This window comes from Streptosporangium sp. NBC_01639, from assembly GCF_045209755.1.
Taxonomy (GTDB): Bacteria; Actinomycetota; Actinomycetes; order Streptosporangiales; family Streptosporangiaceae; genus Streptosporangium.
Genome location: NZ_CP109272.1, coordinates 8,308,947 through 8,366,617, shown reverse-complemented (window position 1 = coordinate 8,366,617; position 57,671 = coordinate 8,308,947). Strand labels below are relative to the sequence as shown.

49 protein-coding genes and 1 pseudogene (2 of these 50 cut by a window edge) are annotated in these 57,671 nt (G+C 70.4%); 19 read left to right on the top strand and 31 right to left on the bottom strand.

Annotated elements, in window-relative coordinates:
- Positions 1 to 3,374: the 5' portion of a phosphodiester glycosidase family protein gene (locus OHA77_RS38015; protein WP_406314004.1), read on the bottom strand. 73 nt of this gene lie to the left of the window's left edge; only the first 3,374 of its 3,447 coding nucleotides appear in the window; the start codon lies at positions 3,372 to 3,374; its stop codon lies beyond the left edge, outside the window.
- Positions 3,375 to 3,859: 485 nt separating this feature from the next.
- Between OHA77_RS38015 and OHA77_RS38010 the strand changes: the two genes are divergently transcribed.
- From OHA77_RS38010 to OHA77_RS37995, 4 genes are all read left to right on the top strand, one after another.
- Entirely contained in the window at positions 3,860 to 6,271 is a 2,412-nt protein-coding gene (locus tag OHA77_RS38010) for a M4 family metallopeptidase (protein ID WP_326823372.1), read from the top strand.
- Between the two features lie 686 nt (positions 6,272 to 6,957).
- Positions 6,958 to 7,971: a zinc-binding dehydrogenase gene (locus OHA77_RS38005; protein ID WP_406314003.1), complete on the top strand. Its 1,014-nt coding sequence runs from the start codon at positions 6,958 to 6,960 to the stop codon at positions 7,969 to 7,971.
- A 172-nt stretch (positions 7,972 to 8,143) separates the two neighbouring features.
- Positions 8,144 to 9,103, top strand: coding sequence for a sporulation protein (locus OHA77_RS38000; RefSeq protein ID WP_406314001.1), 960 nt, complete (start codon positions 8,144 to 8,146; stop codon positions 9,101 to 9,103).
- A gap of 297 nt (positions 9,104 to 9,400) precedes the next feature.
- A complete protein-coding gene (locus tag OHA77_RS37995) occupies positions 9,401 to 10,528 on the top strand; it encodes a S1 family peptidase (protein WP_406313999.1) in 1,128 nt (375 codons plus the stop codon).
- Positions 10,529 to 10,855: 327 nt separating this feature from the next.
- Here the strand turns inward: OHA77_RS37995 and OHA77_RS37990 are convergent, their stop codons facing one another.
- Positions 10,856 to 11,353, bottom strand: coding sequence for a GNAT family N-acetyltransferase (locus tag OHA77_RS37990; protein WP_406313997.1), 498 nt, complete (start codon positions 11,351 to 11,353; stop codon positions 10,856 to 10,858).
- A gap of 346 nt (positions 11,354 to 11,699) precedes the next feature.
- Between OHA77_RS37990 and OHA77_RS37985 the strand changes: the two genes are divergently transcribed.
- Complete coding sequence (locus OHA77_RS37985) at positions 11,700 to 13,643, top strand: primary-amine oxidase (protein WP_406313996.1); 1,944 nt, start codon at positions 11,700 to 11,702, stop codon at positions 13,641 to 13,643.
- Between the two features lie 284 nt (positions 13,644 to 13,927).
- Here the strand turns inward: OHA77_RS37985 and OHA77_RS37980 are convergent.
- From OHA77_RS37980 to OHA77_RS37965, 4 genes and pseudogenes are all read right to left on the bottom strand, one after another.
- A pseudogene (locus OHA77_RS37980) lies at positions 13,928 to 14,263 on the bottom strand (helix-turn-helix domain-containing protein); the annotation flags it as partial.
- A gap of 51 nt (positions 14,264 to 14,314) precedes the next feature.
- Complete coding sequence (locus OHA77_RS37975) at positions 14,315 to 15,493, bottom strand: alpha/beta fold hydrolase (protein WP_406313994.1); 1,179 nt, start codon at positions 15,491 to 15,493, stop codon at positions 14,315 to 14,317.
- Positions 15,494 to 15,588: 95 nt separating this feature from the next.
- The gene (locus tag OHA77_RS37970; RefSeq protein ID WP_406313993.1) at positions 15,589 to 16,029 is read right to left on the bottom strand and encodes a DUF732 domain-containing protein; all 441 of its coding nucleotides are present in this window, start codon (positions 16,027 to 16,029) and stop codon (positions 15,589 to 15,591) included.
- Positions 16,030 to 16,301: 272 nt separating this feature from the next.
- On the bottom strand, positions 16,302 to 16,796 hold the full coding sequence (locus tag OHA77_RS37965) for an SDR family oxidoreductase (protein WP_406313991.1): 495 nt from the start codon (positions 16,794 to 16,796) through the stop codon (positions 16,302 to 16,304).
- 159 nt (positions 16,797 to 16,955) lie between these two features.
- Here OHA77_RS37965 and OHA77_RS37960 point away from each other — a divergent pair, with 159 nt between their 5' ends.
- A complete protein-coding gene (locus OHA77_RS37960) occupies positions 16,956 to 17,399 on the top strand; it encodes an SRPBCC family protein (protein ID WP_406313989.1) in 444 nt (147 codons plus the stop codon).
- 96 nt (positions 17,400 to 17,495) lie between these two features.
- Here OHA77_RS37960 and OHA77_RS37955 read toward each other — a convergent pair whose 3' ends face one another.
- The 6 genes from OHA77_RS37955 to OHA77_RS37930 all read right to left on the bottom strand — a co-directional run bounded on the left by OHA77_RS37955 (position 17,496) and on the right by OHA77_RS37930 (position 25,917).
- Positions 17,496 to 18,041: an FxsA family protein gene (locus OHA77_RS37955; RefSeq protein WP_406313987.1), complete on the bottom strand. Its 546-nt coding sequence runs from the start codon at positions 18,039 to 18,041 to the stop codon at positions 17,496 to 17,498.
- A 72-nt stretch (positions 18,042 to 18,113) separates the two neighbouring features.
- Positions 18,114 to 18,857, bottom strand: coding sequence for a polyprenol monophosphomannose synthase (locus OHA77_RS37950; protein WP_326823384.1), 744 nt, complete (start codon positions 18,855 to 18,857; stop codon positions 18,114 to 18,116).
- Entirely contained in the window at positions 18,857 to 20,497 is a 1,641-nt protein-coding gene (gene lnt / locus OHA77_RS37945; RefSeq protein WP_406313986.1) for an apolipoprotein N-acyltransferase, read from the bottom strand. Before lnt ends, OHA77_RS37950 begins: the two co-directional genes overlap by 1 nt.
- A gap of 580 nt (positions 20,498 to 21,077) precedes the next feature.
- Positions 21,078 to 23,420 carry a HelD family protein gene (locus OHA77_RS37940; protein WP_406313984.1) on the bottom strand — a complete coding sequence of 781 codons (2,343 nt, stop codon included), beginning with the start codon at positions 23,418 to 23,420 and terminating at the stop codon, positions 21,078 to 21,080.
- Positions 23,421 to 23,674: 254 nt separating this feature from the next.
- On the bottom strand, positions 23,675 to 24,151 hold the full coding sequence (locus tag OHA77_RS37935) for an AsnC family transcriptional regulator (RefSeq protein WP_326823386.1): 477 nt from the start codon (positions 24,149 to 24,151) through the stop codon (positions 23,675 to 23,677).
- 104 nt (positions 24,152 to 24,255) lie between these two features.
- The gene (locus OHA77_RS37930) at positions 24,256 to 25,917 is read right to left on the bottom strand and encodes an ATP-binding protein (protein WP_406313982.1); all 1,662 of its coding nucleotides are present in this window, start codon (positions 25,915 to 25,917) and stop codon (positions 24,256 to 24,258) included.
- Between the two features lie 212 nt (positions 25,918 to 26,129).
- Between OHA77_RS37930 and OHA77_RS37925 the strand changes: the two genes are divergently transcribed.
- The 3 genes from OHA77_RS37925 to OHA77_RS37915 all read left to right on the top strand — a co-directional run bounded on the left by OHA77_RS37925 (position 26,130) and on the right by OHA77_RS37915 (position 29,340).
- The gene (locus OHA77_RS37925) at positions 26,130 to 27,542 is read left to right on the top strand and encodes a dihydrolipoyl dehydrogenase family protein (RefSeq protein ID WP_406313980.1); all 1,413 of its coding nucleotides are present in this window, start codon (positions 26,130 to 26,132) and stop codon (positions 27,540 to 27,542) included.
- Positions 27,543 to 27,696: 154 nt separating this feature from the next.
- Positions 27,697 to 28,647 carry an ADP-ribosylglycohydrolase family protein gene (locus OHA77_RS37920; protein WP_406313978.1) on the top strand — a complete coding sequence of 317 codons (951 nt, stop codon included), beginning with the start codon at positions 27,697 to 27,699 and terminating at the stop codon, positions 28,645 to 28,647.
- A 114-nt stretch (positions 28,648 to 28,761) separates the two neighbouring features.
- Positions 28,762 to 29,340: a DUF4291 domain-containing protein gene (locus tag OHA77_RS37915; protein ID WP_406313976.1), complete on the top strand. Its 579-nt coding sequence runs from the start codon at positions 28,762 to 28,764 to the stop codon at positions 29,338 to 29,340.
- Between the two features lie 175 nt (positions 29,341 to 29,515).
- Here the strand turns inward: OHA77_RS37915 and OHA77_RS37910 are convergent, their stop codons facing one another.
- Positions 29,516 to 30,100 (bottom strand): hypothetical protein, encoded by a 585-nt coding sequence (locus tag OHA77_RS37910; protein WP_406313975.1) that lies wholly within the window; start codon positions 30,098 to 30,100, stop codon positions 29,516 to 29,518.
- A gap of 69 nt (positions 30,101 to 30,169) precedes the next feature.
- Entirely contained in the window at positions 30,170 to 30,631 is a 462-nt protein-coding gene (locus OHA77_RS37905; protein WP_406313973.1) for an NUDIX domain-containing protein, read from the bottom strand.
- Positions 30,632 to 30,739: 108 nt separating this feature from the next.
- On the opposite strand from OHA77_RS37905, the gene OHA77_RS37900 reads away from it, so the two are divergent.
- Positions 30,740 to 31,012, top strand: coding sequence for a hypothetical protein (locus OHA77_RS37900; protein WP_406313972.1), 273 nt, complete (start codon positions 30,740 to 30,742; stop codon positions 31,010 to 31,012).
- A gap of 289 nt (positions 31,013 to 31,301) precedes the next feature.
- Here the strand turns inward: OHA77_RS37900 and OHA77_RS37895 are convergent, their stop codons facing one another.
- Positions 31,302 to 32,447: an acyl-CoA dehydrogenase family protein gene (locus OHA77_RS37895; protein ID WP_406313971.1), complete on the bottom strand. Its 1,146-nt coding sequence runs from the start codon at positions 32,445 to 32,447 to the stop codon at positions 31,302 to 31,304.
- A 78-nt stretch (positions 32,448 to 32,525) separates the two neighbouring features.
- Positions 32,526 to 33,635 (bottom strand): M24 family metallopeptidase, encoded by a 1,110-nt coding sequence (locus OHA77_RS37890; protein WP_406319943.1) that lies wholly within the window; start codon positions 33,633 to 33,635, stop codon positions 32,526 to 32,528.
- A gap of 231 nt (positions 33,636 to 33,866) precedes the next feature.
- On the opposite strand from OHA77_RS37890, the gene OHA77_RS37885 reads away from it, so the two are divergent.
- From OHA77_RS37885 to OHA77_RS37875, 3 genes are all read left to right on the top strand, one after another.
- Entirely contained in the window at positions 33,867 to 35,102 is a 1,236-nt protein-coding gene (locus tag OHA77_RS37885) for a PP2C family protein-serine/threonine phosphatase (protein WP_406313970.1), read from the top strand.
- A 9-nt stretch (positions 35,103 to 35,111) separates the two neighbouring features.
- Positions 35,112 to 36,023 (top strand): 5'-3' exonuclease H3TH domain-containing protein, encoded by a 912-nt coding sequence (locus OHA77_RS37880; protein ID WP_406313969.1) that lies wholly within the window; start codon positions 35,112 to 35,114, stop codon positions 36,021 to 36,023.
- Positions 36,024 to 36,148: 125 nt separating this feature from the next.
- Positions 36,149 to 37,585, top strand: a complete 1,437-nt coding sequence (locus OHA77_RS37875) for an RNB domain-containing ribonuclease (protein WP_406313968.1) — start codon at positions 36,149 to 36,151, stop codon at positions 37,583 to 37,585.
- 165 nt (positions 37,586 to 37,750) lie between these two features.
- Here OHA77_RS37875 and OHA77_RS37870 read toward each other — a convergent pair whose 3' ends face one another.
- The 8 genes from OHA77_RS37870 to OHA77_RS37835 all read right to left on the bottom strand — a co-directional run bounded on the left by OHA77_RS37870 (position 37,751) and on the right by OHA77_RS37835 (position 45,447).
- Positions 37,751 to 37,957 carry a hypothetical protein gene (locus OHA77_RS37870; RefSeq protein ID WP_326823397.1) on the bottom strand — a complete coding sequence of 69 codons (207 nt, stop codon included), beginning with the start codon at positions 37,955 to 37,957 and terminating at the stop codon, positions 37,751 to 37,753.
- A 116-nt stretch (positions 37,958 to 38,073) separates the two neighbouring features.
- A complete protein-coding gene (locus OHA77_RS37865) occupies positions 38,074 to 40,803 on the bottom strand; it encodes a DEAD/DEAH box helicase (RefSeq protein WP_406313967.1) in 2,730 nt (909 codons plus the stop codon).
- 172 nt (positions 40,804 to 40,975) lie between these two features.
- Positions 40,976 to 41,851: a diacylglycerol kinase gene (locus OHA77_RS37860; RefSeq protein WP_406313966.1), complete on the bottom strand. Its 876-nt coding sequence runs from the start codon at positions 41,849 to 41,851 to the stop codon at positions 40,976 to 40,978.
- A gap of 17 nt (positions 41,852 to 41,868) precedes the next feature.
- Positions 41,869 to 42,768, bottom strand: a complete 900-nt coding sequence (gene tatC / locus OHA77_RS37855; protein WP_406313965.1) for a twin-arginine translocase subunit TatC — start codon at positions 42,766 to 42,768, stop codon at positions 41,869 to 41,871.
- A 47-nt stretch (positions 42,769 to 42,815) separates the two neighbouring features.
- Entirely contained in the window at positions 42,816 to 43,139 is a 324-nt protein-coding gene (tatA, locus tag OHA77_RS37850) for a Sec-independent protein translocase subunit TatA (protein ID WP_406313964.1), read from the bottom strand.
- Between the two features lie 66 nt (positions 43,140 to 43,205).
- The gene (locus OHA77_RS37845) at positions 43,206 to 43,394 is read right to left on the bottom strand and encodes a hypothetical protein (protein ID WP_406313963.1); all 189 of its coding nucleotides are present in this window, start codon (positions 43,392 to 43,394) and stop codon (positions 43,206 to 43,208) included.
- Between the two features lie 51 nt (positions 43,395 to 43,445).
- Entirely contained in the window at positions 43,446 to 44,402 is a 957-nt protein-coding gene (locus OHA77_RS37840) for a helix-turn-helix transcriptional regulator (protein WP_406313962.1), read from the bottom strand.
- A gap of 88 nt (positions 44,403 to 44,490) precedes the next feature.
- Positions 44,491 to 45,447, bottom strand: a complete 957-nt coding sequence (locus tag OHA77_RS37835) for a WYL domain-containing protein (RefSeq protein ID WP_326823404.1) — start codon at positions 45,445 to 45,447, stop codon at positions 44,491 to 44,493.
- Positions 45,448 to 45,504: 57 nt separating this feature from the next.
- Between OHA77_RS37835 and OHA77_RS37830 the strand changes: the two genes are divergently transcribed.
- The gene (locus OHA77_RS37830; RefSeq protein WP_406313961.1) at positions 45,505 to 46,617 is read left to right on the top strand and encodes a DUF3866 family protein; all 1,113 of its coding nucleotides are present in this window, start codon (positions 45,505 to 45,507) and stop codon (positions 46,615 to 46,617) included.
- On the opposite strand, the gene OHA77_RS37825 is transcribed toward OHA77_RS37830, so the two are convergent.
- From OHA77_RS37825 to prcB, 7 genes are all read right to left on the bottom strand, one after another.
- Complete coding sequence (locus OHA77_RS37825; RefSeq protein WP_406313960.1) at positions 46,563 to 47,045, bottom strand: DUF3291 domain-containing protein; 483 nt, start codon at positions 47,043 to 47,045, stop codon at positions 46,563 to 46,565. The two genes, OHA77_RS37830 and OHA77_RS37825, sit on opposite strands and share 55 nt — an antisense overlap.
- A gap of 43 nt (positions 47,046 to 47,088) precedes the next feature.
- Positions 47,089 to 47,727 (bottom strand): helix-turn-helix transcriptional regulator, encoded by a 639-nt coding sequence (locus OHA77_RS37820; protein ID WP_406313959.1) that lies wholly within the window; start codon positions 47,725 to 47,727, stop codon positions 47,089 to 47,091.
- Between the two features lie 87 nt (positions 47,728 to 47,814).
- Entirely contained in the window at positions 47,815 to 48,774 is a 960-nt protein-coding gene (locus tag OHA77_RS37815; protein ID WP_326823408.1) for an FKBP-type peptidyl-prolyl cis-trans isomerase, read from the bottom strand.
- Positions 48,775 to 48,870: 96 nt separating this feature from the next.
- Complete coding sequence (gene pafA / locus OHA77_RS37810; RefSeq protein WP_326823409.1) at positions 48,871 to 50,229, bottom strand: Pup--protein ligase; 1,359 nt, start codon at positions 50,227 to 50,229, stop codon at positions 48,871 to 48,873.
- 261 nt (positions 50,230 to 50,490) lie between these two features.
- The gene (locus OHA77_RS37805) at positions 50,491 to 51,012 is read right to left on the bottom strand and encodes a hypothetical protein (RefSeq protein ID WP_406313958.1); all 522 of its coding nucleotides are present in this window, start codon (positions 51,010 to 51,012) and stop codon (positions 50,491 to 50,493) included.
- Positions 51,013 to 51,126: 114 nt separating this feature from the next.
- Positions 51,127 to 51,900: a proteasome subunit alpha gene (gene prcA / locus OHA77_RS37800; protein ID WP_406319942.1), complete on the bottom strand. Its 774-nt coding sequence runs from the start codon at positions 51,898 to 51,900 to the stop codon at positions 51,127 to 51,129.
- Positions 51,901 to 51,926: 26 nt separating this feature from the next.
- On the bottom strand, positions 51,927 to 52,775 hold the full coding sequence (gene prcB / locus OHA77_RS37795; RefSeq protein ID WP_406313957.1) for a proteasome subunit beta: 849 nt from the start codon (positions 52,773 to 52,775) through the stop codon (positions 51,927 to 51,929).
- Between the two features lie 185 nt (positions 52,776 to 52,960).
- Between prcB and OHA77_RS37790 the strand changes: the two genes are divergently transcribed.
- The 5 genes in view from OHA77_RS37790 to OHA77_RS37770 are tightly spaced (at most 27 nt apart) and all read left to right on the top strand, a layout consistent with a single transcriptional unit that may run on beyond the window.
- The gene (locus tag OHA77_RS37790) at positions 52,961 to 54,343 is read left to right on the top strand and encodes an extracellular solute-binding protein (RefSeq protein WP_406313956.1); all 1,383 of its coding nucleotides are present in this window, start codon (positions 52,961 to 52,963) and stop codon (positions 54,341 to 54,343) included.
- 27 nt (positions 54,344 to 54,370) lie between these two features.
- Positions 54,371 to 55,255 carry a carbohydrate ABC transporter permease gene (locus OHA77_RS37785; RefSeq protein WP_406313955.1) on the top strand — a complete coding sequence of 295 codons (885 nt, stop codon included), beginning with the start codon at positions 54,371 to 54,373 and terminating at the stop codon, positions 55,253 to 55,255.
- Positions 55,252 to 56,076 carry a carbohydrate ABC transporter permease gene (locus OHA77_RS37780; protein ID WP_406313954.1) on the top strand — a complete coding sequence of 275 codons (825 nt, stop codon included), beginning with the start codon at positions 55,252 to 55,254 and terminating at the stop codon, positions 56,074 to 56,076. Before OHA77_RS37785 ends, OHA77_RS37780 begins: the two co-directional genes overlap by 4 nt.
- 5 nt (positions 56,077 to 56,081) lie before the next feature.
- Entirely contained in the window at positions 56,082 to 57,128 is a 1,047-nt protein-coding gene (locus tag OHA77_RS37775; protein ID WP_406319941.1) for an ABC transporter ATP-binding protein, read from the top strand.
- A 10-nt stretch (positions 57,129 to 57,138) separates the two neighbouring features.
- On the top strand, positions 57,139 to 57,671 hold the 5' end (the start) of the coding sequence (locus tag OHA77_RS37770; protein ID WP_326823415.1) for a CehA/McbA family metallohydrolase. Its footprint extends 673 nt past the window's final position; 533 of the gene's 1,206 nt are visible here — the first part of the coding sequence; it begins with the start codon at positions 57,139 to 57,141; its stop codon lies off the right edge, out of view.

The window sequence follows — 57,671 nt, the reverse complement described above, 5'->3', positions numbered from 1 at the left end:
ACCTGCCCGGGACGGAGCACCGTGAGGGTTCCGGTCGCCGGGTCCAGCACCGCCGCGTGCCGGGGCTTCGCTCCGGCACGGGTGCCGATGTGGAGGTTCGGCGAGCCCGACCAGTCGGCCGAGACGGGGTAGGCGACAGGCACCGTACGGCCCGCCTGCGTCAGGGTCGCGGAGACGTGGCCCTGCCTGCCGACCTCCACCGAACCGGGCACGGTGAGTGTCAGCTCGTCGACGTGCGGGCGGACCTGCGCACCGATCCAGACCGGCGCGTCACGGAACCAGTCGCGCCGGACCTGTGCGGCCTCCTTCTCCGTCACCGGGTCGACCCCCCACAGGGACCAGCCGGTGAAGCCGCCGTCGTCGGCCGCCGTCGCCGGGTTCTTACCGGAGTTCCCGTTGATGAAGTACGGCACGGCGTCGACCCGTGAGGCGTGGAAGGTCCCGACGTGGCCGCCGATGTAGGCGGCTCCCTTACCGGTGGTGCGCTGGAAGTCGGCGAGCCAGCCCTCGACCAGCGCGGCCTCCTTGCGGTCGCCGAGCTGGCTGCCCTTGCCGGGCGTCGGGTCGCGCGGCGGCACGTGGAACAGGACGGCGACCGAGCCGATCGACGGATCGTCGGCCGCCGCGTCGAGACGGTCGCGCACCATGGCCACCTGGTCGAACCCGCCGCCCCGCAGGCTCAGCCGCGAGGTGTCGAGGGTGACGAAACGGGTGCCCTTGTGGTCGAAGCCACCGTAGGTGGCACCGAAGACCGCGGTGAAGTTGTCGATCTTCCCACCCATGACCTCGTGGTTGCCCGGCACGTAGTGGACGGGCACCTCGCCGTGGAGCTCCTCGTCCAGGATCCGCTTGGCGAGCGCGAAGTCCTCCGGTGACGCCTCGTCGACGAGGTCGCCGTTGATGACCAGGAAATCAGGCTTGGCCGCCCTGATCTCCCGCAGGGTGCGGCGGGCGTTGGCGACGATGTCGCTGCCGGGGTCACGTGCCACGAACTGCGCGTCGGACATGACCGCGAACCGCCACGGCGCCGTGGCGACCTCGCTCCCCGTACGGACCACCGGGTCGGCCGTCTTCGGGGCGGCCGGGGTGGCCACCGAGGGCGGCACCTTGGCGACGAGCCCGTCGATGGCGATCTCCCCGTTGTACTGGTGGTCGGCCGCCGTCTCGGCGACGTAGAAGCGGCGGAGCCTCAGCGGGTAGCTCACCCCCGGCGGCACCGTGAACTCGACGAACTTCCAGCCCGTCCAGGTGAGGTACGGCCCGCGGAGGATCTGCGACTGCCCTTGGGCGTCGTAGAACTCCAGGCTCGGCCACTCGCCCTTGCCGGTGGAGTTGATCCAGAGGCCGAACGCCTGGGGCTGTCCCGGCACCGTGATCTGCTGGGGCGGGCTGGCGTAGGCCGCCCGGGTGGCCGTCGACTGCGTGAAGTCGTAGGCGAGCTTCAGCCCGCCGCCGCTCTGGCCCGGAGTCGCCGACAGCGAGCCCGTGGCACGCGCGGTGGCGAACGTCCACGACGCCGCGTTCTCGAAGTCGGCGACCGGGACGTCCTCGTATCCGACGGTCACCGGTACGGCCGTGCTGGAACCGCCGACCTTCGCGGTCACCAGCGCCGAGCCGGTCGCCTTCTTCGCCTTCACCGTGTAGAAGCCGTGCTCGGAGGGGGTGACGTCGAGCAGGTCCCGGTCGTAGTCGAGACGCACGTCGGAGGGTTCGACGGGAGCGGAGTTGCCGTTGCGGTCGTAGCCGACCACGCCGAACGTGCCCGTGGCGTCCGCGCCCGCCAGGCCGACCCGGTCGGTGGTCGCGCCCAGACTCGCGAGGGGCTGCAGGACGGTGAGAGCGATCTCGCCCTTGGCGTTCCCGCGCGAGGCCGTGACGGTCGTCTGTCCGGGCAGCAGGCCGCGGAAGGTTCCGTCGCGGCCGACGATCCCGTGCGCCGCCTGGCTGGACCGCCATGACGGGTCGCCCGCCGCGGGACCGTAGGTCTCGTCGTAGCCGGCCGCGGTGAGCTTGCGGGTGAGCCCCGGGAACACCCGGTCGGGACGGCCGCCGGCGACCGGGCCGGTGCCCGGCGCCTTCGCCGGGTCGCCGGCCGTCTCCAGCCAGAAGCCCTTGAGCTTTCCGCTGCCGGTGGGGGCGTAGAGCGCGAGGCCGTTGGGGACGTGCCGTTCCCCGCCGTCGGAGGGGCTGTTCTCCACCTGGACGTCGGCGGAGCCGGGTTCGCGGGCGAGCATCGTCGAGGAGCCGCCGCCGTCGAGGTTCAGCGCGTTGCGCGCGCCGAGCTCGGCCATCATCGCTCCCAGTTCGGTGAGCGTGACCCCCCTGCTGTCGGTCTGCCGGCCGTCGACGGTCAGCAGGTACATCGTGCGGCCGTCGGCGGAGAACCCGACACCGGTGCGCGGGGCGGCGGTGTTGTCGGCCGAGGTCTGCGCGACACCGTCCTTGACGAGGATCTGGTTTCCGCCGACGGCGGCCTTGACCGCGCCGCCGTCACCGTCGGATTTCGGCTGGTACTTCACCTCGACGCGGTCGCCGGGCTTCAGCGCGGCCAGCGCGGCCGCGCCGGCGTCCCGGCCGAGCATGATCGTCGTACCCGCCGGGATGGGACCGCTGCCCGCGGCGGCGCGCACCTCGGTGACCGCGCCGTCCCGGAGCTCGACCTCGGTGACCGCCGTCGCGCCCGCGACCGCGCGACCGCGGTCGTAGGAGCCCCACAGGGAGGTGAACAGGCCGACGCCGCCCGTCTGGATGAGCTGGTTGAACTGGGTCAGCGTGATCGGGGCACCACCGGCGGGTGTCGCGGTGCCGTCGAAGTACATTCGCAGCACCCGTCCGACTCCGTCGGCGGTGACCGCGACGGCGTTGTTATGGCCCGCGGTCGGAGACTGGACGAGGTCTCCGGCGCGGATGCCGATGCCCTGGGCCGCGCCGGAGTTGTTGATGTCGAAGAAGTCGCCGTTGACGGCGGCGACGGCCCGGGACCGCTTCGCCGGCCCGGACAGCGGCTCGGTCTTCGACACCTCGCCGGAGTAGACGTAGTCGGCGCTCGCGCCGGCCGAGAGGTCGGCGGCGATCGCGTCGGCACGCAGCCAGCCCGCGCTGTCGTAGCGGTCGAAGGAGGTGAGGGTGATTCCCGGCGCGACGGGCCGGGTCTTCTTGGCCGTCTCCAACTGCCGCGCGCCGGGGGCGACGAGCAGCGTGGAGGGGGCCAGGTAGGACGACGCCTGCGGCGCGTCCTCTACGAGGGTCTGCGGTGGCCGCGCCGGCGACGGCGACGGCGACGGATCGGCCTGGGCGGGCGCCGCCGCGCTGAACGCGAGCAGCGGGGCGAGCAGGGCCGTGGCCACGATGTGGGATCGGTGACTTGGGGGCACCAGCGAACTCAATCGCGCACTGGTTACAAGTTTCAAGACGTAAAGGTGTCCTAAAAGAAAACTTCATCCCCCTGAGACCACGGCGCGGCGGCGACCGGACTCCGGAACGAGTTTCCCGAACGGCTCCCGGTCCGGCCTGGCCGCCGCCGGGCCTCCGGGCCCTCGGGGGGAACTTCGTCGCCCCCTCCGGACGGCCGCCCACCCGGGGCTCCGCCGTACTGAACAGGCATTGTGTGCTAAATCCAGCAATTCACAGCAAACTGTGAATTTCACATTATTGACAAGTATATTGACGACTCCCCTTGTATGGCATCAAATTCCTCTCAGCCCCACCATTACCGGCGAGTCTCCCCCTTCGGCGTTTCACCATCGCAGGCGCGCGGCGTACGTGAACATGCCGATGAGTCTCGCCCCCAGGCAGTTCGGCGGACCACGATCACCCCCTCAAAGAACTCGTGGCCGTCGCTCATCAGAAGGAGCACCGCGTGAAACGCTCTGTCGCGTTTGCGCTAGTGACCACGGCGACAAGCATGCTCGTGGCACTGTCGACCGCATCGGCGGGAGCCGCCGGGCTGACCGTCCTCGCCCCGTCGATCGCACCCCCCGACTCCCCCGCGCAGTCCGCCGACCGCATGGTCGAAGCCGAACCGGCTCTCCTCCGGGCCTCGGACAAGGATCGCTTCCAGCGTCACAGCTCCATCGCGGGCAAGGGAGGCCTCACCTACGTCTCCTACACCCGCACCTACTCCGGCCTGCCGGTCTACGGCGGTGACTTCGTCGTCGTCACCAACCCCAGTGGCGGCGTGCTGAGCACGTCGATCGCCCAGACCGAGACCCTGAACGTCGCGACCACTCCGAAGATCGACGCGCAGCAGGCCGCGGAGATCGCCAAGGCCGAGATCACCGATACGGCCGAGGTGTCCGAACCGAAGCTGTCGGTGATGGCCGAAGGCTCCGGACGGCTCGCCTACGAGGTCGTCGTGCACGGCACGGACAACGGGCACGAGAGCAAGCTCCACGTCTTCGTCGACGCCCTGACCGGCGAGATCGCCGAGAAGTCCGACGAGGTCAAGGAGGGCCAGGGGTCGAGCTACTACAACGGCCCGGTCACCATCGGCACCACCCTGTCAGGTTCGACGTACTCCATGACCGACCCGGCCCGCTCGGGCCTGCGCTGCGGCGGTCAGGGCGGCACCGCCTACACCGGGCCTGACGACAGCTGGGGCAACGCCACAGGCACCAACCTGGAGACCGCCTGCGTCGACGCGCTCTATGCGGCGGGCAAGGAATGGGACATGCTGAGCGCGTGGCTCGGCCGCAACGGCATCAACGGCACCGGAGGCGGCTTCCCCGCCAGGGTCGGTCTCTCCGACGTCAACGCCTACTGGAACGGCAGCTACACCAACTTCGGCCGCTCGCAGGACAACCAGCGCCAGGCGACCCCGATCGACGTGGTGGCCCACGAGTTCGGTCACGCCATCTTCCAGACCACGCCCGGCGGTTCGACCGGCAGCAACGAGAAGGGCGGGCTCAACGAGTCCACCGGCGACATCTTCGGCGCGCTGACCGAGTTCTACGCCAACGAGCCGGCCCAGTACGACCCGCCGGACCTCAGCGTGGGCGAGGAGGTCAACCTGGTGGGCAACGGGCCGATCCGCTACATGCACAAGCCGTCGCAGATCTCCGGCCACCCCGACTGCTACTCCTCCTCGGTGCCGAACCTGGAGGTGCACGCGGGAGCCGGCGTCCAGAACCACTGGTTCTACCTGCTCTCCCAGGGCACCAACCCGACCAACGGCCAGCCGGTCAGCCCGACCTGCAACAGCTCCACCGTCACCGGGGTCGGCATCCAGAAGGCCGGCCAGATCTTCATGGGCGCGCTGCAGCGCAAGACCACGGCCTGGACCCACCTGCTCGTCCGCAAGGCGTCGCTGGAGGCCGCGATCCAGCTCTTCCCCGGCTCCTGCGCCGAGTTCAACACGACCAAGGCGGCCTGGGCGGCGGTCAACGTCCCGGCGGCGACGGGCGAGCCCACCTCGTGCTCTGCGGGCAACGACTTCTCCCTGACGCTCAGCCCGACGTCGGCGAACGTACAGCCCGGCCAGCAGGCGACCACGACCGTCGGCACGACGACGACCTCGGGCAGCGCGCAGAGCGTGACGTTCTCGGCGTCCGGCCTGCCCTCGGGCGCCACCGCCGCCTTCAGCCCGGCCTCGGTGACCTCCGGCGCCTCCTCCACCCTGACGATCTCGGTTCCGGCGGGCACCGCGTCCGGCACGTACAACGTGATCGTCACAGGTGACGGGGCCAGCGTCGACAGGACGGCCACCTTCACCCTCACCGTCGGCACGGCGGGCAACGTCGTCTTCAACGACACCTTCGAGACCGCTCTCGGCTGGACCACGAACGCGAGCGGCACCGACACCGCCACGAGCGGGGCATGGGAGCGCGGCGACCCCGCCGCGACCACCTCCGCCGGGACGGGCCTGCAGCTCGGCACCACCGTCAGCGGGACCAACGGGCTGGTCACCGGCCGACTGGCGGGCACCGCCGCGGGCGACTACGACGTCGACGGCGGCCTGACGAGCATCCGCTCACCGGAGATCGCACTTCCCAGCGGCACGCTGACGCTGTCGCTCTCCTGGTATCTCGCCCATCTCAACAACGCCGGCAGCGGCGACTACTTCCGGGTCCGCGTGGTGTCCGGTACGACGAGCACCGTGGTGTTCCAGCAGCTCGGCGCCGCCTCCAACCGGGCCGGAGCCTGGCAGACCGCCACCGTCAACCTGTCCGGCTACGCCGGGCAGTCCGTCCGCCTGCTGATCGAGGCCGCCGACACCTCGACGGCGAGCCTCATCGAGGCCGGAGTCGACGACGTGAAGATCACTACGTCCTGACCCCCGGTCCGGCCGCGGCCCCGGCTCCCACCAGGAGCCGGGGCCGCCCCATGCGGAGGGTGCCCGCCGACGGCGGACCGGAGGTGGTATTCACTGTGAAGATCTCACTGATTTCACCTGTCGGTGCCGATCGACCTGGAAGTCGGTATGTCGCAGCGCGAAAATCATCCGAAGAGAACAAACAGCAAGCTCCGCCAATGGAATGGCACCTTGAATCGTGCCGCTCCGACTCATCGGGCCTTGACTGGCAGCTTTCACATATAACGCCGTCACCCGATATCGAACCATCACACGAAGGGCATACTCCAGAAGTATGACGGCATCGGAATCACCCCCGATACGGCGGGAGTCCGCCTCGCGTTTCGCTTGATCCAAGCCGTCGGTACACACGCGGCCGAGCCCGCCGGACCGGCCGTGGCTCATCGGCCGAGCCCGCCGGTCCAACCGTAGTTCGTCGGACCGGCCGTAGTTCGTCGGACCGGCCGTAGTTCGTCAGGCCGGCAGTGGCGCGTCGGCCCGGTCGTGGCGCGTCGGCCCGGCCACCCCGTCCCTCCTCTCTCCGAACGTTGCTCTAGTGTTTTGAGTCATCCCTCCGCGGCGGCGCCGTGGCCGCACCACCCGGGCGGACGGGGCCCGGCATGGGCACGCCGGCCTGCTGTGCCCCGTGTTCCTCTGGAAGGCTGAGCGTGCGAGCGTTTGTCGTCACCGGCCCGCGCCGGTCCGCGGTGTGCGAGGTCGAGCCACCGGTCCCGGGAGCCGGCCAGGTCGTCGTCGACGTGGAGCGGGCCGGGGTGTGCGGCACCGACGCCGAGTTCTTCTCCGGCGAGATGGACTACCTGCGCCGGGGTCACGCCCACTACCCGATGCGCATCGGGCATGAGTGGTGCGGGACCGTCTCGGCCGTCGGCGACGGTGTCGACCGGAGCTGGATCGGCCGGCGGACCACGGGAGACACCATGCTCGGCTGCGGCCGGTGCCGCCGCTGCCTCACCGGGCTGCAGCACGTGTGCGAGGACCGTTTCGAGATCGGCATCCGCGGCGGATGGCCCGGCGCCCTGGCCGAGCAGTTGCTGGTCCCGGTCACGGCACTGCACGCGCTGCCGGACACGGTCGACGCGGTGGCCGGTGCCCTGGTCGAGCCGGGCGGCAACGCGCTGCGGGCCGTCGAGGGCGCCGCCCTCGGACCGGGGGCCAGGGTGCTGGTGCTCGGCCCGGGCACGATCGGTCTGCTCGCAGCCGGATTCGCACTCGCCCTCGGGGCGGAGGTGCACGTGCTGGGACTATCGGAGCCGTCCCTGGAGTTCGCCCGGACGCTCGGGGTGCACGGCGCGTGGACCGGCGAACGGCTTCCCGCCCTCGCCTTCGACGCCGTCATCGACGCCGCGACCTCCCCCGATCTTCCCACCCGCGCCCTTGACCTGGTGGAGCCGGGCAGACGGGTGGTCTACATCGGCCTGGCGGCGACTCCCAGCACCGTCGACACCCGGACGATGGTGCTCAAAGACGTCACCGCCGTCGGAATCCTGAGCGGTTCGGCCGGGCTGGCAGGCGCGATCCGGCACTACGCCTCGGGGGCGGTGGATCCGCGCCCTCTCGTGGCCGCCACCGTCGGGCTGGACGGCGTGGGCGATGTCCTGGCGGGGTCGCGTCCCGCCGGTTCGGGTCCGGGCCCCAAAATCCACGTGGACCCGCGCCTGTGACCCGCCCCGCGCCCGGGAATCCCCACCTCTCGTTAAAAGATCGACACCATGCCCCGAACGCACGGTAAACGATCTCCGCAGCCGCCCTTTCCCAGGTGATCCGGGGAACCGAGGGCCGCGGCCGGTCGTTCGCCGTTGTGGTTAACATCACCACAACGGGAGAGAGGTATCCGTGGTCTTCAAACGGCTGCTGGGAGCCTTCGGCGTCGGAGGTCCCTCAGTGGACACCGTCCTGGCCGTGGCACGCGTGTCACCCGGCGGGTTCCTGACCGGTGAGGTCAGGATCAAGGGCGGCGATTTCGAGGCGGAGGTCGAGCACATCAGCCTGGGGCTGGTCACCAGGATCGAGACGGAGCACAGCGAGGGCGAACACAGTGGTCTCGGAGAGTTCTTCCGCGCCCAGGTCTCCGGCCCGTTCACCCTGGGGACCGGCGAGGAGCGCACCCTCCCGTTCCGCGTGCCGGTGCCCTGGGAGACGCCGCTCACCGAGGTCCAGGGGCAGCCGTTGAACGGCATGGCCATGGGGGTACGCACCGAACTGGCGATCGCCAAAGCGGTCGACAAGGGCGACCTCGACCCCTTCTCCGTGGCGGCCCTGCCCTCCCAGGAGGCCGTCCTGACGGCCTTCTCCCGGCTCGGCTTCCACTTCAGGAGCGCCGACCTGGAGTCCGGTCACCTGTACGGCGTGCAGCAGCGGCTGCCTTTCTACCAGGAGATCGAGTTCTATCCGCCCCCGCAGTACGCGGGCCGGGTCAACGAGGTCGAGCTGACCTTCGTGGCCGACGCCGGCAGGCTGGACGTCATCCTGGAGGCCGACAAACGCGGCGGGCACGGTGCGGGCCACGACTCCTTCGGGCGTTTCCAGGTGACCCACGAGCAGGCCCTCCAGATGGACTGGGCCGCCGAGATCACCGCCTGGCTGGACAGCCTGACCACGGATCGGCACGGCTCGTCCTACGGCGCCTCATACGGAGGTCACCACGACCACCACGGTCATGGCGGTCACCACGGCGGGCCCGGCATGGGCGCGGTCCTGGCGGCCGGAGCCGCGGGCGCCGCCGGCGGGTTCGTGGCCGCCGAGGTGGTCGACGAGATCGGTGACTTCTTCGAGGGCGACGAGGAAGAGGAGTGACAAGCGGGCGGGCCGCTCCCCGGGGAGCGGCCCGCCCGCCGGCGTTCTCCGCGGCGTCCCGCGTCCCCGTCCCCTGTCCCCGTTCCCGTCCCCCGTTCCCCGTCCCGCGCCCTCGGCGGGCCGGCCGCGAGCGTGGCCGGGCGCCCCGCGCACGCACCCGCCGCCCTGGTCGGGAGGCCCGTGGCGGCCTTGTCCCCATGACAACCAAGACCCATAACACCGCGATAGGGGATTTTTGCCACATCCCCTGGAGCCGTACGGCCAATACCTTGACAGCACCCCCCACAAGGAGTGTGCATGTTAAGTCGAGGTTCTCTTCTGGCCGGCGCCGCCACCGTGGCGCTGTTCCTGGCCGTCGGCGCGGCACCCGCGAACGCCGCGCCCGCCCCCCTCGCCCCCAAGCCCCCGTCCCCTTCGGTCATCGACGCCATGCAGCGTGACCTCGGCCTCACCGCCGAACAGGCCGTCACCCGGCTGGCAAACGAGGAACGCGCGGTGACCACGGAGTCGGCCCTGAGCGGCAAGCTCGGCGCCGCATACGGCGGCGCCTGGCTCAACGGCGACGCCTCCCAGCTCATGGTCGCCACCAGCGACGCCGCCGCGGCCGACGCCATCCGGGCCAAGGGTGCCCAGCCGGTGGTCGTCAGCCGGACCCTAGCGGAGCTCAACGCCGTCAAGGACAGGCTCGACCAGGCGCCGGAACAGGCGAAGGCGGGCGCGTCCCTCTGGTATGTCGACACCCCGACCAACAGCGTCGTGATCCTGGCCGCCCAGCAGGCGGCGGGCGAGGCGCTCGTCGCAGCCGCCGGCGTGGACAAGAACACCGTCCGCGTGGTGGCCTCCGCCGAACGGCCTCAGCCCTTCATCGACATCATCGGCGGCCGGGCCTACTACATCAACGGCAACACCCGCTGCAGCATCGGCTTCTCCGTCACGCGGGGAAGCACCCCCGGCTTCGTCACCGCGGGCCACTGCGGCAGGGCCGGCTACCCCACCACCACCCCGACCGGCACCTTCCAGGGCTCCTCGTTCCCCGGCAACGACTACGCGTGGGTCGCCGCTCCCGGCAACACCCCCAGGCCGTGGGTGCGGGGTTCCGGCGGCGCCAACGTGATCGTGCGCGGTTCCACCCAGGCCGTGGTCGGCTCCTCCATCTGCCGCTCCGGCTCCACCACCGGCTGGCACTGCGGCGTCATCCAGCAGCACAACGCCACCGTGTACTACTCGCAGGGCTCGGTGAGCGGCCTGACCCGTACCACCGTGTGCGCCGAGCCGGGCGACTCCGGCGGGTCGTTCATCTCCGGCAGCCAGGCCCAGGGCGTGACCTCGGGCGGCTCCGGCAACTGCTCCTCCGGCGGCACGACGTACCACCAGCCGGTCAACGAGATCCTGTCCGCCTACGGGCTGACCCTGACCGTCGGCTGATCGCCCTCCCCGCCTCCCCCGTCGTGACGAGCCAGCACCCCGTCACGACGGGCACCCCCCAGGGGCCGGGGAACCCGGAGATCAACCGTCCCGTCATCGGCTCCGATGCGACCCACGGCGGCCCCCAAGGCCGTCCTGCCGGTCACCGACGAGAGCCCTGACGACCCGAGAGCCCCTTCCGGAGGGTCCGCACGCGGATCCGCCGGAAGGGGCTCGACGTCTGCACCCGGAGGGTGCCCGCTCCCCGGGTCGCCGTCCGCGGAGACCCCGGCACCAGACTCCGCGGAGACTTCGGCACCGGACCGGGTCCGGCACACCGTGCGCGGTTCAGACCAGCGGCTTCTCGAAACAGTGCGACCCCTCAAGCCGCTCATAGGGAGCGAAGAGCGGGATGAAGGCGTATCCCTCCCGCTCGTACACCCGCACGGCGTCCGGCTGACGGTCTCCGGTCTGCAGGATGACCCGCACCGCCCCGAGCGCTCGGGCCGCGTCCTCGGCCGCCGCCAGCAGCGCGCGCGCCACACCCGCGCCCCGATGGGACGGGGCCACGTACATCCGCTTGATCTCCAGATCGACGCCGAGCCTGCGCAGCGCGACGTGGCCGACCGGTAGGTCCGGGCCGGCGTAGGCGACCCCGGTGTAGGCGACGGAATCGGACTCGACGTTCATGCCCCGGGGCAGGTAGTCCGGCTTCGAGGCGAGCCGGTCGGCGTACCGGGCGCTCATCTCCTCCTCCATCGCATCGCGCAGCGCGACAGCCGCGGCGTCGTCCCAGCCGACCGACCTGACAACGATCACGTCGGTCCGATCCGCGGATGCGGTCATGTGAAATCTCCCGTCTCCCTGCCACGGCCACCCGAGCCGTTGCGGCCACCCGAGAATCTTGACAGCTCCGGATCCGGAGGCCGTGCCCACCCCCGGGCCCGAGGCGGCAGAGCTCACGGAGGACCACCTCCCGGCCCATTACAGGGCCGGGCAGCAGTCGGTGGCGGCATACCCCGTCCATTACTCAAAGTGTCCGCTTCCGGACAGTCTGTAGACCTGGCGGATGTCGGCAAATAGAAGAAGATGAGCGGTGAGCGGCACCCAGCCGCCTTCCGCCGGGTCAGGGGATGCGGTGAACAGCATCCGGTCGAGCGGCTCGACGCCGACCCATCCGAGAGAGGATCCCATGACCACCCTGCCCACCCCGGTTTCCAGCCTCACCGCGACCGAGATCGAGCGGACCGCCGCCCTGGTACGCGAGGCCGGACTGGCCGGCGAAAGCGTCCGCTTCGTCTACGTCGGCCTGCTCGAACCGCACAAGCAGGAGGTGCTCACGTTCCAGGCCGGCACCGGGCCGAGGCCCGACCGCCGGGCGCGGGTGCTGCTGCTCGATACCGCGACCGGCGACGCCCGGGACGTGACCGTCGACCTCACCGCCGGCGCGGTGGCCGCGATCGTCGACGTCGACGGCTCCCATGGCGGGATGCCGATCCTGGTCGAGGAGTTCATGTCGGTCGACGGGATCCTCGCCCAGGATCCGGCCTGGGCGGACGCGCTGGCCAAGCGCGGCCTGACCACGGAGCAGGTGACATGCGCGCCGCTGTCGGCCGGCGCCTTCGACCTGCCCGGCGAGGAGGGCAGGCGGATCATCCGGGTGCTCTGCTTCGCCGCGCCCGATCCCGACGCTCACGTCTGGGCGCACCCGGTGGACGGGCTGAGCGCCTACGTCGACCTGATCGAGAGGAAGGCGATCGAGGTCATCGACATCGGTGTCTTCCCGCTGCCGGAGGAGCTCAGCAGGTTCCATCTCCCGCAGGGGCGCCCGGCACCGCTGGAGACCCTGCGACCCATCGAGATCACCCAGCCCGACGGTCCGTCGTTCCAGGTCGAGGGCGACCGGATCACCTGGGCGAACTGGTCCTTCCACTTCGGCTTCGACGCCCGCGAGGGCCTGGTGCTCCACCAGCTGGCCTACGCCGACCCCGACCACGACGGCGAACTCCGGCCGGTCGTCTACCGCGCCTCCATCGCCGAGATGGTGGTGCCGTACGGCGACCCGGCGCCGGTCCGGTTCTGGCAGAACTACTTCGACACCGGCGAATACCTCTTCGGCCGGTTCGCGAACTCGCTCACCCTGGGCTGCGACTGCCTCGGCGAGATCCACTACGTCGACGTCGACCTGGCCGACGAGGTCGGCAACGTGCAGCGGATCCCCAACGCGATCTGCCTGCACGAGGAGGACTACGGCACGCTCTGGAAGCACACCGACATCTACACCCCGAACTCGGCCGAAGTCCGCCGCCAGCGCCGCCTGGTGATCTCGTTCTTCACCACGATCGGCAACTACGACTACGGCTTCTACTGGTACCTCTACCTCGACGGCAGGATCGAGTGCGAGGCCAAGCTCACCGGCATCCTCTTCACCTCGGCCTACCGCGGGCTGCGGGAATGGCCCTACGCCAGTGAGGTGGCCCCGGGCCTGGCCGCCCCGTTCCACCAGCACCTGTTCAGCGCCCGCCTCGACATGATGGTCGACGGCGTCCGGAACGCGGTCGACGAGGTCGACGCGGTCCGGGTGCCGGTCTCGCCGGAGAATCCGTACGGCAACGCCTTCAGCTACGCCCGGACCCGGATCGCGAGCGAGGCCGAAGGGGTGCGCAGCGCGGACGCCTCGGTCGGGCGGACCTGGCACGTGGTGAGCACCGAGCGCACCAACCGGCTCGGCCAGCCGACCGGCTACGTGCTGCACGCCGAGCAGAACCCGACCCTGCTGGCCGACCCGTCCTCGTCGATCGCCGCGCGGGCGGCGTTCACCACCCGGGAACTGTGGATCACCCGGTACGCGCCCGAGGAGCGGTACCCGGCCGGCGAGTTCGTCAACCAGAACCCGGGCGGCGACGGTCTGCCGGCGTACCTCGCAGGCGACCGGCCCCTGGACGGTGAGGACGTCGTGCTGTGGCACACCTTCGGCGTGACCCACTTCCCGCGGCCCGAGGACTGGCCGGTGATGCCGGTCGACTATGCCGGATTCTCGTTGACGCCGTACGGGTTCTTCGACCGCAACCCCACGCTGAACGTGCCCGCCGACACGGCCGAACACGGCGGCGGACACTGCCACCACGGCGACTGAGAGGCGGAGACAGAGCAGGTACCGATGGCCGGGCGATACCTCCGACGGTTCCGCTCTCACGGAGCGGAGAACTTCGGGCCTGGTTTTGACGGCTGGGGCTCGGAGGCCACGGTGAAGGACTACGGCGTAGCCGTGGCGATACCGCAGGAGTGCGGCCAGGTGCCTGACCCGTCGATCGGACAGTATCTCCTCAATACGGCCTGCCAGGAGGAGCGGACCGGTGAACCGGGGTTACCGTCACATCCGTTGCCGCCTCCGCGGCTCGATCATGTGGCTGAGACTCCTCGCCTCAACCCCGCAGTGGTAAGGATGCGATGCACAGTCGACGGCGCGATCCCGAGCCGGGTAGCGAGCTGAATCGGACCTTCCCGTAACCGAATTCGCAGGCTGACGCATCGCTTGGTTACCGCTTTGCTCGTCTTGCTCGGCGAGGACTTCGGACGTGACGAGCGGTCGTGCATGGGCTCGCCGGCGAGATAGCGGTCGGCCCGTCGCTTCACGATAGGCCAGGAAACCTGAAACCGAGCGGCAACCTCGCTGATCGGCCACCCGTCCTCGACGAGGAGTCGTGCGACCTTCAGGCGGTGGCGCGGAGCCAGTGCGGCGTTGCGGTGCGACATGGCAAGGCCCCTCCTGGGCCGAACGGCCCAGGAGGGGCCAGTGGGATGTGTTCAGGGTTCGAGCAGGAGCCCGAGGACATGGGCGAACTCTGCCGGCTCGGCGCTTGCGCCGAGGTGGTTGCCGGGCATGTCGATCAGAGGTAGCTCCAGAAGTTCAGCGAGTGATTGGGTCGCCCGGCGCGCCATCTGGTGATGGCTCAGCGAGCCAGCGCACAGCGTCACCGAAACGCGACGGATGGCCTCGATGTCGGGGACGTAGAAGACAGTCGGGCCTGCCATCCGCCCCAGGAAGTAGCGGTTCTTTTCGAGTTCCTCGACCGGTAGCTCGGGTAGCGCCATATGGGCAGGAGGCGTCTGATCTGGTCCTGTGTGGTGGGCAGCGCCGCTGAGGTCAAAGAACTCTTGCACTGCCCGCTGGGGATCAGCCTCTGCAGCTTTGAACGCTGCTACGGCTCGGCCCGCCAGGTCTGCGTCATCCAGGAGGGACACAAGGGGCGGCTCATGCAAGACGGCCCGGCCGACCACGTCAGGATGCTGCTTGCCCAGCTCCAGCAGTGTCACGGCACCACCACTGGTACCGACAAACAGGGCGGGCCCTCCGGTGAACCTGTCGACAAGTGCAGCAAGGTCTTCGGCAAGGACCTCGGGCGTGGGTGCAGCCATCCCTGGGACCGCGCGGCTGGCACCAATACCACGCGGATCGTGGGTGACGACGGTAAACCGGCCTGCAAGCTCATGCGCCAGCGCTGCGAAACCGGCCCGCCCGACCGGCGCGCCGACGAGGAACAGCAGTGGCCCCTCACCCTGGACTTCGAAGGCAATCGTGCAGTCTGGTCGGTCGAGAAGGTCCACCGAACTCGTGATCCGATCACTGAAGTCCGCGATCTTCCGAGTGATCACATCGAGCGCACGGTCCAGCTCCTCGCGCCTATCGTGGACGCGACGGCGATGAGCCGTCAGCAACTCCACTCGGAGCCTGGCCGGATCAGCCACCTTGTCGTCGGCGCCTGTGAACTGCGCGATATCGGCCAGTGGCATCCCTGTCTCACGAAGATGAACCAGCATGCGGATCAGCTCGACGTCGGCCATCGTGTATTGGCGACGCCCCGCACTGTCGCGCCGTGGAGACGGTACAACTCCCTGACGTTCGAAGTACCGTAACGTGTCGGGCGCCAGACCGAGCCACGCCGAGACCTCCGCGATACCAAACAGCTCATCTGCCTTACTCATGCCTCAAGTCTCACCCCTGGACCTCGGTACAGGTCAAACGATCGTCAGCCAGCGGCGGCTTCGACAAACTCGATCAACCTGTCCGGTCAGTACACCTAGACAGGAATTTTGTCCCGCTGGTGCGGGCAAAGGTTGACGATGGCGACCCTCGCTATGTACTCAGACGTATCCAGGTCGAACCCGCTGGTACCGAGGGCCGCAGCCGCGGCGAAGCCTTTTCCTTCCTCCAGCGCCTTGCACATGTCCCAGCCGAGCCGCCCCAGTTTGTAGGAATCAGCGTCCTTCAGCGCTTTCCGCTGCTTCACCGAAGCCGTGAACACGGCTTCGCGTGCCGACGCCGACGGGTCGGGGGTCGGCGTCGGCACCATGCTTGGTTCGGCGTCATCGACCATGGGAAGCGCCTTCGCGGGCATCGGCGTCGAAGCCGACGCCGCCGGCTTCGCCACGGACCTCTCGGCACCGTCGCCCGGCAAGGCGGCCAGGCCTGCCAGTAGGCCGAGTACGCCTACCACCGCGACGACCGCGATGACCGCCACGCCCTTGCCACTCCTCCTGGGCGGCGGAGGTGAGCCTGGCCGCCGTCCGGGTGGCGGACCCATGAGGGGAGGCTGCTGCGGGGGCTGTTGCGGAGGATGCATTTGCGCACCATACGCCCCATATTTAGTGATTTATATGGAACGCCCTATGTGAACACCCGAAAAGGATCATCGGAGTGGCCCGAACCCCACCCGGTCGACCACCGTCCTCGCACTTACCACATCAGGGCCCGCCGCCGGGCCTCACCTAGGATCCGAACTCCGAACAGCTTCTAGGTGAGGCCTCCGGTGGCACGGATGTTCTGGCCGGTGAGCCAGCGGCCGTCGGGACCGGTCAGGAAGGCGACCACGTCCGCCACATCCGCCGGCTGCCCGAGGCGGCCCAGCGGGGTGACCCCGGCGGCCGACCGAAGGGCCTCCTCGGAGTTGGTGCCGCGCAGGAGGTCGGTGTCCGTCGCACCCGGGGAGACCGTGTTGACCGTGATGCCACGCACGCCGAGTTCCAGCGCCGCGACGGCGGTCAGCTGCTCGATCGCGCCCTTGCTGATCACGTAGGGGGCGATGCCAGGTGCGGTACGGAAGGTGTTGAGGGTGGAGATGTTGACGATGCGCCCGTGGTCCCGCATGTGCCTCGCGGCGTGCCGGACGGTCAGGAAGGCGGACTTGGCGTTGACCGCCCCGTCACGGGCGAGACGTTCCACGATCGCCCGGCCGATGCCCCGCGACCCTCCGGTGACGACGGCTGCTCTGCCTTCCAGCGCTCCCACTGCGGCCTCCGTTTCGACAACGACCCAGAGATCGAATCTATGTCAGGTAACCCGCCGAGGCACGCTGCGGCCCGGCATCGGCCGCACCGTACGGCCGCCGCCGGGCGAGAGTACCCGACCGTGGTTTTGGGGGCACCCGCCACGAGGAAGGATCGAAGGGTGAGCCACTCCCATATCAGCGTCTCGGTGGACGCGGCCGCGGAGCCGGAACAGGTGTTCTCCGTGCTGACCGACTGGCCGCGCCATGGCGAGTGGATGGTCCTGACCCGCGCGCACGTCACCGTCGGGGACGGCCGGAGCGAGGGGAGCAGGCTGGCGGCCTTCACCGGGGTGGGCCCGATCGGGTTCCTGGACACCATGGAGATCACCCGGTGGGATCCGCCCACGACCGTGGCGGTACGGCACACCGGGCGTCTGGTGCGCGGCACCGGGGTCTTCCGGGTGCTGCCCCGCGAGGGCGGTGGCAGCACGATCGTCTGGGAGGAAGAGCTCGACCTGCCGTTCGGCCCGGCCGGGCGGCTCGGCTGGCCGCTGGTCAGGCCGGCGAACGAGGCGCTGTTCCGGCTCTCGCTCCGCCGGCTGGCCGAGCTCAGCGGCCGGTGAACCCAGCCGGTCGGCGGCGCGAGGACCGGTGGGCCCGGCGCCGGTAAGGCAAGAACCGGTGAGCTCGGCGGCCGGTGAGGTCGGCGGCCGGTGAGGTCAGCGGCCGGTGAGGTCGCGGCTGGAGTCGCGGGCGGGCGGGTGGCCAGGCTCGTCCCGGATGACCTCGCCGTGGATGACCGGTCCGGAGCCGGAGCGCTGGTCGCGCATGACGTCGAAGGGTGTGCCCGGGCCGCCGAACGGTGAGCCGAGGCCGGGACCGCCCGCCTTGCCGGCGAGCTTCTCGATACGGCGGGCGAGGAACCGGGCGCCGAGCCCGCGCATCAGCGGCTGGGTGAACGGCAGGATGAACAGCAGGCCGACGATGTCGGTGAGGAAGCCCGGCACCGCCAGCAGCACCCCGCCCGCGATGGTCATGGCACCGCCGGAGGCGCCCGGCTCAGGCATCCGGCCGGTCTGCATCGCGTCCTGGAGCTTGCGCCAGGCCTTGCGGCCCTCCCTGCGGACGACCATGGAGCCGAGCAGGCTTCCCGCGGCCAGCAGGGCGATCGCGGGCCAGACTCCGATGGCCTGGCCGACCTGGACGAACACCAGAATCTCCAGGACGGGGACCGCCAGGAAGGCAAGGACCAGCAGAAGGCGCATCATTTCCTCAACTCACGCGACAGCCGTACAACCATGACAACGCCGCCGGGCGTCGCCGCGTTCCGCGTTCGCTCAGCGTGGACGGCGCAGGCGCTGGGGAAGGCCGGAGAAGCCCCACACGGTGACCCGCCATGCCGCCTCTCCCACCACACCCCGGCTCATCTTGCTGGCCCCGACGGTGCGCTCCACGAAGGTGATGGGCACCTCGACGACGCGCAGGCCGTTCCGGATGGTGCGCAGGGTCAGGTCCACCTGGAAGCAGTAGCCCTGGGACTCCACGTCGTCCAGGCCGATCTTCTCCAGGGTGGAGGCGCGGTAGGCGCGGAACCCCGCGGTGGCGTCGCGGACCGGCAGGCCGAGCATCATCCGGGTGTAGAGGTTGCTGCCGCGCGAGAGGAACTCCCGCGAGCCGGGCCAGTTGACGACCTTTCCACCGGGCACCCACCGTGAGCCGATCGACAGGTCGGCCCCGTCGGACAGCGCGTCCAGCAGCTTGGGCAGCTCCTCCGGCTGGTGGGAGCCGTCGGCGTCCATCTCCACCAGGACGTCGTAGCCCTGTTCCAGACCCCAGCGGAAACCGGCGATGTAGGCGGCGCCGAGGCCCTGCTTGCCCGGCCGGTGCAGCACGTGGACGTGGTCGTCCTCGGCCACCAGGCCGTCGGCGATCGCGCCGGTGCCGTCGGGACTGTTGTCGTCGGCGATCAGCAGGTGCGCCTCGGGCAGTGCGGCGCGCACCCGACCGACGATCATCGGCAGGTTCTCCCGCTCGTTGTAGGTCGGGACGATGACGAGCACCCGGCCCAGCATCCGATCCATCACGCGTCTCCCACCTGCTGGTCGCCTTCCTGGTTCACCGAGTGCACCAGGTTACGGGGCCTGCGCCGCCATCCGGCGGCCAACGCGCCCGCACTCACAAGTATCAGGGCCCATTCGGGCAACGCCCCCACGCGTGTCGCGATGGTTTCGGCAGTTCTGACCGGAATGCTCAGTACGTTCGATGCGGGGACAAGCTCTCCGGTGCGCCAGGCCACTGCGCCGTCGGGGGTCACATATGCGGATATACCCGTTATGGCGGACGTTACTACCGCCCGGTTGTGCTCGACGGCGCGCAGCTGGGACATGGCGAGCTGCTGCGGCGGCAGGTTGGTCAGCGCGTAGGTGGCGTTGTTGGTCTGCACCACCAGCGGGGTGGCACCCGTCCGGGCGGTGTCGCGCACGACACCGTCGAAGGCCACCTCGTAGCAGTTGATCGCGCCCACCGTCACCGGGCCCATCCTCAGGTCGCCGTCGCGGGTGCCCGGCACCGACTGCTTGCCGACCATGGCCGCCCTCTCGAACAGGGCCAGCACGAGGTCCTTGAGCGGGGTGTACTCCCCGAACGGGACGAGCTGCTGCTTGTCGTAGTAGGCGCCGGGGCCGGTGACGGGGTCCCATACCAGGCTGCGCGTCGCGCGGTTGTCCTCTCCGACGCCGACCACCGCGCCGACCAGGACGGGCACCCCGATGTCCTTCACCGCCGCGTCGATCTCCCGGTAGGCGACGTCGCTGCGGTAGGGGTCGATGTCGGTGGAGTTCTCCGGCAGCACCACCAGGTCCGGCCGGGGCGTCCGCCCCTCCCGTACGGCACGTGCCATCTCATGGAGCATGCCGGTGTGGTTGCGCAGCACCACCGCGGGTTCGTCCCCCAGGGGATCCATCCCCCGCCCCGGCACGTTGCCCTGGATGACGCCGACGGTCACGGTCCTGCCCTCGTCGCCGAACCGGGGGACGGCGAACGCCGCGGCCGGTACGGCCAGCACTCCGGCCAGCGGCAGGGCGATCGCCCGATCCCAGCGGGGGGCGGCGGCGAGACGGAGCGCCAGCAGCGCGATCAGGCCACCGCACAGGGCCACCGCGAAGGTCACCAGCGGTGCCCCGCCGAGCGCCGCGTAGGGGGTGAAGACCGACTGCCCCTGGCTGAAGGCCACCCGGGCCCAGGGGAAACCACCGACGGGGAACATCCCCCGCGCCCACTCCATCGCCACCCACAGCGCGGCGCTCCACAACGGCCACAGAGGCAGCCGGACGGTCAGGGCGACACCGGCGGCCCAGGCCGAGTAGAAGAGGCTCTCGATCGCCACCAGGCCCAGCCAGGCGTCCACTCCGATCGGGCTCACCCAGTGCAGCGCGGGCAGCAGGAAGGCCAGTCCGGTCAGGAGGCCCAGCAGCAGCGCGCGGCGCGGGCGCGAGCCGTACACCGAGAGAACGGCGAGTGCCAGGCCGAACGGGGCCAGGAACCACAGTCCGAGCGGAGGGAAGGCGAGGAAGAGCAGCAGGCCGCCCACGAGCGCGGCCGCGATCCGGGCCGGGAACGCCCGGCGTGCGGTGGCGAAAGCCGTCCGTCCAGGTGGCGAGCCTGCGACCGGGCCCTCCGCCGGCGCTCCCGGCGCCGGGGTGGCGGTCTTCTCCTGAACCACGGACGGGCTCCTTGCGGTGTCGTGCGGACGCTTGCGCCCGGTCTTTCCCAGCCCAGACCGTCGGCCGGTCTCTCCGGCCCGGTTCTCTCACCGGCTTTCCAGCTCGAACGCTACCGCCCGGCGGGGCTCACCCCCAACAGGGAGAGGGGGGTGCGAGCGCGGCAACGGGGTGATCCCCGGGGGCGGATGGACGCCCCTGGGGATCACCCCGGCGCCTGCGACGCTCGGCACGGGAGCGGGAAGAGGGCCCGGACAACCCTTCGGACCGGTTCCGTCCCGTCGGCGGCGAGCGCGGATTGCCGTTGTCTACTGGGTGTCCGGACCCCTCCTGGGTCCAACCCCCCGCCCGGTCGGGGTGCCCCGCCCCGACGGAACGACGGCCCTGCGCCTGGCTGTAGGACGGGGTCATCCCCCGTCACGGGCGCAGGAACCGACGATGTCAGGGACGGCCGACCGGCCAGTCCCGTGCTGGACTGGGCAGCAAACTACCGACCCCAGCGCAGATGTCAACCATGTCACTAACAGCGGAAACATCAAGTTTTCGCAGCTGGGACATGATCGACGAGAGCCGTCAATGGTCTCATGTGATCGAATGTCTCTCAAGTCGAACGAGCGCATCGGGAAGCGGACCGGTATGGACGACGCCAAGCCGCTGCGTCGCGCGGGTCATCGCCACGTAAAGATCGCTCGCTCCACGAGGGGATTCCCGCAGGATCAGCTCCGGCTCCACCACGATGACCGCGTCGAACTCCAGTCCCTTGGCCTGGGTGGCCGTCAGGACCGCCGCCGGGGCGTCCAGGGCCGCGGCCCCCGGGCCGGCGACCGCGCCGCCGACCGCCTGGGTCACGATCTCGCCGAACTCTCCCACCCTGGACTCCGGTACGATCACGACCAGGCGTCCGCCCTCGACGACCTCCGCCTTGACCAGGCCGGCCAGCGCCTCCACCGGGGAGGCGGCCCAGGGACCGGTCCCCGTCTCCCGGACCGAGGTGGGCGCGACGAGATCGGGACCGACCAGTTTCAGCACGTCGGCGGCGACCGCCATCAGTTCGGCCGGAGTGCGGTAGTTGACGCTGAGATGCTCCTCACGCCAGCGCCCGGACACGTACGGGTCGAGCACCCGGCCCCAGGAATGTGCCCCCGCCGAGGAACCGGTCTGCGCCAGGTCGCCGACGATCGTCATCGACCTGGTCGGGACCCGCCGCATCACCATCCGCCAGTCCATCGCCGACAGCTCCTGCGCCTCGTCCACGATGACGTGCCCGAAGGCCCAGGTGCGGTCGGCGGCGGCGCGCTCGGCGGTGGTCAGGTAGACGTCGTCGCCCAGGTGCCTGGAGGCGAACTTCTCGGCGTCCATGATGTCCGACAGCCCGGTCATCTCCAGCACCTCCTTGGCGTAGGTGAGCTGGTGCCGGCGCTCGTCCAGGGCGGCGGCGCGCCGGGCCGCCTGCTCCTCCTCGGCGATCCACGCCCCGGCCCGCAGCACCGCCGGGTCGATGTCGCCGAGGAGCTCGGCGGCCTCGTCCAGCAGCGGGACGTCGGACTCGGCCCACCAGTCCTGCCCCTGGCGGGGAGGCTCGCGCAGCAGCAGTTCGCGCTCGGCCGCGCCGAACTCGCCCGCGGCGTAGTCCAGCCGCTCCCGGGAGGTGAACAGCCCGATGAGGAGCTGCTGGGGGGTGGTGTAGGGCCACAGCCTGTTCAGCGCGGCCTTGACGGGCCGCTCCGTACGGAGGTCCTCCCGGATGTCGGCCAGCTCGTCATCGTCGATCATGCCCTTGCCGAGCTGGCGTGCGGCCTGCCGGGCGAGTGCGTTGAGCAGGTGCCGAACGAAGATCCCCCGCGCCTCGTTGTGCGGTTTCCTGGAGCGGATCGCCCGTGCACGGGCGGCGTCCAGGACGCGGCCGTCGAGCCTGAGGGTGTAGCGGTCGAGACGGATGTCGACCGGCTGGCGCGGCACCCGCTGCCGCTCCCGTACGGCCCTCGCCACCACCTCGGCCATCCGCGCGTCCCCCTTGAGCTCGGCCACCTCGGACCGTTCCCGGACCGTGGCGGTGACCCCCGGGTACAGCTCGGCGACCGTGGACAGCAGCACGTCGGTCTCGCCCAGGGAGGGCAGCACCTGCTCGATGTAGCGCAGGAAGGTCAGGTTGGGCCCGAGGATGAGCACGCCCCGGCGGGCGAGCTTGTCACGGTGGGTGTAGAGCAGGTAGGCCGCCCGGTGCAGGGCCACCACGGTCTTGCCCGTGCCGGGACCGCCCTGCACGACCAGCACGCCACCCAGGTCCGAACGGATGATGCGGTCCTGCTCGGACTGGATGGTGGCCACGATGTCGCGCATCCGCCCGGTGCGCTTGGCCGCGATCGAGGCCAGCAGGGCCGCCTCCCCGTTGAGCGTGGCCACGTCGTCGTCGGTGAGGTTGTCGAGGTCGAGCAGGTCGTCGTCGACCCCGATCACCTTGCGCCCCTTGGTCTGCAGGTGACGGCGGCGGGTGACGCCCATCGAGGCGGCGGGGGTGGCCCCGTAGAACGGCTGGGCCACCGGCGCCCGCCAGTCGATCAGCAGCCGCCGCTGCTCGTCGTCGGCGAGACCGATGCGGCCGATGTAGAGCGAGGTGTGGTCGGCGTTGTCGAGCCGCCCGAAGCACAGACCGTTCTCGACCGCCCACAGTCGGCCCAGCCGTTCGGCGTACATCCCGGCGAAGGTGTCGCGCTCGGAGCGGTTCTGGTGGGTGCCGCCGCCCCCGCCCTGTGCCAGCACTCCGTCCAGCTGCCGCTGGGTGCGTTCGCGCAACAGGTCGAGCCGTGCGTAGAGACCGGAGACGTACTCCTGCTCTTTGGCGAGCTCGAGTTGACGGGTTGCCGTCGCTCCATTATCGTTGATAGTAATGGGATACTCCGGGCCTTTGACTGGTTGTTGTGACAAACCATCACCCTAGCAGGTCCGTCGAGATGTTCACCCCTCCTGCGGCCATCACAGGTTGGTTGCAGCGCCTTTCCCACGTGACGGATTCCATTCGCACTCCTTGGATTCGCCTCCGATGAGGCACCCCTCTTCCCAACCATGCGACGCAGGCGACTGCCACGAGCGCGCCAAGCCGGAAGAGCCGTGACCCGGCCCACAGCCATCCCCCAGCCTGCGGCCGAGCTCTACCGGCTCGACCCGGCCCACCGGCAGGGTCAGGCGGACTCGTCGGGCTTGACGGCGCCCGGCGCGGCCGGCTCGGGGGCACGGTGTTCGTAGGGCGTGCTCAGCACGACCGTCGTCCGGGTCGAGACGTTGGCCGAGGTGCGGATCTGGTTGAGCAGCTCCTCCAGGGCGATCGGCGAGGCCACCCGCACCTTGAGGATGTAGCTCTCGTCGCCGGCCACGCTGTGGCAGGCCTCGATGGCGCTCAGGTGGGCCAGCCGGTCGGGGGCGTCGTCGGCGGCGGCGGGATCGATCGGCTTGATGGAGACGAAGGCGGTGAGCGAGAGCCCGATCGCGTCATAGTCCACCAGCGCCGCGTATCCCCGCAGCACACCACGCTTCTCCAGCCGGCGCACCCTCTGGTGAACCGCCGACACCGACAGCCCGGTCTCCCTGGCCAGGTCGGTGAAGCTCATCCGGCCGTCCTCGGCCAGCAACGTCACGATCCGGCGGTCGATCTCCTCCACCCGGTCAACGGTAACGGCACCGGCGGCCACCCGCGCCCTTCCCGGGTCACGGCATGGTCCCAACCCGCTCCGCCCCGGCTCTCCCGGACGGCCCGCTCCGGCGGTCACCGGGCTTCGGCGGCCTCCTCCGTCTCCGTTCCCGTCGCCTTGGAGACCTCGGCGTCCTTGGCGTTCTCGGCGGCCTCCAAGGCCTCCGAGGACGCCGGAGCCTCCTCCTGCGGCGCGACCGTGATGGGCAGCGTGATGTGGAAGCGGGCCCCCTCGGCGTGCTCGGTGTCGAGCCAGATCTTCCCCTGGTGCTGTTCCACGATCTTCCGGCAGAGCGCCAGGCCGATCCCGGTGCCGCCGTAGGCGTCCCGGTGGTGCAGCCGCTGGAAGATCACAAAGATCTTGTCGGCGAAGTTGGGAGCGATGCCGATCCCGTTGTCGGTCAGGGTCATCGACCACTCCCCGTCGCGCTCCTCGGCCTCGATCCGGACGTGCGGCCGGCGGCCGGGGCTGCGGAACTTCAGGGAGTTGCCGATCAGGTTCTGCCAGAGCATCACGAACTGGGTCCGGTCGCCGACGATCACCGGCAGGTCGCCGACCTCGATCTCCGCCTCGGACTCCTCCACGGCGGCGGAGAGGTTGACCAGCGCCCTGTCGACCACGTCGTTGAGGTCCATCTCGACGGGCTCCTGGTGGACGCGCCCCACCCGGGAGAAGGTGAGCAGCTCGTTGATGAGTACCTGCATGCGCTTGGCTCCGTCGACGGCGAAGTCGATGTAGGTGTTGGCCCTGTCGTCGAGCTGGGAGGCGTAGCGCTGCTGGAGCATCTGGCAGAAGGAGGCGATCTTACGCAGGGGTTCCTGCAGGTCGTGGGAGGCGACGTAGGCGAACTGCTCCAGCTCGGCGTTGGAGCGTTTCAGCTCCTCCGCCTGCACGGCGATCTGCTGCCGGGAGGCGCGGGCCTCCGCCAGTTCGCTGACGATCCGCTTGCGCATCGCCTCCATGTCACCGGCCAGCGCGGCGAGGTCGGCGGGCCCGCCGGTGTCGACGTGGTGCTCGAAGTCACCGCCGGTGACCCGGCGCGAGGCCTCACCCAGGCGTGCCAGGGGGTTGAACACCGCGATCCGCAGAAGCACCGCCACCGCGACGATGGTGACCAGGAAGGCGACGAGGATGGCGAAGAAGGTCATGTCCCGGAGCGTGCGGGCGTCGTCGAGGCCGATACGTGCGGCATCCCTGGCCCGCTCCCAGGCGGCGCTCTGGTCGGTGAGCGCGCCACGGACCGTGTCGAAGGCCCGCTTGCTCTCCTCCGCCTGTTCGGAACTGACGGTCTCCGGCCCGGAGGCGCGCACGGACGCGATCATCGGCTCCGCGTAGCGGGCGCGCCACTGGGCGCTCAGCCGCTCCACCGCGGCCAGCTCGTCCATCGCGCCCGCGGCCGGTGCCACCAGGCGGGTCTGCGACAACGCGACGCCCTGGTCACGCCGTCCTTCCTCATAGGGCTGGAGGAACTCCTCCTTGCCGCTGATGACGAAGCCCCGCAGCCCCGTCTCCTGGTTCACCAGGGCCGTCTGAAGGCGCTCCGACTGGATCCTGCCCACCGATATCTCGTCGATGAGGCGGTTGGAGGCCTGCGCCGCGTTCTGCAGGACGACGGCGCCGACCACCGCGGAGGCGGCCAGCAGCACGGCCATGGCCAGCAGCACGACGTTGAACCACGTCTGCGCGCTCCAACGGCCGCGCCGGAGTTCGGCCGGGCGTATCTGGTCGGTGGTCATCGAATCTCATCTCGCGGGATCTCGGTCCGCCTGGAACAGCGGAAAACCGACAGCTGACGAAAGATACCGGAACAGCACCCCCCCTTTGTAAAGGATCACGTCCTTCGACGGCCCTCGGTTGCACGCCGTCCGGGACGGAGGTGCGAAGCTGGTGCGACGGGCGCCGTCATGACGACCGCGGCGATCGGCCTGTTCGCTCCTGGGAGGTAGCTGTGTCCGACGAGTTCGACGTGATCGTGGTGGGCGCCGGTCCCGCCGGGGAGAACGCCGCGGCCCGCGCGGCCCGCGGAGGGCTGAGCGTCGCGGTGGTGGAGACGGAACTGGCCGGCGGGGAGTGCTCCTACTGGGCCTGCATCCCCAGCAAGGCCCTGTTGCGCCCGGTGGAGCTCGCCGCCGAGGTCGGCCGGGTCCCCGGCCTGACGCTGGGACCGATCGACGTCGACGCCGTGCTCGCCCGGCGTGACGAGGCCGTGTCCCATCTGGACGACAGCAACCAGGTGAAATGGGTCAAGAGCATTCCGGCGGAGTTCATCCGGGGATACGGGCGGCTGCGGGGCCCCCGGCAGGTCGAGGTGACCGCCCCCAACGGCGCCACCCGCCTGCTCCGTGCCCGGCACGCCGTCGTGCTGGCCACCGGCAGCCGGCCGGTGACACCGCCGGTCCCCGGCCTGGCGGAGGCCGCGCCATGGCTGAGCCGCGAGGCGACCGGCGTCACCGCCGTCCCGAGGCGGCTGGCCGTACTGGGCGGCGGTGTGGTGGCCTGCGAGATGGCACAGGCTCTGCACGGGCTCGGTGCCCGGGAGACGACGATGCTGGTGCGCGGGCACGCGCTGCTCGGCCGGGTGGAGCCGCTCGCCGGAGAACTGCTGGCCGCCTCACTCGCCGACGCCGGCATCGCGGTCCGTACCGGCGTCCAGGTCACCGGGGTGAAGCGGCCCGAGCCGGGCGGCCCGGTGACCGTTCACTTCGCCGAGGGGCCACCGCTGGAAGCCGACGAACTGCTGGTGGCCACCGGCCGCCGGCCGGCGACCCGCGACGTCGGCCTCGACACCGTCGGCCTGCCGGAGACCGGACCGGTGCCGGTCGACGACAGCATGCGCGCGACCGGGGTCGCCGACGGCTGGCTGTACGCCGTGGGCGACGTCAACGGCCGCAACCTGCTCACCCACATGGGCAAATACCAGGGCCGGGTGTGCGGCGACGTCATCGCGGCGCGGGCCAACGGCGGGCCCGACGACCTGCCGGCGATGCGCGCCGTGGCCGACGGGTACGGCGCGCCGCAGGTGGTCTTCACCGACCCCCAGGTCTGCGCGGTCGGCCGCACCGAGGCGCAGGCCCGTGCGGAGGGCTTCGACGTCCGTGCGGTCGAGTACGACCTGGGCACGGTGTCCGGCGCCTACCTGCGCGGCGACGGCTACCGGGGCAGGGCGAAGGCCGTCGTGGACGAGCGCAGGCGCGTCCTGCTGGGCGTGACCTTCGTCGGGCCGGACGTGGCCGAACTGCTGCACTCGGCGACGGTCGCCGTCACCGCCGAGGTGTCTCTGGACCGGCTCTGGCACGCCGTCCCGTCCTTCCCCACCGTGAGCGAGGTCTGGCTGCGACTGCTGGAGGAGTACGGGCTCTGACCCGTACGGAGCAGAGCGGGGCCGCCCGGCCCCGCCGAGACAGCCGGAGGCCCCTGCCGTCCGCGTCTTCGGGCCGGACCGGCACCGGCCCGACTTCTCTGTCGGCTGCCTCCGGCTACCCGCAACGGGCCGTCATGATCGATGATGGGAAGCGATGTCATCAGATCGACTTGCCCGCGCCACCGCCTCCCTCCACGGCCTGGCCCTGGGTGACGCACTCGGCTCGCAGTTCTTCGTCCCCGCCAACCGCCAGGCCCTCACCGACCGCACGCTGCCACCCGCACCGTGGCAGTGGACCGACGACACCGAGATGGCCTGCTCGATCTACCGGATCCTGGCCGACCACGGAACCGTCGACCAGGACGAGCTCTCCGCGAGCTTCGCCGTCCGCCACGACTTCGACCGGGGGTACGGCCCGGCCACCAACCGGATGCTGCGCATGGTCCGCGAGGGCGGCGACTGGCGGGCGCTGGCCGCCGAACTGTTCGACGGGAAGGGCTCGTGGGGCAACGGCGCCGCCATGCGGGTCGCGCCGCTGGGCGCCTGGTTCGCCGACGACCCGGCGCACGCCGTACGGCAGGCGGAACTGTCCGCGCAGATCACCCATACCCATCCCGAAGCCGTCGCCGGAGCGGTCGCGGTGGCCGCCGCCGCGGCGATCGCCGCATCCCAGCCCCGGCTCGGTCCGGGCCGGTTCCTCGACCAGGTGCTGGCGCACGTGCCCGCGGGTTCCGTGCACAACGGGATCAAGGAGGCGAGGCATCTGCTCACCATCGGCGACCCGCTCCTCGCCGCCGGAATCCTCGGCAACGGGCGCAACGTCAGCGCCCACGACACCGTCCCCTTCACGCTGTGGGCCGCCGCCCGCAATCTCGACGACTTCGAGCGCGCCTTCTGGACCACCGCCCAGGCGGGTGGTGACATCGACACCACATGTGCGATCGTCGGCGGCGTCGTCGGCGCACGCGTCGGCTCCGGCGGCCTGCCGCCCGACTGGCTGCGGGCCTGCGAGCCGATGCCCCGCTGGGCGGCCGTACCCGGCCCGGAGCACCCGGCCGCCGGACCGGTGCCACCGCCCGCGGACGGCTCGGATCCGAGCCGCTGAGCGGCACGCCCCCGGCGGGACGCCACGCCCCATGTCGCCGGCCCCGATGAGGCGACGGGACGGCCGGGGGAAATCCCGTTGCCGGGGAATCGCCGTTTCGGCACCCTGGTCGGCATGAACGTGCCCTACCGGCAGGTCCGTGCCGTCTACACCGAGGAGTCGATCACCGTTTACCAGGCCTACGACCCGGCCATCGCCGGTCCGGCCGTCGCCGCCCAGAGTTTCGTCCCGCCGTTCAGGCGTGAGCGGATGACCTGGATCAAGCCGTCGTTCTTATGGATGATGTACCGGTGCGGCTGGGCCACCAAGCCCGGCCAGCGGCGCGTCTTGGCCATCGAGATCACGCGTGACGGCTTCGAGTGGGCGCTGGCGAACTCCTGCCTCAGCCACTACGACCGTGAGCGGCACGCCGACCGGGACGCATGGGCGGAACGGCTCAGGAGGAGTCCGGTCCGGATCCAGTGGGATCCCGAACGCGACGGCCGGCTGAACGCCCTGCCGTACCGGTCCCTGCAGATCGGCCTGTCCGGCGAGGCCGTGGACCGCTACACCGACGAGTGGATCACTGCCGTCACCGACGTCACGGACCTGGCCGGCGCGGTCCGGGCGGGAGAGCACGGAGCCCTCCCGGCCGAGCGGCCTTACCCGCTCCCACCGGACGTGGCGGAGATCGTCGGCGCCGATCCCGGATGATCGGCCCGCGCCCCTGGCCAGGACGGGGGTCGTCTCCCACTTCGGCAGGGGTGTCGCGGTCAACCGGGGAGGGCGGCGGTGAGGTCCGGCTCCACGAGCTGACCGGTGCAGCCCGGTTGCGCGACGCCGAGCAGCGTGCCGGCCGTGCCGTAGGCCGCCGCGAGCGCCGAGCCGGTCAGCCGCCGGGGCCCGCCTCGTTGTCGGGGGCACCGTCGCCACTGGTCGGCAGGTCGCCCCGCTCCACCGGACCGGGCGGCGGCACGGGTGTCGCGGAGCCGTCTCCGGTCGCATGCCGGGCTCCGGACACGGCCGCCTTCAGCGCGGCGCGGTCCACCTCCCCGATACGGCCCTTCAACCAGATGAGGTGATCGGCCCGGACCGCCGTGTACTCGTGGCGCCCACCACCCCAGCGGTACCAGCCCGCCTCGTCGCGCTCGCACCTGACCGGAGCCGTCGGCGGGTCGGCGTCCGTGATCGGCGTGTCGGCGCAGAGGGCGTCGCCGAACGTGCCGCGGTCGACCCTCAGCTCCACCTGCCGCCCTTCCGGAGAGACATAGAAGGCTCCGAAGCCCTCTTCTCCGACCCCGCCGATCGACTGCTCGGCCAACTCGTAGCCCGGCAGGTCGACCAGATAGACCAGGTCCGGGGCCACGCCCTGCGCCCGCACCCGGTCCAGCACGTCCTGGCTGAGCGACGCCTCCGAGCCGCAACCGGACACGAACATCCCGAGGAGCACGAGAGGGACAAGACGACGCTTCATCACATCTCCTTGAGCGTGGACACCCCGCCTTCAGGCGGGAGATCATCATGACCGTGGCGCGATGACCGATCAAATGATCTCTGCGGGTGTGCCCGAGTCGCCGTTGACCAGGTAATCGGCAACGAGGTCGCCTAGCCCGATCGGGTAGACGGTCTGGCCGCCGGCGGACAGCTCAAACAGGGTCCACCAGCGCCAGGCGCGGATGTCGTCGGGCTGGGTCGCTCGTTCAGGGTCAACGTCGGCGGCGCGAACCCGGGCGACGTAATACTTCTCTACCTGCCGTACCGGCCGGCCGCCGACGAGATGTTCCTTGCTGCGGACCGCGAGCTGGGGACCGAGGTCGATGCGCTCAACGCCGAGCTCCTCACGGGCCTCCCGCAACGCGGCCGCCTGGTGGTCCTCGCCGAGCTCCAGCGACCCACCAGGGGTAGCCCAGAAACCACCATTTTCCTCGTAACGGAGTAAAAGCAGCCGGTCGTCCTCGTCAAGGACGACGACGCGAGCGGCCTGACGCACAGCAAGGGTGGGCATACCCGCCATTGTTGCAGGTCAGATTTTCTCCACCAGGTGGTCTCCGATACATAGGGCGTCCAGGTCACTGGCCTGGAAGGTGGCCAGCTCGGCCACCCGGAGATCGCGGTGCTGCTGCTGGAGGAAGGCATGGCCGAGCGCAGCAGCGACTACACCCGTGACACCGTGCTCGGCCTGACCGCGATCGCTGACGCCCAGCTCGACCAGCGCGACCTGGACGGCGCGGTCAGCATCACGCGCCGCGCCGTCGAGCTGGTCACCGCCGTCGACTCCAGCCAGGTCGGTGACCAGCTGCGCGCCTTCGGGCAGCGGCTCCCAGCGGGTGAACCCGCAACGGCGGAGTTCTGCGGTTGCCTGGACACCTTGCCCTCACCGGCCTGAAGGGTGGTGCGGCCGGGGGATACGACAGAAAGAGGCCATCCCTTACCACAAGGTCGGCGAGCTGCTGGTCTATCGCGGAGGTGAGCGCCGTACTGTGCGGACCCATCTGCAGTAGCGCATCAGCCAGCTCGCGCGGCGTGCACATAAGCGTCCAGTCCCTGGAAACCGGCATCCGGGACTGGATCAGCCAATGGAACGACGACCCTCAGCCGTCCGGGTGGAAGAAGACCGCCGAAGAACTCCTCGAATCCCTCGCTCGATATTGCCGACGAATTTCAGACGCGGGACATTAGCCCTTGGCGAGGGCGCGGCTGATCACCAGGCGCTGGACCTGGTTGGTGCCCTCGACGATCTGCAGGACCTTGGCCTCGCGCATGTAACGCTCGACCGGGAAGTCCTCGACGTAGCCGTAGCCGCCCAGGACCTGAACGGCGTCGGTGGTGACCTTCATGCACATGTCGGTGGCGAACAGCTTGGCCATGGCGGCCTGCGTGCCGTACGGCCGGCCCGCCTCACGCAGGCGGGCGGCGTCCAGGTAGAGGGCGCGGGCGGCGGCGATCTGGGTGGCCATGTCGGCGAGCATGAAGCCGATCCCCTGGAAGTCGACGATGCGCGAGCCGAACTGGCGGCGCTCCCTGGCGTAGGCGCCCGCGGCGTCGAGGGCGGCCTGGGCCACGCCGACGGCGCAGGCGGCGATGCCGAGCCTGCCGCCGTCCAGGGCGGCCATGGCGATGCGGAAACCCTCACCCTCCGCGCCCAGGAGCGCGTCGGGTGCGAGCCGTACCGAGTCGAAGCGCACCTGGGCGGTCGGCGAGGCCTTCATCCCCATCTTCCGCTCGGGCCGGCCGAACGACAGCCCCTCGGTCCCGGCGGGCACGTGGAAGCAGGAGATGCCGCGCCCGCCGTCGTCCGCGGTGCGGGCCATCAGGGTGTAGAAGTCGGCGGCGCCCCCGTGGGTGATCCAGGCCTTGACCCCGTCCACGGTGTAGCCGTCGGCGCCGGGCACGGCGCGGGTGGCCAGGGCGGCGGCGTCGGACCCGGACTGGGGCTCCGACAGGCAGTAGGCGCCCAGCCACTCACCGCCGAGCATGTCCGGCAGCAGCGCGGCGCGCTGTTCGGGGGTGCCGTAGGCGGCGACGGGGAAGCACGACAGGGTGTGCACCGACAGACCGAGGCCGACCGCCAGCCAGCCGGCGGCGAGCTCCTCGATCACCTGGAGGTAGACCTCGTACGGCTGCGCCGCGCCACCGTGCTCCTCGGGGTAGGGCAGTCCGAGCAGCCCGGCCCGGCCGAGGGTGGTGAACACCTCGCGGGGGAAGCGCCCGGCGGACTCGTCGGCCGACGCCCGGGGCGCGACCTCCTTGGCGATCAGATCACGGACCAGCTCCAGCAGGTCGTGAGCCTCGGCGGTCGGCAGCACACGCTCAACGGTCAACTCTGCTCACTCCAGATCGTGGAAGTGGACGACAATCGGGGCGACCGGGATCGCCGGTCATCCCGATTGTGGCACTTGTTACACGATGACGAGTTCGCGAGGCCGGTGGTTGACCCGCTCGCCCCCCTCCTCGGTGCAGACCAGGATGTCCTCGATGCGGGCGCCGTGGGCCCCGCGCAGGTAGATGCCCGGCTCGACGGAGAAGGCGAAGCCCGGCGCCAGCGGTTCGGTGTTGCCCGCGACGATGTAGGGCTCCTCGTGGGTCTCCAGGCCGATGCCGTGGCCGGTGCGGTGGATGAAGTGCTCTCCGTACCCCTCGGCGTCGATCACCTCCCGCGCGGCGGCGTCGATCGCCTCACAGGGGACGCCGGGCCGTACGGCCTCGCAGGCGGCCTCCTGGGCGCGCTGGAGCACCTCGTAGTACTTCGCGAAATCGGAAGGGGGCTCCCCCACGGAGTAGACCCTGGTGGAGTCGGAGCAGTAGCCGCTGGGCATCTGGCCGCCGATGTCGACCACGACCGGCTCACCGGCCTGGATGACCCGGTCGGACAGTTCGTGGTGCGGGCTGGCGCCGTTGGGCCCGGAGCCGACGATGACGAAGTCGACGGTCGAGTGTCCCGCCGCGACGATCGCCTCGGCGATGTCCCTGCCGACCTCACGCTCGGTACGGCCGGCCCGCAGGAAGCCGGGCACCTGGGCATGCACGGCGTCGATCGCGGTACCCGCCTCGCGCAGCGCGGCCACCTCGGCCGGGCTCTTGCGCATGCGCAGCCCCCGCAGAACGGTCCCGGCGAGCACCTGTTCGGCACCGGGGATCGCGTCGCGGAAACGCAACGACTGCATCGCCCACATGCGGTCGGCCAGGCCCACCTTCGCGACTTCACCCAGGCGGGCGGCGACGACGGCGTAGGGATCGTCGGTCTCGTCCCAGGGCACGAACTCGATGCCGAGCCTCGACGCCGGCGAGTGCTCGGCGGCGGCCAACTCCAGGCGGGGCACCATGAGGAAGGCGTCACCCTCGGCCGGCAGCACCAGGCAGGTGAGCCGCTCCAGCGGCAGGGCCTCGTAACCGGTCACGTAACGGAGGTCGGGACTCGGCGTCAGCAGCAGCGCACCGAGGCCGGCGGCGGCGGTCGCCTCCCGGGCTGCGGCCAGACGGGCGACGGGATAAAGGTCAGAAGACTCCATTGTCACGCCAACCAATCTAATCCCGGACGCGTCATCATCACAGGCGGCCCCGGCGGCTACGAGAAAGTCCCAGGAAAAGTAGCCGGACCGGCCACGACATCACTACACTCTGTCAAAGGACGATTACATTTTGTCTCCAGAATGTCCGTACGACCCCACATTTTGAGAGCGAGCTACATGGTCGGCGTAGTGGGCGGCCACCAGCCCCCCCTCCACCCACGAAACGACCACGTGACCGGTTCCGCCCCGCTGACCGCGGCAGAGATGGTGCAGCGGTTGCGCGGAGAGCTGGACGAGCACATGGCCGTGGAACGACAACTTCTCACCGCGCGCTTGGCACGCGCCGAGCGACTCGGCGACCTCGGCTGGGCCGAGTGGAACCTCCAGACCGGAGAGTCCGCCTGGTCCGACCAGACCTATGCCATCTTCGGCCGCGATCCCGACGAGGGCCCCATCCACCTGCGCGACCTGGCAGGCCATGTCGACGTGGCCGACCGGACAGAGCTGGACCGGCTGCTCCGGACCGTGGTGCACGGCGCCGCGGCCGGACAGGCCGAGTTCCGCATCCACCGCCGAGGAGAGGTCCGCAACCTGCGTGCGGCCCTGGACCTCGTGACGGCCGGTGGGCACAGCGCCGTGCACGGAGTGATCCAGGACATCACCGGCCGCCGCCGCGCCGAGCGGGTCGTGTCCGAGTCCCGGCGCCAGCTTCTGGAGGTGCGCGAACAGGCGGCCGAGGAGCGGCACCTCACCGGGGCGCTGCGGGACGCGATCATGCCCGACTTCGGGGACGCCGCCGACCTGCCCAATGCGCGGATCAATGTCCGTTACATCCCGGCGGGCAAGACGGGCGGCCTCGGCGGCGACTGGTACGACACCACCGTCCTGCCCGACGGCCGGGTGGTGCTGACCATCGGCGACGTGGCCGGACACAGCCTGCCCGCGATCGCCCAGATGTCGCGCCTCCGGCACGCGCTGGTCGGCCTGGCCATGACGGGCGAGTCCTCCGACAAACTGCTGACCTGGCTGAACGTCCTGGTCATCCACCGATTGGCGGAGACCACCGCGACCGCGCTCATCGGCCACCTCGATCCGGCCACCGGCCTGTTCACCTGGAGCCAGGCCGGTCATCCCGCACCGATCCTGATCCGGGACGGGGTGGCCGTCCAGCTCGATCCGCCCAGCGGGGTGCTGCTGGGGGCCACGCTCACGGTGCCGTACGAACCGGCCAGCGTGGAGCTGCTGGCGGGGGATCTGCTGCTGCTGTTCACCGACGGGCTGATCGAGCGGCGGTCCCGCGACATCGACGAGGGGCTCGCCCTGGCCCTGACGGCGGCGGCGGACCTCACCGGAGACGACCTGGAGACGGGGCTGGACCGGCTGATCCAGGCGGTCGGCGGCCCCAACCCCGAAGACGACACCTGCGTGCTCGCGATCGGAGTGCTTGGTCGAGGAGTGCTTGGTTAAATGGTCGGCATGCCTGGGCTGATGCTTCTCGACACCCCCTCCCTCTACTTCCGCGCCTTCTACGGAGTGCCGGAGTCGATCACCGCTCCCGACGGGATGCCGGTCAACGCGGTCCGCGGTCTCATCGACATGATCGCCATGCTGGTCCGGCAGCACTCCCCCGGCGAGCTGGTGGCGTGCATGGACGCCGACTGGCGTCCGGCCTTCCGCGTCTCGGCGATCCCGACCTACAAGGCGCACCGGGTCGCCTCGGGCGACGTCGAGGAGATCCCCGACACGCTCGCCCCGCAGGTTCCGGTGATCGAGCGCGTGCTCGACGCGGTGGGCATCGCCCGCGTCGGCGTGCCCGGCTACGAAGCCGACGACGTGATGGGCACGCTCGCCGTCCGGGCCAAGGGGCAGGTCGACATCGTCACCGGAGATCGGGACATGTTCCAGCTGGTGGACGACGCCCAGCCCATCCGGGTCCTCTACATAGCCAGGGGGGTCAAGAACCTCGAACTCGTCGACGAGGGCGTCGTGGCCGCCAAATACGGTGTCCCCGGCCGCTCCTACGCCGACTTCGCCACCCTGCGCGGCGACCCCAGCGACGGCCTGCCCGGCGTGCCGGGGGTCGGCGACAAGACCGCGGCCACGTTGATCACCCGGTTCGGCTCACTGGAGGCACTGCTCAGAGCCGTGGACTCCGGCGGCGACCTGACCGCCGGTCAGCGCGCCAAGCTGAGCGCGGCCCGTGACTACCTCCGGGTCGCCCCAGCGGTGGTCCAGGTCGTCCGTGACGTACCGATCCCGGAGCTGGATCTCACCCTTCCCGGCAGGGCGCGCGACCCCCAGGCGATCACCGCGCTGGCCGAACGCTACGGCCTGGTCAGCCCTCTGGGCCGGCTGGCCGAGGCACTCGCGCAGACGTCCGCGGGCTGAGTCGCCGCCGTCCCGGTCCGGCCTGGGTATCCGGCCCTCCGGGCGGCCGGCCACCCAGCCCGTGACCTGCCCGGAAGAGCCGTCAGGTGGGGCGGGCGCGGCAGAGGGGCGGTAGGTTGACTGCCGTGCCTGCCAAGAGCATTCGGGTGCCCGGAGCATCCCATCCCCGGCTCGACGACGGGTTCGAACGGATCCGCCGGGAGCTGCGGCTGCCGGCCGGGTTCCCCCGCGCTGTGACCGACGAGGCCGAGTGGGTCGCCGAGGTGCCCGCGTTGCCCACGCTGGACCGGACCGACCTGCCGTTGATCACCATCGATCCGCCCGGGTCCATGGACCTGGACCAGGCCATGCACCTGGAGGAGCGCCCCGGCGGCTACCGCGTCTGGTACGCCGTCGCCGACGTCGCGGCATTCGTACGGCCGGGCGGGACGATCGACGCCGAGGCGCGCAGCCGCGGCGAGACCGTCCACCTGCCCGACCACCGGGTGCCGCTGTATCCGGCGATCCTGTCGGAGGGCGCCGCCAGCCTGCTGCCGGGGGTGACCAGACCTGCCGCGCTGTGGTGCGTCGACCTGGACGCCGACGGTCAGACCGTGGGCGCCGACGTGACCCGGGCTCTGGTGCGCAGCCGGGAGCGGCTTGACTACGACTACGTGCAGGCGGCGGTGGACACCGGCACCGCCGACGGTACGTTGCGGCTGCTGGCCGAGATCGGCCGGCTCCGGCTCGCCCTGGAACGGGCCAGGGGCGGGGTCACCCTGCCGAAGCCCGAGCAGGAGGTCGTCCCCGTCTCCGGCGGCTACCGGGTGGAGCTGCGCGCCTCTCTGCAGGCCGAGTCCTGGAACGCCCAGATCTCGCTGCTCACCGGCATGGCCGCCGCCTCGATGATGCTGGACGCCGAGATCGGCCTGCTGCGGGTGCTCCCACCCGCCCCGGCCGAGCAGGTCGCCCGGGTCCGCCGGGTGGCCGCCGCGCTCGGCGTGCCGTGGCCGGAGAACACCGCCTACGGCGACGTCGTGCACGGGCTCGACCCGAAGGTCCCCGGACAGGTGGCCTTCCTGAACGAGTCCACGGTCCTGCTGCGCGGGGCCGGATATGTGGCCTTCAACGGCGAACCACCCGCGCAGGCGGACCATGCGGCGGTGGCCGCGCCGTACGCGCACGTGACCGCGCCGCTGCGCCGCCTCATCGACCGCTACGCCACCGAGATCTGCCTGTCGGTCGCGGCGGGCGAACCGGTTCCCGAGGAGATCCAGAAGGCCATGGGCGAACTGCCCGGCATCATGCACACGACGGGACGGCGCGCGAGCGCCGTCGAGCGGGCGTGTGTGGACCTCGTGGAGGCGTTCGTACTGCGGGAGCGGGTGGGCCAGACGTTCGAGGCGGTGGTGATCGACGTGGACGACGGGCACGCGTCGGGGCAGGTGCAGATCGACGATCCCGCGGTGGTGGCCCGTTGCGACGGCGAGGGGCTCGAACTGGGCAAGCCGGTCCAGGTGCGGCTGACCCGCGCCGACCCGGCCACCCGTGAGGTCCGCTTCACCGTCTTCGACTCTCGGTAGTCGTCTGAGGGCCTCAGACGATCCGGTCCGGTGGTGCCGTGCCCACCCGGCTCGGCTCGGCTGCCTCGGTGCGCCGGCCCGCCGCAGCGGGACCCCGACGGGCCGAGCGTCAGGAGGCCGCGTCCGGGGGCACGGACGCGGCCTCGGCCACGGGAGAGTGGCGACTTACCTCTTCAGGCTCCACCCCGTGCCGACACCCGCGAGGTGCAACGCGACCGCGACCAGGCCCAGGAGGACGAGGGTGGCGACGGTCACGACGCTGCCGACGGCCACGCCGGCGAGCTGGAAGATCAGTGCGAGTGCGAACAGGAGTGCGGCGACCAGGGCGAACATTCCTACCTCCTTGGGCAGGGGTCCAAAAGGTTCCGCCATGAGGATGTCCACGGCGGAAACCCCGGAAACGGCCCCTGAGGTGACGTTGCGCGCACCAACCGTGACAAGGTATTGACCGGGCGGTCAGTTGGTCCGTGCCCCCGAGCCGGGAGAGCTCAGGTGAGGGAGGAGTAGGCGACCACCCCGCGCCGGAGCGCCTCCATCGCCTTCCCCGCGTTCTGCTTGACCTTGCTGCTCCTGGGGGCGGCGTCGGCGATCTGGCCGAGCAGGTCGAGCAGCTGCTTGACCCAGCGGACGAAGTCACCGGCCGCCAGTTCGGATCCGTTGACCCCGTCCCTCAGCACGGCGTCCAGGTTGCCGCCCTTGGCCCAGCGGAAGGCCGGCCAGGCGAACCCGAGGTCGGGCTCCCTGATGAAGGACAGACCGTTGTCGCTCTCGATCGACTCCAATTCGCCCCAGAGACGGACCATGTCTCCCAGGGCCTGCTGCGCGCCGCCTGCGGGGATCCTCGGCTGGCGGGCGTCGTCGGCCTGCCTGGACTCGAAGACCAGGGAGGACACGACGGCTGCCAGTTCGGCCGGGTCCAGATCCTCCCAGAGCCCGGACCGCAGGCACTCGGCGGTGAGCAGGTCGAGCTCGGTGTAGATCTGGGCCAGCCGGCGGCCCTCGGCGGTGACGTGCTCGCCGTCGAGGTAGCCGAGCTGGTCGAGGACGGCGCAGACCTTGTCGAAGGTGCGGGCGATGACGTGGGAACGGCCCTCGACCCGGCGGCGCAGCCCCTCGGTCTCGCGCAGCAGCTTGTAGTAACGCTCGGCCCAGCGGGCGTGGTCCTCGCGCTCGTCACAGCCGTGACAGGGATGCTGGCGGATCGCCTTGCGCAGGCGGTTGATCTCTTCGTCCTCGGCGGCGTGGTCGCGTGCCCTGACGGGTTTGCCGAAGTCACGGTCGCCGATCTTGGCGTGCACGGAGGCGACCAGGTTGGCCCGTTCCTTCGGCGAGCGTGAGTTGAAGTTCTTCGGGATGCGCAGATGCTCGACCGGTTCGACCGGGACCGGGAAGTCGACCGGCGACAGCTTCTTGACCTGTTTGCCGATGGTCAGCACCAGCGGCGAGGGGCCTTCGCCCCGGGAGTTGAGGCCGGGATCGAGGACGACGGCCAGACCGGCGCGGCGGCCTCCGGGGATGCGGATGATGTCACCGGGTTTGAGCGCCTCCAGCGAGCGCAGCGCCTGTGCCCTGCGGGCCGCACCGCGCTGGCGCGACAGTTCGGCCTCCCGGTCGGACAGCGCCCTGCGCATCGCGGCGTACTCCTCGAAGTCGCCCAGATGGCAGGTCATCGCCTCGCGGTATCCCTCCAGGGCCTCCTCCGCGCGGCGCACCTGCTTGGCGATGCCGACCACCGCGCGGTCGGCCTGGAACTGCGCGAAGGAGGACTCCAGGAGCGTCCGAGCGCGTTCCCTGCCCACCTGACCGACCAGGTTGACCGCCATGTTGTAGGAGGGGCGGAAGCTGGAGCGCAGCGGGTAGGTGCGGGTGCTGGCCAGACCGGCGACCTGCAGCGGGTCCATGCCCGCCTGCCACTGGACCACCGCGTGGCCCTCCACGTCGATACCACGCCGCCCTGCCCGGCCGGTGAGCTGGGTGTATTCGCCAGGTGTGAGGTCGGCGTGGGTCTCGCCGTTCCACTTGTCGAGCTTCTCGATCACCACGGAGCGGGCGGGCATGTTGATGCCCAGCGCGAGGGTCTCGGTGGCGAACACCGCCTTCACCAGGTTGCGGGTGAACAGCTCCTCGACGACCTCCTTGAAGGCGGGGAGCATGCCCGCGTGGTGGGCCGCCAGGCCGCGTTCGAGGGCGTCGCGCCATTCGAGATAGCCGAGGACGGCCAGATCCTCGTCCGGCAGGTGCGCGGTGCGCTCGTCGACGATCTGACGGATCTGGTGGCGTTCGGTGTCGGTGGTGAGCCGGATGCCGGCGTGCAGGCACTGCTCGACGGCGGCGTCGCACCCGGCACGGGAGAAGATGAAGGTGATCGCCGGCAGCAGGCCGCCGGCGTCGAGGCGCTCGACGGCCACCGCCCGGTCGGGCGGAGCCGACCGGCGCGGGCGGGAGTAGCCGCGCCGGCCCCTGCCGTAGGACTGGCGCTCCTCGTCCCTGGCGATCCGCACCAGGTGGGGGTTGACCTGCGGCCGGCGGCCCTCCTCGTCCATCAGGAACAGGTCGTAGAGACGGTTGCCGACGAGCATGTGCTGCCAGAGCGGGACGGGACGGTGCTCGTCGACGATGACGCTGGTGTCGCCGCGGACCTCGCCCATCCACTCGCCGAACTCCTCGGCGTTGCTGACGGTGGCCGACAGGGCGACCAGCCGCACCGACTCGGGCAGGTGGATGATCACCTCTTCCCAGACCGCGCCGCGGAACCGGTCGGCCAGGTAGTGCACCTCGTCCATGACCACGAAGCCGAGCCCCGCCAGGGTGCCGGACCCGGCGTAGAGCATGTTGCGCAGCACCTCGGTCGTCATGACGACGATCGGGGCGTCGCCGTTGATGCTGTTGTCGCCGGTGAGCAGGCCGACCTTCGCCGAGCCGTACCGCCTGACCAGGTCGTTGTACTTCTGGTTGGACAGCGCCTTGATCGGGGTGGTGTAGAAGCACTTGCGGCCCTGTTCCAGGGCCAGGTGCACCGCGAACTCGCCCACCACGGTCTTGCCCGAGCCGGTCGGGGCCGCCACCAGGACCCCATCGCCCGCGTCCAGCGCCCGGCAGGCGTCGAGCTGGAAGTCGTCCAGCTCGAAGTCGTACAGACCGCGGAACGAGGTCAGCGCCGGCCCACTGTCAGCCTGGCCCTGACGGAAAGCAGCGTAACGTTCCGCTGGGGTCGTCATAGCCTCCACCCTACCGATATCGGGATTCCGGTCCGTCCGTCGTACGCTCCGCGGCCCGACCGGGTTCCGCACGGCGGCCGGACCTCGGCAGACGTGCCCCACCGTGCCCGCGGCCGGCGCCCGGCGCGGGCCGTCCTGCCCGGACCCGGACGGCGGTCGCGGCGACCGCCGGCTACGTGAACACGCGTAGCGAACCGGGGACGATCTCGCAGGTGAACGGGGCCGGTCCGACCCGCTCGCCGTCGGCGTAGGCGACCACGCCCGGGGCCTCCAACGTGATCCGGCGGGCGCGTCTCGTCACGACGGCGGGGTGGGTGACGTGGGTGCCCCGGTAGACCCGGGGAAAGGTGCGCAGGAACTCGCCCTTGGGCATGGCGCCGAGCACCGTCACATCCAGCAGGCCGTCGTCGGGGACCGCGGCCGGGCAGACCCGCATCCCGGCGCCGTAGGAACGGGTGTTGCCGATCGCGACCAGCATGGCCTCCTGCTCGAGGATCTCACCGTCCAGGTCGATCCGGAACGGGACCGGCCGGAAGGAGCGGAGCTCCTCGGCCAGCGCGACCAGGTATTTCGCCATACCGGGCGGCCAGGTCATCCGGTTGGCCCGCTCGTTCACCCGGGAGTCGAACCCGCAGGAGACCACACCGGCGAACCACTCGTCCCTGCCGATCTTCGCGGCGTCGATCGTGCGGGACTCGGCCCTGAGCACGACGTCGGCGGCGGCAAGGGTGTCCTTCCTCGGCAGGCCGAGCGCGCCGGCGATGTCGTTGCCGGTCCCCACGGGGATGACGCCCAGCGGGACATCGGTGCCGGCGACCGCCTGGACCGCCAAGTGGACCAGGCCGTCCCCACCGAAGGCCACCAACGCGTCCGGGCCTTCGGCGACGGCCGTGCAGGCACGTTCCAGGGCGTCGTCCGGCGACTCTCCGACGATCACCGAGACCTCCGCGCCGCCTTGCCGGAGCCTGTCGAGGACAGGGGCGAGCAGACCGCGTGAGCGGCCGCCACGGGCGGCTGGATTGACGAGAACAGCGATCTCTCCGGGCACAGACCGGAACTTATCGCCTATCGGTTGGTATCGACATCCGTCGTGCCCAAATCGAGAGGAGAAGCCTCGTCCTTGAGGGGTGAGGCCTCGTCGTCGGCCAGCTGGGAGAAGTCCTCGTCCTTCGGCAGGCGCCTCTCCCGCAGATACATGAAGGCTTCGGCGAAGGCGAACAGGATGACCATCGGCAGAGCCAGCGCGATCATCGTGAACGGGTCGCCGCCCGGGGTGGCGACCGCCCCGAAGACGAACATGATGAAGATCACCATACGGCGGTGCTTGGCGACCAGCGCGTGCGGCAGGACTCCGATGATGTTCAGGAAGACCATCAGCAGTGGCAGCTCGAAGGAGATGCCGAACACGATGATCATGATCAGCGCGTAGCTGAGGTATTCGTCGATCGTGAGGCTGGTGAGCGTGCCGGGCGGGGCGAATCCGAGGAGGATCGACAGGCCCGTGTCCATCACGAAGTAGGCCAGGGCCGAACCCGCGAGGAACAGCGGGACGGCCAGCAGCATGAACAGGACCGAGTAGCGCTTCTCGTTGCGGTAGAGGCCGGGGGTGACGAAGCCCCAGATCTGCCAGAGCAGCACCGGCGACGACACGACCAGGCCGAACATCGCCGCGACCTTCAGATTCACGAAGAAGGAGTCGAAGACGCCGAGGATGAGCATCGTGCACTGCCCGGGCCGCAACTGCTGGGCCTGTTGCAGCCCGCAGTACGGCTCCTCGAGGAACTTCCAGATCGGATCGAAGTAGATGAATCCGATGACGATTCCCACGACCAGCCCGAGCAGCGCGATGATCAGCCGGTTGCGCAGCTCACGGAGATGAGCCATGAGCGGCATACGGCCCTCGGCCGAGTCGTCGGGCGATACCGACCCGTTACGGCCCGGTTTGGGCCATTTCAGCAGCGCCATTCGCGAGTCCCGGTCCGAGAAGTGAGTTGATCAGGGTGGACTGAAGCCTACTGGGGCTTCGGAGCACCTGCCTGAGCCCGCAGCCGGGCCGCCTGCTCCTCCAGGGCACGGGCCTGCTCCTCGGCCGACAGCGTGGGCGCGGCCGGGGTGATCGGCTGCGGAGCCGGAGCGGCGGGCTGGGGCTGCGCCTGGACGGTCGCCGTCGCGGTCGTCTGGGCGTCGGGGTCGTCGTGAAGCTTGGAGGTCTCCGCCTTGAAAATCCGCAGTGACCTGCCCAGTCCGCGAGCGGCGTCCGGCAGCTTCTTGGCACCGAACAGCAGCACCAGGATCAACCCGATGATGATCAGCTCAGTAGGTCCCAGGTTGGGCATGACACATCCTTAAGCCGAGCGACATGCAATCTCTCGTCACGATCGTACGCTGCCCGGAGCACAGACTCATCCCTTCGGGTCACGTATTGTCCTGGCACCGCGGCCGGACGGGACCCGCACCGACTCCAGTCGGCCGCGCGTCCGGGCGACCTCCCGGCCCAGCCCACGGGCGGCCAGCAGCACGCGGAAGCCCAGGGATCCGAGGACGAGCAGTCCCGTGAAAGCCAGCGCGACGGCGGCGAAGATCCAGCCCATGTCGTGAGATCTTAACCTGGCGGTCAGCCGGCCGACGCGTGAGGAGCCCCCTCAGGGGGCCGAGGCGTAACGACTCAGCGCCGAAGACGCGGCCTCCCGCACGCTCTCGGCCAGCGAGTCGGGGGAGAGCACCCGCCCGGTGTCGCCCAGGCGCAGCGCCAGCCGTACCAGCCAGCCCTGGTCACGGGCCCGCAGCGCCACCCGCAGGCGGCCCTCGCCCAGCTCCTCCACCTGGTCACACGGGTAGTATTCGGCGACCCAGCGGCCGGCCGGGGTCAGCTCCAGCTCCACCAGCTCGTCGGTCGGGGAGGGCCGGAACACCCCCGAGGTGACCTCCTCTGGCACGGCGCCGGCGGGCGGATCCGCGGCCACGTCGAGCAGCTCGACCGTGAGCATCCGGTCGAGCCGGAACAGCCGCACCGCCTCGGCCCGGTAGCACCAGCCGGACAGGTAGGAACGGCCGTCCACCACGACCAGGCGCATCGGGTCGACCTCGCGCGGAGTGACCTCGTCGCGGCCCGGCACGTAGTAGCGCAGCGACAGCCGCCTGCCGCGCCGCAACGCCTCGTTCACGGTGGGCAGCGCGTCGGGGGTGGCGTCCACCTCGACGGCCACCTGGCTGCTGACCGCCGCCGCCCCCTCCACCGAGGCCTGCTCGAACTTGGCGATGACCCGGGCCAGCGCGTCGCGCTCGCCGAACTCGGGCATCTCCGCGAGCATCCGCAGGGCCACCAGCAGCGCGCTGGCCTCGTCCACACCCAGCCGCAACGGGCGGGCGATGGTGTCGGCGTTGTCGATGACGATCTCGCCGCCGTCCCACGACACGTCGATCAGGTCACCCGGGGTGTGTCCGGGCAGCCCGCACATCCACACCAGTTGCAGGTCGTCGATGAGCTGCTTCTCACTGAGCCCGAAGATCTTCGCCACCTCGGGCACCTGGGCCCCGGGATGCGACATCAGGTAGGGCACCAGTGCCAGCAACCGGGGCAACCGGTCGGCCGTACTCATGATTCACTCCGTTCCGCGCCCGCGACGCACCGCTCTCCCCCATGCGACTCCCCCGTGCACGGCCCGCGGCCGCCCCGCCGAGCGCCCCTCACGTCAGGGCCCCCTTCAGCCTGCGGATCACGGCGTCGCGCGCGTCCGGCGGTCCGGCCACCTCGGCGTCGGCCGCGAAGCCGACGACCCACCCGGCCAGCCGCTCGGGATCGCTGAAGACGACGTCCAGCTCGTCCCACCCGCCGGTTCCGGGCCGTACGGCCCCGGCCACCTGGCGCAGCCCCTGGCAGGTGCCCTCGCGGACCCGGATGAGCGCGGTGCGTTCGGAGACCGGCAGCTCGTGGTAGCCGACCATCGACTTGATGTCGACCCCTTCGGGCACCACCACCGTCCCGGGACGGCCCACCGGGGTGACCTGGCCGCTGATCCGGCTGAGCCGGAACGCGCGGGCCGCGTCGCGGTCGCGGTCGTGGCCCACCACATACCACCGGCCCCGGCGGCTGACCACGCCCCACGGCTCCACCGTGCGGGTCAGCACGCTCTCGCTGGCCGCCGCCCGGTAGGCGAAACGGACCGCGCGCCGGTCGCGCACGGCCTCCCAGAGCGCGGGGAAGGCGGGGTCCTGGGTGTCGACCCGCAGTTCGAGCGCGCCGCCGAGCATCCCGCCCGCCTCGTCGGTCTCCACTCCCCCGGCGCGCAGCTTCAGCAGCGCCCCGCTGGCCGCCTCGGCCAGGCTGGCCCGCTGCCACACCTGGGCCGCCAGGCCCACCACGGCCACCTCGTCGGGCTCCAGGGTGATCTCCGGCAGCTCGTAGGCCTGCGGGACGATCCGGTAGCCCGGATCCTCCTCCCACGGGTCCTTGTAGACCTCGATCGGAATGCCGATCTCGCGCAGCTCGTTCTTGTCGCGCTCGAACATCCGCTGGAAGGCCTCGTCGTTGGCGGCGTCGTAGCCGGGCACCGCCTGACGGATGTGCTCGGCGCTGAGCGGCCGCCGCGTGGCGAGCAGGCAGATCACAAGGTTCAGCAACCGCTCGGTCTTCCGGCGCGACATCCGGCCTCCCTCCCTGTTCAGATGACTCTACGTCCAGGTGACGCTACTCTTCCCCGCGTGATCAGATGGCGCAGGGGCGAGGTCGTACGAATCCGGCGCGAATGGCCGGGGGCGGTGGAGCTCGACGTCACCACCGAGGATGGCAACGCGCGAGCGCTGGCCTATCCCGCCCTGGTGGGACGCCCGGAGCCCGGCGACGTGGTGTTGCTCAACACGACCGCGCTCGCGATGGGCCTCGGTACGGGAGGTTACGCCATGGTGGTGGCACTTCCCGACCGTTTGCCAGAAGATCCGCAAGGTCCCGGACACCTGGTGAAGGCACGTTACACCCCGCTGCAGACGACCGTGCTCGGCGCCGACGAGCAGGACTCGCCCTTCCACGAGGTGCTGCGCGAGGCCGACTCCCTGGACGGCATGCCGGTGATCGTCGCCGACCTGCACTCGGCGCTTCCGGCGATCCTGTGCGGCCTGTACGGCTCGCGTCCGCCGAGCGCGCCCGGGGACAGGGGCGACCAGGAGCGGGAACCCGGGATCCCGCGGGTCGCCTACGTGATGCTCGACGGCGGCGCCCTGCCCGCCTGGTTCTCCATGTCGTGCGCCCGGTTGAAGGAGGCCGGCTGGCTGTGCGGGGTGGTCACGGTGGGCCAGGCCTTCGGCGGCGACGTGGAGGCGGTCACCCCGCACACGGGCCTGCTGGCCGCCAGGCACGTGCTGGACGCCGACGTGGCGATCGTCACCCAGGGTCCGGGCAACCTGGGCACCGGCACCCGCTGGGGCTTCTCCGGCGTCTCGGCGGGGGAGGCGGTCAACGCCGCCGCCGTCCTTCAGGGACGCCCGGTCGCGGCGCTGCGGATCAGCGAGGGCGACCGGCGCGAGCGCCACATCGGCGTCTCCCATCATTCGCTGACCGCCTACGGCCGGGTCGCCCTGGCCCCCGCCCAGGTCGTCGTGCCGGAGTTGCCGGGCGACTTCGGCAGTCGGGTGGCCGAGCAGTCGGAGCCGCTGGCCGTCCGGCACGAGCTGGTCGGAGTCTCGGTGGACGGGCTCCGTGAGGCGCTCCTGGGCTCCCCGGTGCGGCTGTCGACGATGGGGCGGGGCCTGGACGAGGACCTGGCCTATTTCCTGACCTCGGCCGCCGCCGGCCGCCACGCGGCCTCGCTGCTCTCGTAGAAATCCTTGAAGGTGAAGGCCTGCGGGGTGGGGCCTTCGGCCTTGAGCAGTTCCAGGCGGCCCATGCCCTCCTCCAGCGTCGGGGTGTACCCCTCGGGGATCCACCACATCACCGTGTACGGCTCCGCCGCGCGCAGGAACCACTCCCTGCGCCGCTGCAGGACGCCCAGGTGGGCGCTGCGGTAGACGAAGTCCCACAGCGTGTCGCGCGACTCCCACACCGAGAAGTTGATCAGCAGATGGTCGCCGTAGTCGTGCTCGACCGTGTCCTGCGGGCTGTCACCGCCTTTGAGCCGCCATACGAAGCCGGGTGCCGTGTCGGAGATCTGGTTGATGGGCTCGAGCGCCGCGATGAAGTCGGCGAGTTCGGGGGATTCCTTGGGCGCGCGCATGTGGGCGACGTTGAGCTGAGCCAGGTGCATGGTCATCAGCAGACCATCCCGGCCCCTTCTATGTCAATAATCATTATTTTTAGAAGTTCTCCGCGGAGAAGGAGACACAGCACTCACCCGGCCTGGGGTCCAGCCGGGCCGTCGCGGCCCCCTCTCCGATCCCGGCCAGGATCCCCTCGCAGAGCGCGAGGTTCATCGAGCAGACCAGCAGCGGATGCTCTTCGGCGAGGACACGGAACGGGCAGTTGCGCAGCCGCAGGCGGCCGTCCTCCTCGTAGGGCTCGTAACCGCGCCGCCGCAGCACCTCACCGAGGTCGTCGCCCGGCGCGACGAGCCCGGCGCCCGCCCGCCGCGCGGCGTGTTCGGCCTGCTCGTCGGCGCCCAGCAGCTCCACCACCTCGGCCAGCACCCGCGCCGGCGTCCGGTAGTCCCGCGCCGGGACGCTGACCTGCCACTCCCCCGGCGCCCTGCGATAGACCTTCGCCGGACGACCGCTACCCGGCCCGGACCTGTCCGTCAGACGTTTGAACCCCGACTCCAGCAGTCCGGCCTCGACCAGCTTGTCCAGATGGAACGCGACCAGGGTCCGCTGCACCCCCACCGCCTCGGCGGCCTCGTTACGCCCCACCTCACGGCCCTGAGAGGCGACGTAGTCATAGACGGCCCGCCGTACCGGATCCTGCAGTAGTGCCACCGCACCGAGGTCATCACCGCTCACAGCCGGGATTCTAGGGCGCGTTCCGTGGCCCCCGGCACGGCGGGGATCCACGGAACACGCCCCGGCGCGGGACGGGAGAAGGTCCGATCAGTAGGCGGCGACGACGTCGACGAGGAAGACCAGGGTGTCGGTGCCCTTGATCTTGTCGCCGGAGCCCTGCTTGCCGTAACCGAGGTCCGGCGGGATGCTCAGCAGCACCCGGCTGCCGACCGGTACGCCGACCAGGCCCTCGTCCCAGCCCTTGATGACCTTGCCGGTGCCGATCTGGAACATGATCGGCTGGCCGCCGCGCGACCAGCTGCTGTCGAACTCGACGTCCGATCCCCAGATCTTCCCGGCGTACTGGACCAGGATCGACTGGCCGGACTTGACCGCCGGTCCGCTGCCCTTGATGACCGTCTCCGCGACGAGCTTCTTGGGCGCCTTCTCCTTGGTCTTGGTGGTGAGCTTGGGCGCGGCGTCACCACCGGGGTTCTCCACCTTGACGCCCTTGAGGCCCGGGTCGGTCGCGGTGCCCTGGGCCGCCTTGCCCTCGGGGACGCCGACCACGTCGACCACGAAGACCTGCGACTGGCCCGCGGGGACCTGCGCCTGCTGTTCGGCGGGCACCGAGTCCTTGGCCACGACGGACAGGAACCTGCCGCCGCCCTTGGTCTCGGTGAACCCCTTGCGCAGGATCTCCGGGACCTCCTGGTTGATCGTGATGAGCTGGGGGCCGCCCTCGTCGTAGGTCGAGCCGGTCTGCTTGTTCTCCTTGCCGTCCCAGGTGAAGACCGTGAAGTTGGCGACCACGCTGCCGCCCTCCTTGGCGGCGGCACCGACGGTGCCGGGGGTGATCACCTGGTAGGAGGAGGTCTCGACGACCTTCGCGGGGAAGGCCACGCTGGGCTTCGCGTTCGGCGCTCCGGTCACCTTCAGTGCCGAGGCACCGCCGGCGGGGCTGCCGGAGGCGGCGCCCGAGGCGGTGCCGGCATCGCCTCCCGAACCACAGGCGGCGGCGAACAACAGAGGCACTGAGGCCAGTACGGCCAGGCTGCGGCGGCGCATAGATATCCCTTTAACAGACGTCAGGTTCGCGCCACACTACCCGGCCGGACATATGGATGGGTTAAGCCCACAACCGATCTTGCCTAAGCGTGACCATCACATTCCCGCGATCAGCTTGTCCACCCTCTCGTCCACGCTGCGGAAGGGGTCCTTGCACAGGACGGTGCGCTGCGCCTGGTCGTTGAGCTTCAGATGCACCCAGTCGACGGTGAAGTCGCGGCGCTTCTCCTGCGCCTTGCGGATGAACTCCCCGCGCAGCCGTGCCCGGGTGGTCTGCGGCGGGACCGACTTGGCTTCGAAGATCTTCAGGTCGGAGGCCACCCGTTCCACCGCGCCGCGCTTCTGCAGCAGGTAGAACAGACCACGGCGACGGTGCACGTCATGGTAGGCCAGGTCGAGCTGGGCGACTCTGGGGCTCGACAGGGGCAGGTCGTACTTCTTGCGGTAGCGCTCGATCAGCTGGTATTTCGTCACCCAGTCGATCTCACGGGCGACCCGGTCCAGGTCGCCGGTGTCGACGGCGTCGAGTGTCCGCTCCCACAGCTCCAGAACCCGGTGGCTGATCTCGTCACCGCCGCGGCGGTCGACGAAGTCGCGGGCCTTGGAGAGGTATTCCTGCTGGATCTCCAGCGAGGACGCCTCCCTGCCGTTGGCCAGCCGCACGCGCCGCCGCCCGGTCATGTCGTGGGAGACCTCCCGGATGGCGCGGATCGGGTTCTCCAGTGACAGGTCGCGCATCACCGTGCCGGCCTCGATCATGCGCAGCACCAGGTCGGTCGCACCGACCTTGAGCAGCATGGTCGTCTCGCTCATGTTGGAGTCGCCGACGATGACGTGCAGGCGGCGGAAGCGCTCGGCGTCGGCATGCGGCTCGTCACGGGTGTTGATGATCGGGCGGGAACGCGTGGTCGCGCTGGAGACGCCCTCCCAGATGTGCTCGGCCCGCTGGGAGACGCAGTAGACCGCTCCACGGGGGGTCTGCAGCACCTTGCCGGCGCCGCAGATGATCTGCCGGGTCACCAGGAAGGGGATGAGCACGTCGGCCAGGCGGCCGAATTCGCCGTGCCGGCCGACCAGGTAGTTCTCGTGGCAGCCGTAGGAGTTTCCGGCCGAGTCGGTGTTGTTTTTGAAAAGGTAGATGTCACCGGCGATGCCCTCTTCGCGGAGCCTCTTCTCGGCGTCGACGAGAAGCCCTTCCAGGATGCGCTCACCCGCCTTGTCGTGGGTGACGAGCTCCACGACGTTGTCACATTCGGGGGTGGCGTACTCGGGGTGGCTGCCCACGTCCAGATAGAGACGGGCACCGTTGCGCAGAAAGACGTTGCTCGATCGGCCCCAGGAGACGACCCGGCGGAATAGATAGCGCGCGACCTCGTCGGGCGACAGCCGCCGCTGCCCCCTGAACGTGCAGGTGACGCCGTACTCGTTCTCAAGCCCGAAGATGCGACGATCCATTGCCTCACACTATTCGCCGAACCCCTCTTGCGGGAGGGATCAATGGGGTTTTCGGTCGTACGGCTTATGCCCCCGGGGTGAACTGTTAAGCATGAGCACGGCTCGCGCCCCGCCCGCCCTGCCGCGCGGGTCCTACGGGACCGAGCCGGATCGTCCGTCCTGCCGGAAGATCTCGACGGCCTTGACGGTCCGAGGTCCGGCGACGCCGTCTCGGGGAGCGCCGTGCCCGACCGGCGCGGCGCTCCCCGAGGCGGCACGGTGTCAGGGGGTGTAGATCTCCTGGACCTTGACGATCGCACCCCGGTAGACGGTGATCAGCGCAGGGCGCCGAAGCTTCTTGACCCTGGTCAGCAGCGAACTGCGGGAGCAACGTCCGGCGCCCAGCCCCTGCCTGTTCACGGTGGTGTCCGTCATCTTGGCCGAGCAGCCGAAGGCGCTCAGGAAGACGACGTTCTCGGCCACGGGCGAGGCGTAGGCGGTGCCGTCACCCTCCGGCGGGCCCACGAAGTAACCCTCGGTGTATTTGGCCCTCCTCCACTTGATCGGCTCGTACTCCACCTGCCCGGAGGACACGTGGGTGATCCAGCCGCGCAGGACGCCGTCCTTGCGGGGACTGATGCGCTTGGTGAAGTCGTGACCCAGATCGGTCTGGAACGTCGTCCCGAAGATCTTCGGGGCGGGGAAGTCGGGGACCGCCGCGGCTTCGGCCGGGACCACGCCGGCCAGGACGACGGAGAACGCGACGGGGAGCGCGGCGGCGATGGCCTGCCAGGAGCGTGTCATGCCCGGTACGACGACGCCCGCACGGCTCCGGTTGGCCGGGAGCCGTATGATCCACGTCACAATACGGAGCGCCGTGCCTCCCGGTGGGAGGCACGGCGCTCCGTCGTCACGCGATCAGGCGTCCGAGCCGGTGTCGATGTCTCCCTCGGGCGCGGTGGGCGGGGCGTCCTGTTCGGGCGCGGGAGCCGGAGCGGCGGGCGGTTCGACGCTCTCGGTCAGCAGACGCTCCAGTCTCGGGCCGTTGAGCCGCAGGAACCTGCGGTGCGATCGGTTGCGGTCGAGGACCGCGACCTCGAGCTGGTCGGCCGGAGGGCGCTCGCCACCCGGCTCGGTCAGCGCGAACAGCGCCGCCTCCAGCGCCTCGGCCAGCGACAGTCCCTCGCGGTAGCGCTCCTTGAGCCGGGCCGCGACCGCCTCGGCCTGGCCGCCCATCGCCACCAGGCCCGTCTCGTCGAACACCGATCCGTCGAAGGTGAGGCGGTAGATGTGGTCCTCGTCGGAGGAGTCGCCGACCTCGGCCACCACGATCTCCACCTCGAACGGCTTCATCGACTCGGTGAAGATCTGGCCGAGGTTCTGGGCGTAGAGGTTGGCCAGGCCACGCGCGGTGACGTCGTCACGCGCGTAGTTGTAGCCGTTGATGTCGGCGTAGCGGATGCCGCCGAGGCGCAGCGCCTCGAACTCGTTGTAGCGGCCGACCGCGGCGAAGCCGATCTTGTCGTAGATCTCACTGATCTTGTGCAGCGCCCGGGAGGGGTTGGGGGCGACGAACAGGATGCCGTGTTCGTACTGCAGAACGACGACACTACGGCCCCGCGCGATCCCCTTACGCGCGTAGTCCGCCTTGTCTCGCATCTGCTGCTCGGGCGAGACATATCCAAAGGGCATGGACACCTGGGGTGGTCCTCTCGTTGTTAGCGCAGCGGGGCGACGGGGCCGTCAGGGGAGCTCATCCGCTTGTCGAGGACGGTCTGGACGTGGACGCCCACCGCCTCGTCGGACAGACGGTGGAAGCCGTCGGCGGTGATCTGCGCTACGACGGGCCAGATCTTGCGGGTGACGTCGGGGCCGCCGGTGGCCGAGTCGTCGTCGGCGGCGTCGTAGAGGGCGTGGATGAGCGTCAGCACGACCTCCTCGGGTGAGGCGTTCTCCCGGTAGAGCTTTTTCAGCGAGCCGCGCGCGAAGATCGATCCGGAGCCGATCGAGTGGTACTGCTGCTGCTCGTAGGGACCGCCTCCGACGTCGTATCCGAAGATGCGCCCGCCGTCGATCTCGGGGTCGTAGGCGGCGAACAGCGGCACCACGACCAGCCCCTGCATGGCCATGCCGAGGTTGCCGCGGATCATGGTGGCGAGCCGGTTGGCCTTGCCCGCGACCGAGAGCGTGCGGCCTTCCATCTTCTCGTAGTGCTCAAGCTCCACCTGGTAGAGGCGGGCCATCTCGATGCCGGTGCTCGCCGCCCCGGCGATGCCCATGCAGGAGTATTCGTCGGTACGGAACACCTTCTCCATGTCCCGCTGGGAGATGATGTTGCCCGAGGTCGCCCGGCGGTCACCGGCCATCACCACGCCGCCGGCGCAGGTCGCCGCGACGATCGTGGTGGCATGGGGAATCCGGTCACCCACCGGGGCCGCCAGGGTCTCGTTTCGGCCGGGCAGCAAGTCCGGCGCGTACGCCCCGACGAACTCGGTGAATGAGGAGACGCCGCTGTTCGTGAAGATGTGATTCACCATGCCGGCGGGCAGGTCCCTGTGCGATCCCACGCGACTCCCTCCAAAGGTGCGGTCCTTTAAGGCCCGACCTTACTCATCTTGTCGTGCTGCTTGCACTTCCCTGGATCAGCTCAGCGCGAACCATCTCCGAGCGGATCATTCAATCTTTACGACCGAGTAAGCACGTGTAATTGTCGAGTTGTCGTGACATGTTTCCCCCACCAGAAGAGGGCACTGTGAGACTCTTCAACCGACCTGTCCTGATTACCGCACTGGCAGCCACCGTCATCGCGCTACCCGGCTGCGGTTCCGGCGCCCCCGCCGCGGACGAGGGCACCACCCTGGTCATCACCGCCAACTCCATCTCCGGCGGCAAGAACTCGGCCAGCGCCGAGTGGATCAAACAGTGGGTCATCCCCCGGTTCGAGGCCGCGCAGAAGGCCGCGGGACGTGATGTCCGCGTGCTGTTCCAGCCCAACGGCGTGGGCGACGAGCAGTACAAGACGAAGATGGCCCTGGACCTGAAGTCCAAGACCGGGGCCGACGTGTTCGACCTCGACGGGATCTGGGTGGGCGAGTTCGCCCAGGCCGGATACCTCAGACCGCTCACCGAGGTGGGCGGGGCGGACGTGGAGACGTGGGAGGGATGGCAGCAGATCCCCCAGGCCGTGCAGGGCCTGGGCATCTTCGACGGCAAGAAGTACGGGCTGCCGCAGGGGACCGACGGCCGGGTTCTGTACTACCACAAGGGGCTTTTCAAGAAGGCCGGCCTGCCGGAGCCGTGGCAGCCGAAGAGCTGGCAGGAGATCCTCGACGCGGGCGCGGCACTGAAGAAGCTGCCCGGCGTGACACCGATCCAGATCAACGCGGGCACCGCCATGGGCGAGGCCACCGCGATGCAGGGCGCCCTGCCCCTGCTGGCCGGCACCGGCACGGAGATCTACTCGGGCGGCAAGTGGACCGGCTCCTCCCAGGGGGTCCGGGACGTGCTGGAGTTCTACCGCCGGATCTACGCCGGCGGGCTGGGCGATCCGAAGCTCCAGCAGGAGGCCAAGGGCCGTGACAAGTCCTTCGCCGAGTTCGCCGACGGCAGGATCGGCATCCTGGCGGAGGGCGACTACTTCTGGCGGTCGGTGATCGAGCCCAAGGTCGGTGTGGCTCCGATGGCCGACCGCGACCAGGTGGTGGGCTACGCCAAGATTCCCGCCATGCGGCCCGGCACCGGAATCCGCGGCCAGGACTTCGTCAGCATGTCCGGCGGAGCCGTACGCGTGCTGAATCCCTTCTCCAAGCACCCCCGGCAGGCGTGGGAGCTGCTGTCGTTCATGCACTCCGCCGAGGCGGTCAAGGCCGAACTCGCCGGAGCCGCCCGCGTCACCTCCCGTTCCGACGTCAACACCGAGGTCCTCGCCGGCGACCCGATGCTGAGCTTCGTCTCCGAGGAGATCCTGCCGATCACCACCTACCGCCCCGGCCTGGCCGTCTACCCCCAGGTGTCGGCCGCCCTGCAGGAGGCCACGGCGGCCGTCGTCTCCGGCAGGCCCGTCGAGGAGGCCGCCACGGCCTACCGGACCAAAGTGGAGGGACTGGTCGGTGGATCCGGCAACGTCGCCAACTGACCCCGCGGCGTCGCGGTGAACCCCCCCATGGACACGGACGCGGCGGGACTGGGACGGGGGCGGGCGGTCGCGTTCACGCTGCCCGCCCTCGTGCTCATCGGAGTTTTTCTGATCTTCCCGGCGATCTGGACGATCTATCTCGGGCTCACCGACTACCGGCTGACCGGGCTGGCGGCGGCCGACCCGCGACTGGTGGGGGCCGACAACTACACCGCCGCCCTCGGTGACGAGCGGTTCCGGAACTCGCTCTGGCTGACCGTGCAGTTCGTCCTCGGCTCGGCGATCATCGGGCAGGCCGGGCTGGGGTTCGCCCTCGCGTGGACCATGCGCGACCGGCGAGGTCCGCTGCGGAAGGTCGTCGAGGCGCTGGTGCTGCTGTCGTGGATCCTGCCCGGCTCGGTGGTGGCGTTCCTGTGGATCGCGCTGCTGGACCGCGACGGCGGCACGCTCAACGCCCTGCTCGGCACTCCCGGCGCGGCCTGGCTGCTCGACCACCCGATGCTGTCGATCATCGTGTTCAACGTCTGGCGGGGCACCGCCTTCTCGATGATGCTCTACTCGGCGGCGCTGGAGAACGTGCCGCCGTCCCATCTGGAGACCGCCCGCCTGGCGGGGGCGTCCACCTTCCAGCAGCTACGCGACGTGGTCCTGCCCCGGATCAAGGGGCACGTCCTGACCAACGTGCTGCTGACCAGCCTGTGGACGTTCAACGACTTCACCCCGTTCCTGCTCACCGCCGGCGGTCCCGAGGGGCGGTCGGAGGTCCTGTCCGCCTACATCTACAACGTGGCCCTGCGCGACGGGCAGCTCGGCGCCGGCGCGGCCGTCTCCTTCCTCGTCCTCCTGATCAACCTCGTCTTCGCCCTGGCCTACCTGCGCCTGCTCCGCGACCGCCGGGAGGTGCCCGGATGAACCTCGTCCGGCACGTGCTCGGCCGGATCGCCTCGGCCGTCTTCCTGGCGGTCGTCGTCTCCTTCTTCGCGCTGCCGATGCTCTGGCTGGCCTCGGCGCCGTTCGACGCCCACCCCTCCGTCACGGCGTCGCTGCCGGAGTTCACGCTGAACAACTTCCGGGCCATCCTCGACAACCCCTACGCGCTCGGCTCCATCGGCAACTCGGTCATCCAGGCGGGCGGCGCGGCGGTGCTCGTGGTCGTGCTGGCCGCGCTGGCCGCCTACGCCCTCTCCCGGGTCAGGGTGCCCGGACGTGACGCCCTGCTGTACGTGCTGCTGCTGCTGTCGTCGGTGGTCACCGGGACCGCCGCGATGGTGCCGATCTTCGAGCTGGCCTCGCGGCTGGACCTGATCGACACCCACCTCGGGGTCGTCCTCACCGTCTCCGGCGGGCTGCTCCCCGCGGCGATCTTCATCCTGAAGGACTTCATGGACGCCACCCCCACCTCCTACGAGGAGTCCGCGCGGGTCTTCGGCGCCTCACCGCTGCAGATCCTGCGGCACATCGTCGTCCCGCTGGTACGGCCCGGCCTGGCCACGATCGCGGTGTGGGCCGTGGCCAACGTGTGGAGCGGCTTCCTGCTCCAGTACATCCTGCTGCGCGACCCGGACAAGTCCCCCGGGTCGGTCGTCCTCTACACCCTCTACACCGAGGGCGGCCAGCCCAACCTGTCCCTGATCTCGACGTTCTCGCTGCTCTACTCGCTGCCGGTGGTACTGATGTACCTGTTCGTCAGCAGCAGGTACGGCTTCCGCTTCCATGGAGGGATCAAGCGTTGATCTCCGTGCACGGCCTGACCAAGGTGTTCCCCGGGGGAGTCCGGGCCCTCGACTCCCTCGACCTCGACGTCGGCGAGGGCGAGTTCTTCGCGCTGCTGGGCCCCTCGGGCTGCGGCAAGACCACGCTGCTGCGGAGCATCGCCGGTCTGGAGACCCCCACCTCCGGAAGGATCGACATCGGCCACACCGATGTGACCGCCCTGCCGCCCGGCCGCCGCGACGTCGCCATGGTCTTCCAGGACTACGCCCTCTTCCCCCACATGGACGTCACCGCCAACATCGCCTACCCCCTGAGGATCAAGAAGACGCCCCGTGTCCGGCGCGAGGCCCGGGCCGCCGAGGTCGCCGCCAGGCTCAGCCTCACCGAACTGCTCGGCAGGCGCCCCGGACAGCTGTCCGGCGGCCAGCAGCAGCGGGTCGCGCTCGCCCGGGCCATCGCCTGCCGTCCCCGGGTGTTCCTGTTCGACGAGCCCCTGTCCAACCTCGACGCCCGCCTCCGGCTGGAGGCCCGCACCTTTCTCAAGCGCCTGCAGGACGAGCTCGGCGTCACCACCGTGTTCGTCACGCACGACCAGGGCGAGGCCCTCGCGCTGGCCCACCGGATCGCCGTGATGGACGCCGGGCGGATCACCCAGGTCGGCACCCCGGCCGAGATCTTCCACCGGCCCGCCACCCCCTTCGTCGCCTCCTTCATCGGTTCCACCCCGATGAACCTGCTGCCCGGCGAGGTCAGCGGCGACACGCTGCACGTGGCGGGAGCCGTACTGCCCGCCCCCGAGGGCCTGCCGGACAGCGTACCGATCGTGTACGGCGTGCGCCCCGAGTACGTCGACCTGTCACCCACCCCCAGGGACGACGGGTTCGCCGGCCGGGTCGCCGTGCTGGAGAACCTCGGCACCGCCAGTCTCGTCACCCTGGAGGGCGCCGGCCATCTCGTCCAAGCCGTCGCCCCCGAAGGCGAGGAGCCCGCCGTCGGCGCGACCGTCTGGGCCGTCCCCCGGCGGGGCCGCGCCCTCGTCTACCACGACGACCGGCTGGCCGGCCGGATATGAGGGCGCGAACATGAGGGCACTGCGCGTCACCGGCCGGTGGGCGCTGGAGGACCGGCTCGCCGCTCCCGTCCACGACGTCCCCTTCGAACTGCCCGCCGACGCCCGGGGCTTCACCGTGCGGCTCTCCTACGACCGCTCCGCGGGCGTGCTGGACCTCGGCTGCTCCGGGCCGCTGGGTTTCCGCGGCTGGTCGGGCGGGGCCCGCTCCGAGTACACGATCACTCCTGCCTGGGCCACCCCCGGCTATCTGTCCGGCGAGCCCGAACCCGGTGTGTGGCGGGTCCTCCTGGGGCTCCACCGCATCCCGCCGGGCGGCCTGCCGTACGAGCTGAGTGTCATCCCGCATCTGTCCCCGCCCGTCGCGCCGCCCGCCCGGCCCGGCCTGCGGCCCCCTCCCCCGCCCCGCGAACCGGCCGCCGCCAGGCGGGCCCTGCCCTCGCTCGACGGGCTGCGCTGGCTGGCCGGCGACCTGCACGCCCACACCGTCCACTCCGACGGCTCGCTCAGCGTCTCCGAACTCGCCTGCCTGGCAGCCGACCGGGG

Coding starts and splice junctions, on each gene's coding strand:
- tatC (WP_406313965.1), bottom strand. CDS start 42,768: ATGGCGCTGCTGAAATGGCCCAAACCGGGCCGTAACGGGTCGGTATCG.
- OHA77_RS37890 (WP_406319943.1), bottom strand. CDS start 33,635: ATGGAGTCTTCTGACCTTTATCCCGTCGCCCGTCTGGCCGCAGCCCGG.
- OHA77_RS37845 (WP_406313963.1), bottom strand. CDS start 43,394: ATGGGCTGGATCTTCGCCGCCGTCGCGCTGGCTTTCACGGGACTGCTC.
- OHA77_RS37910 (WP_406313975.1), bottom strand. CDS start 30,100: ATGAAGCGTCGTCTTGTCCCTCTCGTGCTCCTCGGGATGTTCGTGTCC.
- OHA77_RS37995 (WP_406313999.1), top strand. CDS start 9,401: ATGTTAAGTCGAGGTTCTCTTCTGGCCGGCGCCGCCACCGTGGCGCTG.
- OHA77_RS37990 (WP_406313997.1), bottom strand. CDS start 11,353: ATGACCGCATCCGCGGATCGGACCGACGTGATCGTTGTCAGGTCGGTC.
- OHA77_RS37950 (WP_326823384.1), bottom strand. CDS start 18,857: ATGGATCGGATGCTGGGCCGGGTGCTCGTCATCGTCCCGACCTACAAC.
- tatA (WP_406313964.1), bottom strand. CDS start 43,139: ATGCCCAACCTGGGACCTACTGAGCTGATCATCATCGGGTTGATCCTG.
- OHA77_RS37920 (WP_406313978.1), top strand. CDS start 27,697: ATGTCATCAGATCGACTTGCCCGCGCCACCGCCTCCCTCCACGGCCTG.
- pafA (WP_326823409.1), bottom strand. CDS start 50,229: ATGGATCGTCGCATCTTCGGGCTTGAGAACGAGTACGGCGTCACCTGC.
- OHA77_RS37780 (WP_406313954.1), top strand. CDS start 55,252: ATGAACCTCGTCCGGCACGTGCTCGGCCGGATCGCCTCGGCCGTCTTC.
- OHA77_RS37955 (WP_406313987.1), bottom strand. CDS start 18,041: ATGCGCCTTCTGCTGGTCCTTGCCTTCCTGGCGGTCCCCGTCCTGGAG.
- OHA77_RS37915 (WP_406313976.1), top strand. CDS start 28,762: ATGAACGTGCCCTACCGGCAGGTCCGTGCCGTCTACACCGAGGAGTCG.
- OHA77_RS37825 (WP_406313960.1), bottom strand. CDS start 47,045: ATGACCATGCACCTGGCTCAGCTCAACGTCGCCCACATGCGCGCGCCC.
- OHA77_RS37805 (WP_406313958.1), bottom strand. CDS start 51,012: ATGACACGCTCCTGGCAGGCCATCGCCGCCGCGCTCCCCGTCGCGTTC.
- OHA77_RS37870 (WP_326823397.1), bottom strand. CDS start 37,957: ATGGCGGAACCTTTTGGACCCCTGCCCAAGGAGGTAGGAATGTTCGCC.
- OHA77_RS37835 (WP_326823404.1), bottom strand. CDS start 45,447: ATGTCGCGCCGGAAGACCGAGCGGTTGCTGAACCTTGTGATCTGCCTG.
- OHA77_RS37815 (WP_326823408.1), bottom strand. CDS start 48,774: ATGCGCCGCCGCAGCCTGGCCGTACTGGCCTCAGTGCCTCTGTTGTTC.
- OHA77_RS37880 (WP_406313969.1), top strand. CDS start 35,112: ATGCCTGGGCTGATGCTTCTCGACACCCCCTCCCTCTACTTCCGCGCC.
- OHA77_RS37785 (WP_406313955.1), top strand. CDS start 54,371: ATGGACACGGACGCGGCGGGACTGGGACGGGGGCGGGCGGTCGCGTTC.
- prcA (WP_406319942.1), bottom strand. CDS start 51,900: ATGCCCTTTGGATATGTCTCGCCCGAGCAGCAGATGCGAGACAAGGCG.
- OHA77_RS37865 (WP_406313967.1), bottom strand. CDS start 40,803: ATGACGACCCCAGCGGAACGTTACGCTGCTTTCCGTCAGGGCCAGGCT.
- OHA77_RS37905 (WP_406313973.1), bottom strand. CDS start 30,631: ATGCCCACCCTTGCTGTGCGTCAGGCCGCTCGCGTCGTCGTCCTTGAC.
- OHA77_RS37930 (WP_406313982.1), bottom strand. CDS start 25,917: ATGACCACCGACCAGATACGCCCGGCCGAACTCCGGCGCGGCCGTTGG.
- OHA77_RS37840 (WP_406313962.1), bottom strand. CDS start 44,402: ATGAGTACGGCCGACCGGTTGCCCCGGTTGCTGGCACTGGTGCCCTAC.
- OHA77_RS37975 (WP_406313994.1), bottom strand. CDS start 15,493: ATGAGTAAGGCAGATGAGCTGTTTGGTATCGCGGAGGTCTCGGCGTGG.
- OHA77_RS37985 (WP_406313996.1), top strand. CDS start 11,700: ATGACCACCCTGCCCACCCCGGTTTCCAGCCTCACCGCGACCGAGATC.